A 56,435-nucleotide genomic window follows, 5' to 3' on the forward strand; every position below is an offset into this window, starting at 1 on the left:
GAGGTTGTGAAAGAAGCGTTTTGAGCTGAGTAATAAGACAGAAAAATAGAAAATGGTTCTTCACATTTTTTATTTTTTTGGCTTATTACCGAAGTTCAGCTTCTTGAACACCGTTTATTAGATGTCGTGACAAAGATGTTCAATTCCGAGTATTAAGGCGGAATTTGAGAAAATACTTCTTCAAATTTTATGATTTTCACCTTAATACCCAGGATCAACTGATGGAACACCATTTAACAAAGTTGTGGCAAAGATGCTTAGCTCCATATCAGGATCGATTTCTATCAATTCATAGTAAAACAAAATGACCGGATCAATCAAAAGTAACTTATCTACTTTTAGATTGATCCAGTCTTTTTTATTTGTTCAAAAAAAAGAGTTAGCTCTGTAAAGAACTAACTCTTCAATAATTACATACTTACTGCGAAATCAGGTGCATACCATTGAACTGAGCCAACTTTAACACTTTCACCTGGTTGTGGTGCATGGATGTATTGTCCGCCACCTAATGAAATAGCTACGTGGTAAGTTCCACCTGCTGAACCCCAGAACAATAAATCTCCTGCTTTAGCTTGAGAAACTGAGATTCTTGCTCCAGCTGATTCTTGAGGAACAGTCCAGCCACCGATATCACGGCCAGTTACTTGTAAATATACATAGCGTGTAAATCCAGAACAGTCAAAACCACTTGGATCTTTACCGCCCCAAACATATGGCACACCAATGTATTTATAAGCTTCAGCAACGATTGCAGCTCCATTTGTTGATGGTGCTGGTGTTGATGGTGTTGTTGGAGCTGGTGTTGACGGCGTTGTTGGCGCCGGTGTTGTTGGCGTTGTTGGTGCCGGTGTTGATGGTGTTGTTGGCGCCGGTGTTGTTGGCGTTGTTGTACTACTTCCATTTCCACCAGTCGAAGGTGTTGATGGTGTAGTTGTTGATTCTTCTGTTACTGAAGATTCTGGTGTTGAAGTTTCAGGAACAGTGCTTTCAGTAGATGAATCTTCTGTTGATGTAGATGATTCTGGAACAGTTGATTCTTCTGTTGTAGAAGATTGAACAGTTGATGATTCAGTTGTAGATGATTCAGAAACTGTTGATTCTTCTGTTGTTGATGAAGCTTGTGTTTGAACAGTTTGAGCTGCTGCAGCTGCTTCTGCTTGTTCACGTGCTTCTTTTTCTGCTTTTTCTTGTGCAGCTTGTTGACGAGCTTGTTCTGCTAGACGAGCTTGTTCACGAATACGAGCTTGCTCAGCTTCTGCTTCTGCTTTTTTACGATTCAAGTCTGCTTTTTTGTCTTCAGCAGTTGCTTGTTCAGCAGCTAATGAAGTTTTTAACACGTTTAAATCAGCTTGTTTAGATAATAGATCACCTTTTTGTGATTCTAAAGCTGCTTGGTTTTGTGATAATTCATTTAATTTAGCTTCATTTTCAGCTTTTTTATCTTCAACAGCTTGTTTGTCTTCTTTTTGTTGTTTCACTAAATCTTGGTTTGCACGAACGATTGAAGACATTGCTTGCACACGTCCGATTGCATCTGAAAATGATTCAGCATTCAACACCGCATCAATATAATTTGAACTTGTGCTTTTTACTTGTGTTTCACGTGCTTGTTTTTGGATTGTTTCTTCACGTTTTTCAATACGTTCTTGTAAATCTGCAATTTCTTTTTCTAATTGAGCAGATTCTTTACGTAATGTGTCTTGTTTAGCTAATAAATCTTGAGCTTTTGTGTTAATGTCAGAAACTTGGCCTTCCAATGCCTCGATTTGAGATTGTGCACTTAATTGTTGGTTTTGTAAATCCGCAATTTTTTGATCTTGTTGTTGTATTTGAGAATCAAAATCTTCCGCCGCGGCTGCGATCGGTGATGCTACGGCAGTCAAGGCCATTGAACTTACCATTACTGCTGATATTAAACTCTTTTTCACTCTTCATTCCTCCGACTGGCTTAATTTAATAAATATCTAAAAATATTTAAGTCTTTCTTAACGATATCAAAATTGTACCATAGCTGTATGTCAGTGAGATAATAGCAATGTTACAAAAATATTTCAAAACGACTGTTTATAATGACAAAAATGTAAGTTTGAGAAAACATTTTCAAAAAAATGCTTATAATGAACAAAAAAAAAGAAATTATTCATCCCTGAATAATTTCTTCAAAGGTACAACAAGTAAGGCAAAAAGCAACATATTTAGTAGTAATGTTGGTCCTAGATACTTCGTAATGAAGAAGGTGCTGTTCACCGTTGCCAATTTGAACACCATTTGGACTCCTAGCGTGAATAATTCGTAGCCCGTAACAAAAATGATCAAACTAAAAAATTCAGTAAAGATATTGATATGGATCACTGACTTCATGGCATACATCACGAATACCAGTAAAGGAATAGCTACCGCATAAATTCCGATGACACCAATGTAATAGGAATCAAAGATAATTCCTAAAACAATGGTCGTAATCAGCATGTAATGTTTGGGAAAAGTCAAACTACAAAACATTAAAACTAAAATCAAAATATGGCTACTTGCCATATAATTCCCATTTGACCAACTGATCATCATTCGTGTCAAATGCCCATCGATCAATATCAGTAAAAACAAAACAATCGGTAAATAATACTTCATTGTGTCTTTTTTCAACATGGATTATTCCTCCACCAGACGTTGGATGATCGTTACAACTGGCATATCATACATGTCTGCATATGGTTTGACGTAGACCTCGCGATCAAGTCCATAACTGTCTGGTTTTGTTTTGATCACTGTACCGATTGGTAAATCAGCTGGAGAATTCCCGCCAAGCCCTGACGTTTGTACAATGTCACCTTCTTTGATATCACTATCCCCAGTTAATTGCGTAACAACCAAAGCTTGTAATTTTTCGTCGTAATTTTTCAGCAAACCGAATGCTTCTTTATTTTCAGAAGACACTCGTACTGGAAAATGGTTAGAACTTTCATTAGAGGAAGTAAGCAATTCGACTTTAGATGATGTTGCATTTACTTCTATGATACGCCCTACTAAACCTTTTTGTGCCATGACCGCCATGTTCACTTCGATTCCATCATTTGTTCCTTTGTCGACTACTAGCATATCTTGCCATGAATCGGGAGAACGAGTGATGACGTTTGCTGTCACTTTTTCATAACTGGTCAAGGTTTGGTTCAAGTTGAGCTCACTTTTTAATGAGTTGATTTCTTTTTGTAAATTTTTATTTTGTTGTGCCATTTCATCATAACTATCAAGTTTTTCTTTTAGTCGCTCATTTTCTGAATAGGTTGTAAATAGATGATGGACTGAATCCACACCATTTCCTACCCATCTCACTGGAGCTGAGATCGCTCGATCAACAAATGAGACACTATCGTTAACGATGGATTGGAAGAAATTAGGCTTTCCTTCATTCGCTCGCTGGGCAGCAGTCACACTTAGGATCGTTACAACAACGATAACAATAACTAAGGTAATAATAATATTTTTATTAGGATTGAACTTCTTCACAAAGACACCTCGAATTAAATTAGACTCTTACCTGTAATTTTATCATTAAATACAGGGAAACAAAAGGCTCGACCCCTCTTTTAAGCTTTTTTTAGCAAATAATTTATTCTGTCATTTTTTAATCGGTTGTCTTATTTTTTTACACATAACTTATTAGGCAGAATTTCTAATCTTTGCTTTGGATAACAGCTATTATCCCATCTTCAAAAGAAAAAGATGCTTGTTCTGAAACAAACTCATTACTCGCATAAGATGTCGGTCTTAACACTTCTTCCTTCACTAGCTGATACTTACTATCTGTCAAAGTCAGATTATTGACTGCAGTCAAGCAACAATAAGCAAGATACTTCATTTCAGAAAGCTTATGGATTGTGTAGTATCCAGGTAAGTAATACGTCACATCATTTTGTTGATCTTTAAGGTTAATTTGTCGAATAAATGGTTGAAACCTTGGTTCTAGTGGAAGCCAAAGATTTGCCAGCAAATGATCCAATCGACCACCTGTCGCACCAATCAAGGTAATCATCGCTTCTGGAAACTCCTCTAAGGTTTTCTCAAGACCTAGTTGGGTATCCGTATCATCTTTCTCTGCTGGAGATTTTCGTACCTCCAACGCTTGCTTCGACACTCGCTGATATTCTTCTGTAGTCAATGAATCGAAATCTCCTATAGCTAAATCCAGCGGATAACCGGCTTGGATCAGATATAATGCACCGCGATCGATTCCAACATAACGATCAAAAATTTTTTTCGTCAAATCGGGCCAAGCTTGTGGGTCTCCTCCTGCTACAAGCAATACTTCCATCTAACTCAAAGCCTCTTTCAACAAATTGATCTGACCCACTGGATTTTCTGAGCTATAGATATACGAACCTGCTACGAAGACATCTGCACCTGCACGTTGACAAATTTGTGCAGTTTCTGGCACGATACCTCCATCTACTTCGATCAAGTAATCCCAGTTATTTTCTTTACGCAATTGCGCCAATTCAGCAATCTTATCAACGGTTTCTCCAATAAAGCTTTGCCCACCAAATCCAGGATTCACTGTCATAACTAGTACTTGATCCACCATTGGCAAAACATGTTTAATCATTGCAACAGGTGTACCTGGATTGATCACAACGCCAGCCTTCACGCCGAGATCTTTGATCATTTGGACTGCACGATGGATATGAGGTGTTGATTCTACATGAACTGTAATGATATCCGATCCAGCCTTAGCAAAATCAGGAATATAATTTTCTGGATTGATGATCATCAAATGGACATCTAGAGGCAATTTTGTAATCGGACGGATGGCTTGGACTACATTGGAGCCAAATGTAATATTAGGAACAAATTGTCCATCCATCACATCAACATGGATATAGTCGGCACCGCCTTTTTCTACTCGTTCAATATCTGCTTGCAGGTTTGCAAAATCTGCGCTTAAGATAGATGGTGCTATTTTCATGACCTATTCCTCCTATTTTCTTTTACCTTCTTTTTTGTTATACATTGGTTTTCTTTTTTCAATTTCTTGTAAAAATTGTAGATAATTGTTATAGCGTGTTTGGGCGATTTCTTTTGCTTCGACTCTTCGTTTCACTTCACAGTCCGGTTCTTTCACATGCATACATTCACGAAAACGACAGTGAGCAGAAGCTTCTACAAATTCCGGAAATTGCTTGGATAATTCCGCTGGTTCGATCACCAAAAAATCAATAGAACTAAAACCAGGGGTATCCGCAACTAACCCATCATATAGAGGCAATAGTTCAACGTGTCTAGTCGTATGACGTCCCCTACCTAATGAATCAGAAATCTCTCCCGTTTCTAAAGCTAATTCTGGTGAAATTTCATTCAATAAAGTTGATTTCCCTGCCCCAGATTGTCCCATAAATACAGTCAAATTCTCTGGGAAATAACGAACCAGTTCTGCTGTATCTCCTTGCTCTTTAGGGATGATCACCGGATATCCTATCTTTTCATACGTTTCTTTTATCTCTTTGAGCTGTGTATCTTCTGTAACTAAATCAGTTTTTGTCAGATAGATGATTGGTTCAATGGATTCATATTCCAACATGACCAAGAAACGGTCTAATAGATTGTATGAAAAAGTTGGTTCGACCAAACTAGTGACTACTACTCCTAAATCAATATTCGCCACAGGTGGACGCAACAGTTGATTTTTACGTGGCAAGACTTCTAATAAATAGCCATCTGTTTTATTCTCACTTTCAAAAATAACGTGATCACCAACTAACGGGGTGATTTTCCGATTACGAAAATTTCCTCGTCCTCTCGTTTGATAGGTCTCTCCATCTGTATATACATAGTAAAACCCACTAATCGCTTTTCTGATTTGTCCTTTAATGAATCCCACCTCCATTTTTAGTTTATTTTACCATACCCATGACGAAGTGAGGAGGAATCAAGAGAAACTTATCATAAGAATGAATCTTTTATAGGATAGCCATTGTTGAAACGAAATCACTAGGACTACTCCTCTATATTTTCATCATAGGGAGAACAAAAAACACTTAGCTATTCGCCTCACAATTAGACGAATACTAGATCCATCTTTTTTTCATTCTTGATTATTTTCTGGCTGGTTTTGATGCGCAAAAAAAGCTGGAATCGAAATTTCCAGCTCCGCTTTGTCTAGCGGAGTAGGATCCTTCTATCCCAACTTTTCATTACTCTTTTTTAGTTTATCACTATTCATCTTTTGTTGAAGATGTACTCGTGGAGCTCTCCTCTGGTTTTGATGAAGAACTTGAGGAACTTGAGCTGCTACTTGAAGAACTATCTGAAGATTCTTTTTCAGAACTAGCAGAGGCCTTCTCTGGATCAGGTCCCTTAGAATAAACAACATTGACAATCGTGCCTGGAGTGATAGATGCTCCGACACCTGGCGCTGTTCGGATGACCTTATCTTTTTCGACTGTGTCTGAATACTCATAACTTTCATGTCCGATGTACTCTGCCCCTATATCCGACAAGTAACTTTGAGCATCACTCTTCGTATAGCCAGAAATATCGTTCAATGTTTTCGCATTCGGACCTTGACTCACCACAAAACTAATAAAAGATGTCGGTGTCAAAGGCTCTCCATATGCTGGGGACTGACTGATGATTGCTCCTGCCGGAACGGTGTCGCTGTAATCATACGTCATACTTATATTAGTGTAACCATTTGTAGTTAACATACTACGGACAGCTTCGTAGTCTTGCCCAGTATAATCACTCATCGTAGGTTGTGTTCCTTTACTTACGACTAGTGTGATCGTTTCTGTTTCTGGATCCACTTCTGATCCCTCATCTTCTGATTGAGAGATGACCATGTCGCTTGCAACGTCATCACTAAACTCTTCTTCTTTTTTGATGTTTCTTGAAGAAAATCCTAGGTCTAACAATTTTTCACGCGCTTCTTCATAGCTCATACCACTATAATCATCTAGACGAACTTTTTTCTTGCCACTGCTGACATAAAGATTGATTTCACGATTTTGTTTGACTCTTGTTCCCGCTGCTGGATCTGTTTTAACGATATCTCCTTCGCTGATTTTATCATCTGCAATTTCTTCCGTTTTTGATGCTACAGTTAATTTAGCCTTTGTTAAGGTGTCTCTTGCCACCTCTTCAGACAACCCAGAAACATCAGGAACCGTTACTTCGCCTCTTCCCCCAGATGCAAATAAGGCTGCTGTGCCAATCCCTAGCAAAGCAAAAATCACTAGTAAAAGAATCCACCATTTTTTTCGTTTTTTCGTTTTGACATCTGGCATAGTTTCCTCTATTTTTTCTGGTGCTTCATGCGTTGCTTCTTCAGGTAAAGGCATAGATTTGAAAGAATCAGGCATAGGTGTGTCCTCAGTAATCGGTGTTAACACTTTTGTTTCATTCACCATTGCCTGAGGCTGCCATTTTTCTTCATTTGCTCGTTCTGGAGATAAAGCAGTAGCTAATTCATCGGCCATCTCTTCCGCTGTTTTATAGCGATCAGTAGGTTCTTTAGCTGTTGCTTTTAAGACCACATTTTCCAATGCTTGAGGAGTTCCAGGGTCTACCTCTTTAATTGAAGGCAGTTCATCTTGGAAATGCTTAAGGGCAATCGTTACCGCTGATTCTCCATCAAATGGCACACTTCCGGTCAACATTTCATAAAGTATAATCCCTAACGCATAGATGTCGGACTGTTTAGTTGCCATGCTTCCTCTCGCTTGCTCTGGTGAAAGGTAATGGACTGATCCTAACATGGTATTCGTTTGCGTGATCGATGTTTCTGATAACGCAATAGCAATCCCAAAATCGGTGATTTTCACGACTCCTTCATTGTCGATCAACACATTTTGTGGTTTAAGATCTCGATGGATGATCTGATGACTATGTGCTAAAGAAATAGCAGACAAAATCTGTTGCATGATATTTACTGCTGTCTCATAAGGAATGGGGTAACGGGTTTGGATATAACGTTTTAGATCCATGCCTTTTACATATTCCATCACTAAGTACTGCATATTGTCTTCTTCACCGACATCATAAACACTAACAATATTCGGATGCACAAGTTCTGTTGCGGCCAAGGCTTCTCTTTGGAACCGACGAATGGCAGTCTGATCATTTTGGAAATCAAATCGGAGAACTTTGATAGCTACGTCACGATCCAAAATTAGATCGTGCGCTAAAAAGACATTTGCCATACCACCATTACCAATATTTCCAGTGATTTGATAACGTCCATTTAGTTTTCTTCCTGGTTCAATCATGCAACATCCTCCTTATATTCAATAAGAAGAACCGTAATATTATCTGCGCCGCCAGCTTCATTTGCTCGGTCGATAAGTTGGGATACTTTATCTGCTAGATTTCCTTCTTGATTGATAATTGTCCCAATAACTTCTTCAGATAGCATGTTTGTCAACCCGTCTGAGCAAAGGAGCAGCCGATCTTCTCCCTGCCACAAATAAGTAGCTACATCTACTTCAAGTGCGCCTGGCATACCTACAGAACGCGTTAAGATATTTTTTCGGGGATGATTCACTGCCATTTCTTCACTGATTTCTCCAGACTTCACGAGTTCGTTGACCAATGAATGATCTTCGGTCAATTGGATAAGTTGATCATTCCGAATCAAGTAAGCACGGCTGTCACCTACATTGGCAATCGTAAAGCTTTCAGCAGATAATGCAGCTGCCACAATCGTCGTACCCATGCCATTGTACTCTAATTGTTCTTGCCCTAACTGGTGGATGGCATTATTTTCTTCTTGGATTGCTTGAATGAACCACTGAGCAATTTTTTCGTCATCCACCAATGCTTGCTCTTCCCAATCTTTACCCAAATTAAGTACCGCCATTTGACTAGCAATATCTCCTGCTCTATGTCCGCCCATCCCATCTGCTAATACTGCAAGGGTGATTCCGGCTTGATTTTTAAATACACGGACGTAATCTTGATTCGTATTACGTCGTCTTCCTACATCTGATTGATATTCAATCTGCATTCTTTCACCTCATTACTTTTTGCGCAAACAACAAATGAAAAAGCCATCTGTATAAAATTGATGTGGATACAACGTCAACATCTTCTCCTTGATTGATGATTGTAGCACAGGATCAACTAAAACATCAATCCTCTCAAAATCAGGATGTCGTTCTAAAAATGCGGCGATAACTTCTTGATTTTCTTCTTTCAAAATCGTACAAGTGCTGTAAGTCAAGATTCCTGAAGGTTTTAAAACCGCCGCAGCACTTTCTAAAATCGCTAACTGGATGGTAGGTAAATTAGCTAGATCATGCTCATTTTTTTTGTAGCGGATGTCTGGTTTTCGTCGTAATAAACCGAAGCCTGAACAAGGTGCATCGACTAAAATTCGGTCAAATTGTTCGTCAAACTGTTCATTGACTTCTCGTGCATCGATTTTCTGTGCATAAACTGTATTAGCTACCCCTAGACGCACTGCATTTTCTTCGATTAGTTTGACTTTATGTTCATGTACATCCAAAGCTGTAACTTCGCCCCCACAAGCAGGATCAAGGAACGTGGCGATGTGTGTCGTTTTTCCTCCCGGTGCAGCACAGGCATCTAAAACGTGATGTTCTGGTTCAATTTGCATGGCTGGAGCAACTAACATGGAACTTTCATCTTGGATCGTCATGATTCCATCATGGAAAAGTGTACTAGAAACCAGTCGCCCTTTTTCAGCAATGATTCCATAAGGACTGATTTGACTGGCTTCTACATCGAGGCCTTCTTCTTGCAACACGTGAATTGCTTGTTCTCTTGATAATTTACGAGTATCTACTCGACCACTGACATGACTAGGCTGATATAAAGACAATCCCAATCTTTCAGTTTCTTCATAGCCTATTTGTTCAACCAAACGCTGTGTCAGCCAATCTGGCAAACTGATGGTGATCGCCAAACGTTCAATGGGATCAGTAATGGTTGTCAGGTCCGGTTTCTCCTGACGTAGATAGTTTCTCAATACTCCATTGACAAATTTCCCCGTACCAGGATTTCCTTTGGTTTTAGCAATTTCAACTGCTTCATTTAAAATCGCATGATCTGGTACTTTATCTAAAAATTCTAATTGATAGACAGATAGATATAATAATGTTTTTACCCAGTCATCGATTTTTTTCGCATGAGCTATTAACGGGGCTATATAAAACTCTATCAAACGTTGACGACTAATCGTTCCATATACCAATTCCGTAAATAACCCAATGTCCTTTTGATTGAGTTCGCCTTGATTGATCATTTCATTTAAAAGTAAATTAGAGTAGGCGCCACCTTTATTTACACGCTCCAAAGTCATCAAAGCCATAAATCGAACAGATCGTTTCATTTTTTTCGGTATTTTTGCCATTATTTCACCTGCTGTCCAACAGCTACGTGTTGTCCACTGCCGTTTAAGAATTCATGAATTAGTTGTTTCCCTTTTCCTGCAGGTTGCAACTCTTTGATTGCCAGTACCGTGTTATTCCCACAAGCAATCCAAAGCTGTTTCTTCTCTTTTTTGATAATCGTTCCAGGAGCTTCTTCTGTAATTTCAGTTGGTAACACTTCTACCGACCAAATCTTCCATCGAGTTCCTTCATAAGTGGTGAAAGCAATCGGCCAGGGTCTCATTCCACGAACTTGTTGATCGATTTCGGTCGCTGTTTTTTGCCAATCAATCGCTTCTTGCTCACGGGTGATGTTTGGTGAGAATGTTACTTTATCTTCATCTTGCGGCATTGGTTGTAAGTTACCGTTCAAGATTTCAGGCAAAGTATCAATTAACAGTTGTCGCCCCAATTGACTGAGCTTTTCGAACATCGTACCTACATCATCTTGTTTTGTAATCGGTAAGCTTTCTTGCGCATATATTCCTCCTGCGTCCATTTTCTTGATCATTTCCATAATGGTCACGCCTGTTTCTTTTTCACCATAGATAATGGAATAATGGACAGGGGCGCCCCCACGGTATTTTGGCAATAAGGAAGCATGGACATTGATTGCACCATGTGTTGGGACTTGCAATAGCTTTTCAGGCAGAAACTGTCCGAAAGCTGCCGTCACGATTACATCTGGTTTTAATTCAATCATTGTTTCTAACTCGGGAGAACCAGAGATTTTTTCCGGTTGTAAAACGAGCAGATCATGTTTAAGCGCTGCTTCCTTCACTGGTGTAGGTGTAATAATTTTTTTTCGTCCAACCGGTCTGTCTGGTTGTGTGACTACTGCGGCAATTTCATACCCTGATTTGATCAGGCCTTCAAGAATAGGAACTGAAAATGCAGGTGTACCCATAAATAGTATTCTAGTCATCAAGATGTTCCTCCATATATTCTTCGAGATGTTCTTCGGAAATTTGTTCAATCATTTTTTCAATAAATAAAATACCATCTAAATGATCAATCTCATGCTGAAAAGCTCTGGCAAGGTAACCGAAAGCAGTGACTTCCATTTCCTCACCCTCACGATCATAATAACGAACAGTGACTTCATCTGCTCGATTTACAGTACCGTAGACATGGGGAATACTCAAACAGCCTTCCACATCAATACTTTCTCCTTTAGCTTCAATAATTTCTGGATTGATCAATTCGAATTTATCGCCTTCATCTACTTCAATGATAGCAATTCGCAAATTTTTTCCTACTTGAGGAGCAGCAATCCCAATACCGTCATTTGCGACCATCGTTTCATAAAGATTGTCTAATAAGACGATGGTCTCATCCGTGATCAAGTCAACGCTACGAGCTTTTCGATTCAGTTTTTCATTTGGGTGGATCATTATTGGATAACGCATAGTGTTTCCTTTCCTAAATAAAATGTAATGGTTCATTATCAATGGCTACGAACAGGCCTTGGCGCTGTTCTTTCTGACTTTGATTTAATATTGTTTTTAATGCATCAGCAAGTGCTGGTTCATGTTTATATTTGATAATCAATTGATAGTAATAGCGATTTTTCACTCGTAAAATCGTGCTAGGCACTGGCCCTAGTAATAAACTAGTTGGCCCTAGCACTTCTTTTAACTGACTAGCAATTTGGAAGATTTTCTTAGCGGCCACTTGTTCTTCTGCATGGCTCGTTGTGATTTTAACTGTAAAATAATAAGGTGGATAGCCACTACGATGACGAACATGCATTTCTTTTTGATAAAAACGTTCATAGTTTTGCTCTTTCACTAACTCAATCGCATAATGATTCGGATTGAATGTTTGGATCACTACTTCACCTGCTTTGTCCGCTCTTCCAGCACGACCAGAGACTTGTGTAAGCAACTGGAACGTATTCTCACTTGAACGGAAATCTGGTAGGTTCAAAGAAGTATCTGCATTTAAAACACCTACTAACGTAACATCGGGAAAATCCAATCCTTTAGCAATCATCTGAGTTCCTAATAAGATGTCCGCTTGTTTATCGCCAAATTTCTGTAAAATCCGCTCATGGGCACCTTTTCTTCTGGTTGTATCCACATCCATCCGTAAAATCCTTGCTTCAGGATACAAAGCTTGTAGCTCTTCTTCTACTTTTTGTGTACCAGTTCCATAATAACGAATCTTATTCCCACCACAATTGGAACAACGTGTAGGAATAGGTTCTTCATGCCCGCAATAGTGGCACCGCATCGAACGTGTATCCATATGGAGGGTCAGAGAAATATCACAATTAGGGCATGGCAAAACAAAACCACAGTCTCGGCACATCACAAAAGAGGAGTAGCCACGACGATTCAATAGTAAAACTGTTTGTTCTTTTTTTGTCAGACGGTCTTGTATTTTTTCTTGGAGCTGACTTGAAAAAGTAGATGTCTGATTTTTTTCAAACTCTTGTCTCATATCAACGACTTCAATCGTGGGTAATTGTGCACTTGATTTGGCACGTTTGCTCAAACGCAACAACTGGTAGACCCCTTTTTGCGCACGCGCACGAGACTCTAATGAGGGTGTCGCACTCCCTAAAACAACCGGACACCGATGGTAATTACCACGCCAAATAGCTAAATCCCGAGCATGATAACGAGGTGTCTCATCCTGCTTATAACTTGATTCATGCTCTTCGTCAATAATGATCAAACCAAGGTTTTCTAGTGGGGCAAAAATAGCGGATCGGGCACCAACTACGACCTGTGCCTCATGACGTTCGATTTTCCGCCATTCATCGTATTTTTCTCCTTGAGAAAGGCCACTATGTAATACCGCAACGGATTCTCCAAAACGTCCTTTGAATCGCTCCACCATCTGGGGTGTCAGTGCAATTTCTGGTACAAGCATGATAGCTGTTTTATTTTCTGCCAAAACATCTGCAATCGCTTGAAGATAGACTTCTGTTTTTCCACTACCTGTGATACCTTCTAATAAAAAGGTGCGATTGCTTCCTTGGTGGCAGGCTTCAATCACTTGATCAACAGCTGATTGTTGTTCTTCATTCAGTTGTAATGCATTCGTTCGTTCAAACACACGATGTTTGTAAGGATCACGATAGCTTTCTACTTCCTCAAAACGTAACCAGCCTTTATCACGTCCTTGATTGAGAACAACAGAACTGATACCCTTTTCTTTGAAGTAAGCAACTGGTTCATCTTTTTCTAGTTCAGAAAGACATAACAGTAACTCTTTTTGTTTTTTCGCATTCTGTCTCAGCTTGCCCCATTCCTCATCAATTTGTGTATTAGATAAAAGCGAATGGACGGTGCGGATGGTTTTTACTTTATTTTTAGTATGCACTTCATACTTGATGTCTACTAATTTTTTTTGACGCCAACGAATCAATTGTGTCAATATCCCTTTTTCTTCCGCTTCTTTCCATGAAATTTCTTTTCTACCATTGAATAATTCTAAAACCGCGGGCTGATCGGTTAACGGATAAATCTGCTTCTCATACTCTGCCTTCATCACACTAGGCAACATCGTTTGCAAACAAGTGATTTTAAACGCATACGTAATAGTTTTCATATAGTCAGCCAACATCAGCAACTCTTGATTGACAACTGGTGCTAAATCAAGGACTTGTACGATAGGCTTCAATTCATGTTCACCTTGCTGTTCGCTTACCTGTAAAGCAACAACAAAACCTTGGACTTGGCGGTTCCCATTACCAAAAGGAACAGCCACACGCATACCTACTTGTATAACCTGTTCCATTTCTGAAGGAACCAGATAAGTGAAAGCTTGATCTGTTTGCATCGTTGGTACATCAACAATTACATCAGCAGTTACAGTCATTGATCCCTTCCCCCTTTATACTTCATTTTGCTTTGAACACAAAATGGCTCTTGCTTATTCTACTAGAGATTCCCACTTTTGTCTTATTTTCTGCCAAATCCTAACAAAAAATTAACGGAGAAAAAAGGTTGTGACCACAGCGTTTTGATCCGAGCAGTAAGGCAAGCCATCAGAAAATAGCTGTTCATATTTTTTGGTGGGTTAACTTAGTACCGAGGATCAGCTGTGGAAACAAACTAGATTCCCACTTTTCCGCTCTGTTACTTAGAAAATAAACCGAAGAATCTTGAAAATAGCTTTCCTATTTTCAGATTCTTCGGTTTGTCTTTCAAGGTAAGGCTCTTAGCCACACCCCTCAATACTCTATTTAAATGAACTGGCTATGATTTAATCACTATTTTATAGCTTTTGTTCTTCACGAATACGTGATTCTAATTCTTGTTGTTCACGATCTTTTTGTGCTTTGCGCTCTTCATCTTCCATGCGCAAACGTTCACGTTTCAATTCAGGATGTGGATCACTGATCACATTTCCTGCTTCGATTTCTTCTAACGCTTGTCCTACACTTTTCACAGAATCAAATGAATCCAATGTTGGTTGTGCTTTAGCATCTAGTTCATGTGCTCGTTTACTTGCTAAAATAACAAGAGAATATTTTGAATTTACACGATCTAATAATGAGTCGATTGAAGGTTTTAACATCATAAGACTACATCTCCTTTAACATTTTTATATATTTTCCGATTACACGGTCGACACGGAAATGCTCACTGGCAATAATATCTTTGATACGATCCACTGCTAAATGAACTTCATCATTGACGACGGCATAGTCATACAGAGCCATCATTTCAATTTCTTCTTTGGCAACTTTCATTCGTTCTTCAATTACTTCGTCTGCATCTGTTCCACGTCCAACGATTCGCGACTTCAGCTCTGCTAAATCTGGAGGCGTTAGAAAAATAAATACGCCGTCAGGTACTTTTTCTTTGACTTGTTTGGCACCTTGGACTTCGATTTCTAGGAAAACATCTTTCCCCTCATCTAAGGTTTTATTCACATATGACAATGGTGTTCCATAATAATTCCCAACATACTCGGCATACTCCAGCATTTCGCCTTCTTCAATCATCTTCTCGAATTCTTCTCGACTGCGGAAGTAGTAATCCACTCCTTCGACTTCTCCTTCACGCATCTGACGTGTAGTCATTGAAATCGAATATTGAAAATCATTATCTTCACTCTCAAAAATTGCTTTTCGCACCGTGCCTTTCCCCACACCTGATGGACCAGACAATACGATTAATAATCCACGCTCTGACATGACGACGTCCTTTCAACTAGTCTTTTTATACTATTGCTTATTTTGCACTTTTTTCCTGCAACTTTCAAGGTTATTTTTTATTATAGCTAGAAAACAAGGAAAAAGCTATGTTCATTCTAGATGAATCTTGTCGTTTTATTCGATATTTTGGATTTGTTCCCGAATTTTTTCAAGGATCGTTTTCGCTTGGATCACTTGATTTTTTATTTCGATCGCACTGGACTTAGACCCGATCGTATTGATTTCACGATTCATTTCTTGCACTAAAAAATCAAGTTCTCGACCAATTGGATATTTTACTGTTAACAATTCTTCTAATTTTTGGCCATGAATAGTTAAGCGGTCTAATTCTTCATGGATATCACCACGTTCTAACAAAATAGCTAATTCTGTCAATAAACGTTGTTCATCTACGTCTGTTCCCAAGAACTCTTCTAATTTTTCCTGGAACTTCAGTCGATATTCTTCTTCATATACATTCACAAAAGAATGCAGTGAATCAACGATTCCTTCTAATTCTTTTGCTTGTTGCTTCAGCACATCTGCTAAGGCTTGACCTTCCACTTCCCGACTTGTTTCAATCGCTGAAAGGGCAGACTGCATGGTTTCAACAGCAATCTTTGCTAAGGCATCCTGATTTTCTTGTTTCGTTTCTTCAATTGTTACAAAAGCTTCATCTAATGCAAATCGCTCGATGAGTGCCCCCAGCGACAATTGATTGGATTGACCATATTTCTGTTCGATGCCTTCTGTCAATTGCGTATACAAGGTGTCGATCAGATTCCAGTTGATGGACACTTTCTGTTCTTTTGTTCCTAGATACGTTAGATTCATAAAGACATCCACACGACCACGGCTCAATTTTTTTTTGATCAATTGTCTTAATTCATTTTCAACGAACCCCAATGCTTTTGGGCCACGCATCTGTATATCTAAAAAGCGTTGATTGACACTTTTTATTTCAATCTCAAGTTGATATTCAGCTGATTCACGGATGGCACTGCCAAAACCAGTCATACTCTTCATGGACAGGTTCCTTTCATTTACATATTTTCGATGGCTTTTTGCAAGGCTTCAAATTCTTCATTGCTCAATGTCAAGCCTTTACCCATTTTTTCATGTTCAGGTGCCCAATCACGCAAGTCAAATTTCGGTGGTCGACCATTCCAACTGACTAAATTTAATTCTTTACGCCAGCCTTTATTATTTTCAGATAAAACAGCGATTTCTTCTATGATTTCGTATGAGAATTCTTGTGCCATGGTTGTTCCTCCTTAAGATAAGCTAAATACAAGAACAATAAGATATCGAATGCCTGTGTATTTAGTTTGATTTGTATGTTTTGTTGTTTCTTCTGTTTTAGAAGCTTCAAGGCAATTTGTTCCTTTGTATGGTCTATTGTAGCATTTCGTTGATATTTTCGATACTTATGCCATTCTTGGGCATTCAGTTGACCCACGTGATTCACGAAAGTAGCATCACTGGATGACGCTTCGCAGATCACTTTCATTAATTCCTCCACTTGGTACACCTTGTTTGGTAAGATTACTTTTCTTTTAGCTAATGATTCCAGCATTGCCAATCCGCATGTTTCAAATTCCACCCTGTCCTTATATACATTACGCAATTCTTGCCAAAATTTCATATTGTAAAAAAAAGAAAGATCAAGATGGATTTCCTTTACTAAAAATCTTAAGAATTGCTGCCAATAGTGCTCTGCCATTTTTGTCGAATCAAAGGTATACCAGTTTCCTTGGTAAACACCTAGCTGTTTTTTGGCTTCTAAGTATCCTAACTGGATATTAAGCTGATTCCGTTGGCTATCAAAAATTAAAAAGCTTCCCAATGACCATTTTGAACAGCATGTCCAAGCCACGATAGTGTCCGGCTGCTTAATTTTTTTTGTCACGCCAGGACCTTGAATATCCACGATAAAAACCTCAGTGGCTTGTTGTTTTACAGCAACATCCACAGGAAGATTATTACGATAGCCACCATCCACATATTTAAAAGAACCGATTTGGCGATAAGCCATCGCAGGGAAAAAAGAGGCAGATGCAAGTATCCAATCTGCGATTTCCTGTGGCTCTAATGCTTGAATCTGTGTGACTGTCTCTAAGAATTCTGGTATTTTTGTCGCTACGGTATATAAGCTAGGAGTAGTGGTTTCCTTGATTTTCTTCACATCTAGATATTGCTCCACTAACGTTTCCAAAGGTGCAATAGAAGCCCCACCTTCTATCATGGCCTGTTTCGTCATCTGTCGTGTTTCATAGAGAAAGCGTTGATAGAGACCATCAGTTGCCTTCTCATCAGATAACGCAAACACTTGATTTGTTTTCAACCTATTCCATAAATCAATCGCAACCTCTAGTTGATCTTGGACAATTAGTGCCCCATTCAATGCACCTACGGATGTTCCTGTAACGATTGAAATGAACAAATCCTCTTCTTTCAGTGCTTTCCAAACTCCAATCTGGTAAGCTCCATGAGCACCACCACCACCTAAAACTAACGCCGTCCGATAATGCATCTCTTTACTGATCTTAGTAGAACTAATCAATTCATATCCATGTTTCAAGAAAATCCGTTGCTCTTCAAAGGAGAACTCTCTCTTAATTGAAATTGTGCAAAAACGTTTGAAAAAATAACGTGTACAACTGTCTAAAAGAGACACTAGTTTCGACCATTCCCAAGCTGCAGTTTCAATTAAAAGGTTAGTAAAAATTAGCGAACGTTCAGTTATATCAGCTGTAAAATAAATCGTAAAATCATTTGTGACGATCTTCCACGCTTGCCTTTTTTTGGCCATTTGCCAAAAAGCATTGCGACTCTCATGTTGTGTAGTAAAAAAAGCCAAAGGCTGACTTGCACTTTCAATGTTGTCTTGGAGATAGTATCTCTCAGACCAATAAACTTGCTGAATATCCATATTTTTCTCCTTTTGTATCATTATATCAAGGAATCATGATTTCTTATAACGATACCTGAACAACTATTACTTTTTATTTTTCTGTTATCAATCAACTAGAAAAAATCAGACTGAAAAAATTCACGTTCTTAAAAAAACAAACGGATTAATTGACACTCTATTCATATGAAACTATCAATAACTTGGTTTTCCAATAATATTCATAGTTATTTTCTAATAAATTATGGTGATTTTGTAATGGAATTTTAAAATAAAAGAAACAAGCTTTTTTGTAATAAATGTTGTAAAATGAAAGAGATGAGAAATGGGTAAAGGAGGAGCATGATGACTGAGTCAGTTTATGTACATATCGATACTACAAGCAATGCTGTTTTAACTAAAGGACTGACTATCAGTGATTTTTCAAATAGCATCGTGCATTTCCCTCAAAATCTTCTTTTGTTGGATCCTTCTGCATTTGCTGGAGAATACGAGTCCCATACGGGTTTAAAAGTCATCCGAGGGACGGAGAATATCCAACTTTTTTTTAATTCTTTACGTAGTCGCAATAGTGGAGTAGATTTGAAATGGGTGGATTTCACAGATTTGACGATGTTAAAAGAACTCACTCCACTTGAAATTTCAGAGTTATTATACTTTGGCCATATGAAAACACATTTACATTCACCTTTTTTTTATAAATTACAAAATAACTTTGTTTATTTCGATTTGAATGACCAATTGAACCGAATCTATTATCGTTATATCGATGAATTTTATCGGATTTTTGCCAACAAACTTAGTACGATTGTTTCAGAAAAAATCAACGTAAAAAAATCATTCTTTAGAAAAGAGATTCCCGTAGAGAAAATCAGTGTCGAGATCCTGAAAAAAATGCGTAACCTCATGCAAGAAGGGATTATCTTCTCATTTGAACAAGACGGTTTGATCAACGACACTTATCATATTCCAATCTACATCATCGAAGACTATGTCTGGAAATTAAAAGGAACTCGTTATCGTGAAGAAAAACCAGTTGGCATGCTGATCTATCACTCTGCTCAACGCCAGTGGAGTTTAGAAGGTGAAGCAGCTAACTTTACGTATAATACTTTTGTATAACTAAATAAAAAAGGCTCTATAACTTATGGGACTGATGAATCAGAATTGATTCTTCAGTCCCATTTTCATTTTAGATGTTAAAAAACATATCGTTCTCTAGTATGATTAAATCACCACAAAATAAACAACTGAGAGGACGATATGCTCTATGAATAATTCTATCAAAAAAACACTGAGATTAGTAGACAAAAATTTAACAATTACCGAGGTTACTTTCAAGACTCTGTAGAAGAAAAAGATCTTAATCGTTGATGCGGTTCTTTCACTTGCTCCGTGTGCCTGTAAAAATTGTGGTTCTTCCATGTTAGATGCGAATGGCAAGTCGATATAAAAAAAGAGCGGAGACAAGAGTATTAATTACTCTTGTTCCACGCTCTAAACATGTATAAATGGCGAAATCAGAAGCAAATCCTTCGATAATAAACTGAAATTCACAAAATTTGAAAAGCAACTTTCGTGAATTCCTTCTTATTTCTCGGAGTTAAACACTTCTGTCCCAGCCTTTTTTTGAATGTGCTCATTTAAAAACAGCTATTTACATCTTTTATTCAATACTATTTTCTCAACGTATCTTCTGATTTGTCCCACAAAATGATTGATTGCTCTTAGATTCATTCGCTTGTTTTTCCTCTAAACAAAGAAGGCAATGTCCGTTCGATTCCTAGTAATACAATGATCGTCACCACTCCTGTCGCTAATGCACTTGCCCCATTCATCACTAGAGAAAATAGCCAGGGATTCATCCCCCACATGGCGAAGCTCCCCCAAAAAACAACCCCAGCAATAAAATGCCAAAAATATCTAGCCCCAACTCCAACTAACGTCGCCAAAACAATAGTCATACTCATTTTCCTTGTACTTCTTTGATCTAATCCTCGTTGCATCTGCTTTGAAAAAATCCCAGCTGTTCCAGCAAAAGTAAAGGCTATTGGATACTCGATCAGTACTTGTAGCACACTAAGATAATACACTTGACCTGTTGGAAAATGTAAAAGCCCCCATAATAGCCCCGCTGACATTCCAGCTTTCCATCCTCTTCTCAACGCAAAGAGTGTTAATGGGATTTGACCTAGAGATATGGAAAAACTGCTGCCGATTTGAAGTGGAATCAAAGATAATACTAATGATAGGGCTGCAACGATGGTTCCTTCAATCCAAATACTGTGTTTTTTGTTCATAAAAAAACTTCCTCCTCGATAATTTAACATCACAAAGGAGGAAGCAGAATGAGTTCGTCTTTACTAAGACAGCTCTTGCTTCTAAAAAGCAGCATTCGCTATTCGTTCACAATTCCTACGCTCGCATAACCGAAACAGGTACGAAGGGTTTAGAATAAATTCAGTCTCAGCCCAGATGGACTCCCCTTTGTGATTGCATTATTCAATTTTTAGTATGGTGTTATTTCTTTGTTTCAAATAGAGGACTTACTGGTTTATTTTCATGAATGCGTTTGATTGCATCTCCCATTAATCCACCAACACTTACTTCGTCGATTTTATCAATTTTGCGGTCTTCTGGCAAATAGATTGAGTCCGTCACAACTAAACGTTCAATAGCTGAGTCCTCAATACGTTGTAAAGCAGGCCCAGATAAGACTGGATGCGTACATGAAGCATAGACACTCACTGCACCAGCTTCTTTCAATGCATTGGCCGCTAGAGTGATCGTACCAGCTGTATCGATCATATCATCAATCAATACACATGTTTTCCCTTCTACTTTACCGATGATATTCATGACTTCTGCGACATTTGCTTTTGGACGACGTTTGTCAATGATGGCAATCGGTGATTTCAGAAATTCTGCTAATTTACGCGCACGTGTTACACCACCATGATCCGGTGAAACGACAACAACATCATCACCCTTGATGCCTTTTTCTAGGAAATAATTAGCAATCAATGGTGCACCCATCAAGTGATCGACAGGGATATCAAAGAATCCTTGGATTTGCACCGCATGTAAATCAAGTGTCAACATTCTTGTTGCACCCGCTTTTTGAATCATATTTGCCACTAATTTTGCAGTGATTGGTTCACGGGCACGAGCTTTACGATCTTGACGTGCATATCCATAATAAGGCATCACTACGTTAATTGTTTTTGCACTTGCACGTTTCAAGGCATCAATCATAATCAATAGTTCCATCAGATTATCATTCACAGGGCTGCTAGTTGATTGAATGACATAGACGTGTGAACCACGAATACTTTCTTCGATGTTGACTTGAATCTCACCGTCACTAAATTGCGTAACTGATGATTTTCCTAATTCAACACCCACTGCTGCAGCGATTTTCTCTGCTAATGGACGATTTGAATTTAACGCAAAAATTTTTAATCTTGGGTCAAAGTAATGTTTCGACATGGGGACCTCCGCTTTCTTTTTCACAACTCTACTACCTAATAAATACTAGTCATATTTATCAAATAAATCAAGTGATATTACAAAACTATTAATTTAAATAAGGGAGTTTCTTAGCGTATCCTTCTTTATTCACTTGTCTAGCTCGAGCAATAGCCATTGCATACTCAGGAATATTATCTGTAATCGTTGAGCCAGCAGCAATTGAGGTGTTTTTTGCTACTTCCACTGGAGCAATAATATTCGCATTTGAACCAATGAAGCTATGATCACCGATCGTTGTTCGGTGTTTTCCTTTGCCATCATAGTTGACAAAGACAACGCCACAACCTACATTGATGTCTTCACCTAATGTCGCATCTCCTACATAAGTCAAGTGACCTACTTTCGTATCTTTACCGATTTGGGCATTTTTGACTTCCACAAAATTACCAATATGGACTCCTTCACCAATCTCTGCTTTTGGACGTAAATGAGCAAAAGGTCCAACATCTGCCTTTGTTTTCACTATGCTACTTTCAATCACTGAATTTTCAATCGTCACTTGATCTTCAATCGTACTATCGACGATTCGTGAATGTGCACCGATAAAGCAATCTTCTCCAATCACTGTGTTCCCTTGAATCTGTACTCCAGCTTCAATGATTGTATCTGATCCGATCACTACATCCGCATCAATATAAGTAGCAGCTGGGTCAATGAATGACACTCCGTTCACCATATGCATCTTATTGATACGTTGGCGCATCAACTCATTGGCTTTAGCTAAAGCAATTCGATCATTTACACCCATACACTCATCAAAATCCTCCGTTTGATAAGCAGCTACCGGACTACCTGCATCTTTCAATATCTCAATGATATCTGTCAAATAGTATTCACCTTGGGCATTATCTGTACCAACTTTGTTCAAAGCTTCAAATAAAGCTTTATTATCAAAACAGTAAGTACCAGTATTGATTTCTTGAACCATTGCTTCTTCTGGAGAAGCATCTTTTTGTTCGACGATTTTTTCAACGATTCCTACATGGTCACGAATGATTCGTCCATAGCCAGTTGGGTCTTCCGCTTGAGCAGTCAAAATAGTAGCACTAGCATTTTTCCCTTGATGATATTCAAATAAGTTATTCAATGTTTCTGTCGTCAACAATGGAGTATCTCCACTGATCACTAATGTAGTACCTTCTTTTCCTGCTAAGAAAGCTGCTGCTTGTAAAACAGCATGTCCTGTTCCCAACTGTTCTTCTTGTAGCACATATTCACTACGATCTCCTAATTGTGCTTTCACTTTCTCTGCACCATGACCTACAATCGTCACGATTTGGTCAGGATTAGTTTCACTTACTCGATTAATGATGTGTTCAACCATCGGTTTTCCAGCTACTGGATGTAATACCTTATATAATTTGGATTTCATACGGGTTCCTTTTCCCGCTGCTAAAATAATCGCATATCGTGCGTTCAAATGTGTCACTCCTAAATAACAATTTATTAGTTTAAGTTTAGCCCAGTACAAGCATTTTTTCAACTAAACTAACCATTTTTATAACTATACCATTTTATTGAAGTTACCAAACAGGTTTCATTTTTCTCCAAAAGTAAACACATGATTGGAGCTACGGTTTCCCTATCAAGAAACAAACCAAAGAATCCCAAAATAGTTTCTCCTATTTTCAGGTTTCTTTGGTTTAGTGTCGTGGACCAGATGATGGCACCCATTCATTCACTTTTAAAAGACATATATTTTTCAATTATCTAAAAACAAGCATTTTCATGTTTATTCTGCGAAATAATTTCCTGGTACTACTGTAATGTTTTTCGTCTGTGTATCCACATCTTTCACATATAACAATGAAGTGTAATCATCAATTGCACGATGACCATTAAATTTAGATTCTGCAAAAACAGTGATACCTACTAGCTCTGATTCAAATTCTTCAATCAGGCTCTTCATTCCATTCACTGTTCCGCCGCCTTTCATAAAGTCATCGACAACTAAGACACGTGAACCGCGTTTAAGACTTCTTTTAGATAATTCCATTTTTTCAATTCGCTCCGATGAACCCGAAACATAGTTCACACTGACTGTGGATCCTTCGGTAATCTTTGAATCTCGTCGTACAATGACAAATGGTGCATTTAAATAATAAGAAACTGCTTGTGCAATAGGTACACCTTTTGTTGCCACAGTCATCACTGCATCAATTTTTTCGCCTAGATACTTAGAAGCAATGATTTTCCCTACTTGACGCAATAGTTCAGGTTCTCCTAATAGATCAGATAAATAAACATATCCGCCAGGTAATAACCGATCCTGTTCAGATAAACGTTCAGCCAAAGATTCAATATATTTTTTTGCTTCTTCATAAGAGATTTCTGGAATGAACAAAACGCCGCCTGCTGCTCCAGGAATGGTTTCAAGCGTTCCGCAACCTCTTTCTTTAAATGTTTTCTTGATGATAGCTAGATCCTCACTAATAGAAGATTTAGCAGATTCATAACGTTCGGCAAAGCTTGTTAAAGAAATCAATTCATGGGGATGATCCAATAAATACTGAGTCATATCAACAAGTCGTTCACTGCGACGAACTTTCACATATTCCAGCTCCTTTTTCCAACAAAGTTTATCGTGTTTCATTATATAAGTTTTTCTCTAAAAATTCGAGCATTTTATAAAAAAACAAGGAAATAGTTCGGAATTTATCAAAAAAATAGATAATTGCATGAAAAGTGTTCATGTAAGAAAAAACGGAGCGTCAGAAAATAGCTTTCCTATTCTCTAACACTCCGATCTATTCGTTAAAAGCACTAATTTTTTAATCCTTTTGATTTTAAAAGACTAAAAACTAGTTTTTATCGTTTTTTACTGGTAGATCCATTATTTCTTCTTGTCATGAACCAGATACGTTTGACCAAATTCACCAATAAAAACAACAGTATAAAGACTAAAGTGATTGTCGCTCCTGGAGGGGTGTCTAGATAAAAAGAACTAGTTAGCCCTGAAAGCATCCCGATAAATCCAACGAGGACGCTGATGATCATCACGATATTGAAACTTTTTCCTAAACGCATACCGATAGCTGCTGGCAATACCATGATCGCAGAGATCAGTAGCGCTCCAGCAATAGGGATCATCACAGCGATTGCAATTCCAGTAATGATATTGAACATCATCGACATCCAATGAACAGGTAGTCCATCTACATGCGCGGTATCTTCGTCAAAAGTCAATACATACATCGGACGCTTGAATAAAAAGAATAATATACCAATAACCACAAATAAAATCCCTAAAAATATCACTTGCTCCCAAGTGATCGTTACAATGGAACCAAACAAATAAGATTGGATACTTGTAGCAGAATTACCACCACTTAAATTCATTAAAACAAGCGCTAAAGCAAGGCCGCCTGCCATTAAAATCGCAATAGAAATTTCTGAATAGGTTCGATACATGGAGCGCAAATATTCTAATATAATAGCTGCGATCACGACGACGACCATGGTGGTCAAGGTAGGATTCAAATTCAGAAAGAAACCCAAGGCCACCCCTGCTAAAGACACATGTGATAATGTATCAGCCATCAGTGATTGACGTCTGATCACGAGAAAAACACCCAACATAGGGGCGATTCCCGCAATGAATATTGCTGCTAGAAATGCCCGTCTCATGAATTCATATGAAAGCAACGCCATTGAGAATCCTCCTTTCTCACTAACCGAATTTGTCGATCGGCATATTGCTTGATATCTTCATGATCGTGAGTGATCATCAACACAGCTTTCCCATGGTCATGCGCACTATGACGCAACAAGCGATAAAACTCATTTCTAGATTCTTCATCCATACCAGTCGTTGGCTCGTCTAACACGAACAAATCAGGATCGGTAGCAAATATACGTGCCAAACTGATCCGTTGCTTCTGTCCTCCAGAAAGTTCACCGATTCGTCGATGACGCATCTCCCACATCCCTACTGCTTCTAATGCTCTTTTCACATGTTGATGATCTTTTTCAGTTAATCGCTTGAACCAGCGATCACGAGGATACCGTCCTGAGCGCACAAGTTCAAGGACTGTGCTAGGAAAACCCGCATTAAAAGATGATACTTGCTGTGGGATATAACCGATACTAAGTTTATTTCCTTCCTGATTTTTTTCCGCGATTTTGATTGTTCCTTTTGAGGGTTTCAACAATCCTAAAGAAGCCTTGATCAATGTTGATTTAGCTGCTCCATTTTCCCCGGTCAAAATGACGAATTCTCCTGCATCCACGTGATAGGATACACCTTCCAAAACAGGCTCATCGTCATAATAGAAGGTTAAATCGGTTATTTCAATATAATGCACGTAGAGACCTCCATTCGTTTTAATTGATGCTCTTTTTTAATGCCTCTAGATTTTTTTCCATTACAGTCAGATAATTTTCACCAGATTTGATTTGCTCATTGGTTAAACTTTCTAACGGATTAAGCACTTCTAATTGTACCCCAGTTTCCTTTGATAATGTTTCAGCCACTTTTGACGAGGCATTTTCTTCAAAATAGATCACTTTGACATTATTTTGATCAACAAAGTCTTTCAATTCTGCTAAACGACTAGGTGAGGGTTCTTGATCTGGTGAAACACCTGAAATCGCTACTTGTTTCAAATCATATTGATGAGCTAAATAAGCAAATGCCGCATGTTGAGTAACAAAAGTACGATTCGTTGCATCCTTTAAACCATCCGTATATTTCTGGTCTAGTTCATGCAACTTCTTGATATAAGCGTCCGCATTTTTATCAAAAGTTTCTTTTTTATCTGGATACTTTTCACCTAATTCTTTCGCAATGGTCTGAACTTCTTGGATCGCTAATACCGGATCTAACCAGACATGCGGGTCATACTCGTGATCGTGGTCATGGTCATCGCTATCTTCTGCTTCTTCGTGCCCGTCAAGACGTTTGATCCCTTTGGCTGCTTCAATCATCAACGTTTGATTGGTATCAACTGAATCTTTTAAAGAATCCACAAAAAATTCCATGTCCGAACTATTATAAACGAACACATCCGCATCCGCAATTTCTGCACTTTGCTTCGCACTTGGTTCGAAATCATGTGGCTCGGTACCTGCGGGAATCAATAACTCCACATCGCCTTCTTTTCCCACGATTTCTTTGGTAAATTCATACATAGGATAAAACGTTGCAACAACCTTTAACTCCTCTTCAGAAGAACTTTTTGAAGTCGGTTGACCACAAGCAGCAAGCAGGAACGCTCCAGCGGCTAGTGTTACAGCTAATAAATATTTTTTCATAGGTTTGCTCCTTTCAAAACAAATCGTAATTTTACGATTTACCAACGAGACTTAATGTATCAAAATAAAAAAAAACAGTCAATAGAAAAAGCCGATTTTCTGATTTAAACGAAAAGTTCCCTAGCAAATCGTAAAACAAATGAATATCCTATCATACAAATTCTCTAATTAGTCTTCTTTTTTCATTATAAAAAAACAATAGATCAACTAAACATTGAGAAAATAAAAAGGCCTAGTAACTACATTTTTTTATTTCAAAAAAATAAACCAAATAATCTTAAAAATAGCTTTTCCTACCTTCAAGACTATTCGGCTTATTTTTAACTGAGTGAGCCCTGTTTATCAGGATTATGAAAGAAGCGTTTTGTACTGAGTAATAAACAAGAAAAAGAGAAATTGATTCTTCACAATTTTAATTTTTCTTGTTTACTACCGAAGTGCAGCCTCTTGAATATCGTTTATCTAAAGTTATGAAAAGAACTTTCAGTTTCTAAGATTAAGGGCGAAATTAGAAAAATAGCTCTTCATATCTTTTTAGATTTTTAACTCAATTTCAAAGGAGTTAGCTTTCATCAAGAGATCGTGATACCAGTACTTTGACCAGAACAGTAAGAAAATCTTCAGAAAATACCTCTTTATACTTTTTAGGTTTTGGCTTAGTGGCAAAGATTAGGAGATACTTTCTGATAAAATTAACTGAGGATACCGCAAAACATAAAAAGCTGTTTTACACTATCCTCAGTTAACTTCATCGAACAGAATTTTTTTAGGACTTCTATATCAGAGCGTTCTGACAAGATAGACTTCATCGCAGAAGCCTTTTAAGCCATTATAGACACGTTGAGCTCTTGAATAATGTTGACACAAAGCAAAGACGGTTGGTCCACTTCCACTCATCAATGCAGCATCAGCTCCATACCTGATCATTCGTTCTTTGATTTGATGAATGATTGGATGACGTTTTCCTGTCACGTCTTCTAAACTATTCCCCATTTTCTTCAGCATTTCTTGATAATCTTGCTGACGTAAAGCTTCTGCTAATCCTTTGATGTCTTGATGCTGAATTTTTTCAACATCTATCTCTCTAAAAACAGTTCTTGTGGAGACACTCATTCTTGGTTTTACTAATACGACCCAACAAGGAGGCATAGCCGGAAGAACTTGGACGATCTCCCCTTTGCCACCAATATAGGCTGTATGCCCATACACACAATAAGGGACATCCGTACCTACCTCTAAGCCAATTTCTGCTAGTTCCTCTAAGGTACATCCTAGATTCCATAACCGATTGATCCCTCTTAGCGCCGCAGCACAATCGGTACTGCCACCGCCTAGTCCAGCGGCAACGGGAATATTTTTTTTCACGAAGATTTTAACGCCTTTATTAATTTGGTATTTATTTTTTAACAACGCAACTGCTTGGTATACATTATTTCGCTGATCCACCGGTAAAAATGCTTTATTCGTTTCCACGACAATCTTATCTTCCGGTAGCTCTTCAAAGAACAAGTGATCAGCTAAATCTACACTTGACATCACCATTTCCAACTCATGATACCCATCTGGTCGTTTGTATAACACATCCAACCCTAAGTTTATCTTTGCCGGCGCTTTTTCAATCAATTCCATCCTCTCACCCATTCGAAAAATCTAAGTCGAAAGTATTCTATCATAGGGAAAAATAAAAGTATACCTTCTATTAGACCAATCAATCCTTTCAGGCAGAATTTGTAGCCAGTTTTATAGCTCTGTCAAAACTTCTTCTACCAAACTTGTATTTTTCCCCTTACCATTTCCAATTAATAAAAACAACTGTAGCGTGGCTAATGTAAAACTGCTCCCATTCATATAAGCAAAATAACGCCCTTCCCAATGTGTCACATACCTTTGTTTTTCTTTGTATGCTGATTGAAACGAATAAAAGAAATTCCCATAATTATAAATGACCCGCATCACTTTTTCTTGCAAAAATGAAAAATCAGCTTCACCTACATTTGCAAGGGGGGCTAAGCCAAGATTTGCTTCAAGATAACCTTTATTTTGATAGACTATTAATAAATGTGTTAACAAATAATCCGCCAGAATTGCTGGTTGATCTGGCAAGTAACGGAGCAAATCATAACCAACTTGTGTCTTTGTCATGGGCTTTTCAGTAATGAAACCGACAATTTTCTGGTCCTTTCTTACAATCCCTATTCCACTTGACTGAAGGTATTTTTGATCAAAGTAACCGACAGAAAAATGCTTCTCACGCGCACCATCCAGCCAACTTTTTGACACTTCTTGGACAGATGTCAATAATTCTTGTGGAAGTGATTCATACCAAGTAAAATGATACCCTTCCTTCGAAAGCCGTTGAAACTCTAACTGTTGGTTTGTTCGAGACAAATCTTCTGTAGAAAAATCAGCAATGCCAGCTTCTCCTACTTTCGTAAAATGAAAGCCTAATTCATGAAGCATCACAACGTACTTTTCTGATACTTTGTAGAAAGCCAGTTGATAACCTAAAGAATCGGCTTTTTTTAAAAAAGCATTGGTAGCCGCACGCATCATTGCCGGATCACCAATTGGATCTCCTAGAACAAAGCATTTATTGGCCTTGATTTGATAACCGAAGACTACTCGATCTTCATGATTCTCTTGATAATAGAAATAACTATACCCTGGTAATCGTAGGTAATGACTGGCCGCCGTCCCCCCATAGTTCTTTAATAGACGTTCGAACCGTTCGCTATCAAAACCTACACCTAGTTTTTCCTCAGGAGTAAGATATTGATAAAGTGCAACTAAGGATAACAAAGAAATCCCTAACCCAATCAAGCCGGAAAACCAAACTGCATCAGAGGGAAAAAGAATAAATCGATTGGCAGTGAGATTGCCAACTAAAAAACTTCCTCTATTGTAGCCCGCAATGGCATAAATAATAAATAAAAAGCCAAAGAGTGTCGCATCAAAAAGCATTGCACCCCAAGAATAAACAAATCTCTTCCGATAGAACTCTTTTCGTGCTAGCCACACCGAAAGTAAAATCACTAAATAAACCAAAATCAATTCCCAAGATAACGTACGCATCACCGTATTAATGATACCAAAAGCTAGTAACAAGAGAGTAGGAATAAAGGCTTTTTTCACTTTCATAGCAAGAGCTCTTGCTAAACCAAGCAATAAAAAGCCTACTAATAGGTTTAATGTTTGATCTAAAAAGTTGAAAGAAAAGGGCAATAAAAACTGAAACAAACGACTGACTGTTGATAAATTCGTGATAGTCGAAAGCAAGATCATCATGATGCCAGCAAAATAAACAGCACAGACTAAAACCTGATGAGCGATTTTTTGAAAAAACAAACGAGGGATATTATCTAACAAACGATTGATTCTCACACCCGTATGTGTCAAAAATAAAAGAACGCCTGAAATAAATGGCAACACATAATAAAAGAGACGATAATAAAGCAACCAGACAAGCGCTAGATCTTGCCGAACTCCTAATTGGCTCATCCCTAAAATCATCAACACATCGAATGTGCCCATACCACCTGGAACCATCGTTAACATGCCGATAAGCGTGGCAATGATAAACATAGGATAAAGAGAAAGCGAGGAAATATCAATGGCCATCAATCGTCCAATAAATAAGAAGACAAATAAAGCACCTGTCCATTGGCCAAAAGAGGCTACAAATAAGCCGATAAGCCCTTTTGGATAAAACTCTGCAAAGATCGTTTTTCGTTTTAAATAAGCGAATAAAAAAATAAATGGTGCTAAAAAACTCCCGCAAAAAAGCCAGATCCAATAACTGCGGAATATACTCTCAGACTGAAGGAAAAATACATCAATAAAAGTAACGAGTGCCCACACGGAGAGACCTGTCAGCATAAATAAAGCAACTTTTGAAACCGTAGCCAACACCATTTTCCGGTTTGTCTTTTTGCCATAAAAACTGGCACGCAAACTCGCGCCAACTATCCCTCCAAAACCTGCTAAGTTGTTGATGGTATTAGTGATCCAAGCAGATAAAAAAAAATCTTTCCGATCCATTTTAGGTGTTCCTTGTTTTTCTAATACTTGAACAGTCACCCAATCGTAAAGCAACATCGGCAATACACCCACCAATCCTGCCAAGATCATCCATGCGATCGTCACTTGACTTTGTTGGTTCATTGTCTGCCAAACATCTTGCCAACTCATTCCATGCAGAATATTAGCCACCTGGTTGACTACAAATACGAGAACTGAACCAAAGAAGATTAATTTCAAGATCAGCTGATGGGCTTTCATCCACTGAAAAAGCAAATGTACTTTATTTTTCACCTGCATCCTTCCTCACTTGTATACTTTCATACATCTATTTTAATGTTATCTTATTTATTTCTTTTTTTCCACTTTTGACCTCTTTTCTCTATAAGTAATTGTTATTCTAGCAACTCCTCTATCCTCTAGTCACCTATCTTACTAAAGCATTCATATTGTCTTCTTCAGAACAGCTTGCGAATTTCCTAAAAGAAAGCTATGCTAAAACAAAAAAAGGAGCGGATCACATGAAAATCGGATTTATCGGAACAGGTAATATGGCGCAAGCAATCATTCATGGTTTGCTTGAAAAGCAACTTGTAGCTAAAGAGGAGATTTATGTTTCAAGTGGACACTACGAAAATGCCCGACAATTTGCAGGAAAAACGGGAGTAAATGCTTGTCAAAATAATCAAGAAGTCGCACAAGAAGCAGATATCATTGTTTTAGCAGTCAAACCAAAAATCATTGAAAAAGTATTGATGGAATTACGTGACTATCGTAAACAACAGCTCTTTATTTCAATCGCTGCTGGAAAATCGTTACAAGTCTTAGAAGAAGCTTTGGATTCACAAGCAGCCATCGTACGTGTGATGCCTAATGTCAATGTGAGTGTAGGCGCAGGGGTTTCTGCGATATGTAAAAACAAAGGAACAACAGAGGAACAATTCAAACAAGCGATGAAAATATTCGAAGCCATTGGCAGTGTCTATCCACTAGCCGAAGAAGATTTCAGTACCTTCATTGGGTTAGCTGGAAGCTCCCCTGCATTTATTTACATGCTGATCGATGCTATGGGACGTGCGGGGGTACTTCATGGATTACCTAAACAAACGGCTACAGAAATTGCTGCAAAAGCAATTCTTGGCTCTTGCGAAAAATTTCTTGTCAGTGACAAAAATCCTTGGGAACTGGTCGATCAAGTCTCTTCTCCTGGAGGTACGACAGTGGCTGGCGTAGTTGCATTAGAAGAAGCAGGATTCATTCCAGCAATCATCAAAGGAATCACCACGACCATCGAAAAAGACAAAGAAATGATGTAAACGAAGAATCGATCCATTGATAGAATGAGGAAAAATAAAATTTTAGCCTTTTTAAAACAAAACAAGCTTCTTTTAGCAACTGATCTTACTAAGCCAGCCAGTCATTCAGAAGCTTTCGTAAACAAGTCGAAGAATCCGAAAATAGCTGTGCCTGTTCTCGGATTCTTCGGCTTGCTTGATAAATATAGTTACGTAGTAAAAATTTCTTATCCTATTCTTATAACACATTTCTCTTAAAATATCTTTCGTATATTACTATTTTTTTACATTTCAATGTTACTTGCTTATATTGAACATTTGCTAATAGTTATTTCTTGTTTCTATGTGAAGTAAAAGTTATTCCACATAAAATTAGCATTCCTACAAATATCAATATAGTATATAAAATAAGTGTGATCTCAAATCTTTCAATCCCCAATAAGCTTAATATTTTAGGTGGTAAGTAGAAACACAAAAATAGAAGAACCACATATTGGATTTTTCTTATCATAGTTTCATTCTTAAATGGTTTAATGGATAGAAAGGGTACTCCAAAAACATAACCTAAACCACTTGTTGGTATTAGTATCGATTTATTTCCCTTCAATAAAAACTCCACAAAACCTATGAAGGCTAATACAAGTAAAACTGTAACTAGTAATTTAATGATATATTTCTTCATAAGATTAGTTACATCGTTCTATGCTGAGTTCCATAATATACCGTCCATGAGTCATTCCATACTTCTCGAACATATAATCCAATCCAACCATTACCACTAGTATCTAAAGCTGAGGCAATTGCTGCTCCACTAGGTAAACCATATGCTCCCATATACTCAAGTAAAAAATCTGCTGCAGCTGTTCCAATACCAAATACACCAGCTGTAAAAGTAATCAACGCCGCAATTCCTATATTTACTAGCGACGCAAATACATTTTTCCCTACAGCTAAATTCGTATAACTCCATGAGGTATATTTTAGCCTTAGTAGATTGTTCGATAGATCATCTAACCCATTTTCTTCACTATTTTCCACTATCAAAGGATATTTTTCAGTTATTTGTCTATATTCCCCATCATTATTTTTTTCTTTTTTCTCAACAATCACCTCATTGACTGTTCTTGTTACAGCCAGTGTTTCTAATGTTTGTAAATTTGTAATCTCTGCGGCCAATACATTATTATTTTTATCTAGCAACTGAACAATCTGCTCGTTGTTTTCAACGAATTGATTAATCTTAGCAGTATTCCTATAATTGATGACCGCATCATTAAATAAATCAGTCTGATAAGATTTAGCCCCCGTCGTTGTTCTTTCATGATCCTCCGAGGCAAATACTGACTCACTTACTCCCAAAACCGAGAATATCATAACACTAGCTAACATACCTATTGTGACAAATAAAGTAATAATTTTAGATTTAATCATTTTTTTCTCCTCCTATAAATTCTATTGAGAGCGCTCTCTTAATATTAAACCACACCTATTAGCTACTATGTTTAATAATTTACGTTTTTTTATTATTGATATTTCAAACATGATAACATACTGTTAAAATACCTATTGCTTACTTATTTACATTGACAAAATAACTAAAACATCGTTATTTTACAATTAAATAATAACAATAATATATAAAATCCCTCAGAAAATCACATAAAAAAAGGCTCTATACTTTTTGATGTTGGTGGATTCCACTGACATCTTTTTTATTGAGAAAAAAAGATAGAAAAGACACCTTGAAATCCTTTAGAATTGATTTGGCGAAACCATTCATAAGGAGGATTCAAGATGTCTTATACTCAGCTTATCAAAGATACTCTAAATATTCTAGACCTAAATATCCATTTTGAGGAAAATTGCTTAACGAAAGAAAAGTACAAAGGCCAAATTTGCATGATCTATCGTGGGAGGCTTCGCTATTCACCTGAAAAATGTGTTCATTGCCACTGTGTCGTCCCCTCTCAGCTTATCCGTTGGGGGACGACAACCGTTCGGTTGTTACTCAATGATGTTTCTGAATACCGAACTTATTTAGAATTGAAGAAACAACGCTTTAAATGTAAGTCTTGTCATAAAACCTTTGTTGCCGATACTTCGGTTGCTGAAAAGCACTGTTTTATTAGTCAAAAGGTCCGTTGGTCTGTCGTCACTCGTTTAAAGAAGAACACTTCAATGACCGAAATTGCCTACCAAAAAAATATTTCTGTCTCTTCCGTTTATCGAATCATGAAAAAATTTTATCGTCCATTGAATCCCTTGAAACAAAGCTTACCAAAAACTTTATGTTTCGATGAATTTAAGTCTGTTCGTAGTGTGTCTAGCGCCATGAGCTTCATTATGATGGATGGTGACACCCATGAACTACTTGATATTTTAGAAAATCGACGCCTTCCCTATCTAGAACGTTACTTTTTGCGCTTCTCATCAGAAGTTCGAGAGGCGGTTCAATGGATCGTTATTGATATGTATGCACCTTATGTTTCCTTAGTGAAAAAGCTATTTCCAAACGCGAAACTGATTATTGATCGATTCCATATTGTCCAGCATATTGGTAGAACATTTCGCAATCAACGAATCAAAGAAACAAATCGGTTGCTTAAACATCCTTCTTCTTCTCAAAAAAGCCTAGGTAGGAAGCTAAAACGTTATTGGAAACTTTTACAAAAAGAAGAAGGAAAACTAGATTATAACAAACGCACTTGGCGATCCGGTTTTAAAGAGTATTTAACAGAAACCGAAATAGTCGATCGCCTTCTTAGAGACTGTCCTAGTCTACGCTCTGGTTATCAACTCTATCAAAATCTACTTTATGCAGTTAAAAAGCGGGAAATTGACACGTTTAAAGAATATTTAAATGTGGGAAAAACAGACCTTCCTGAAATCTATGATAGAACTTTGAAAACCTTTAAAAAGTTTCTTCCACAAATCGAGAACGCCCTACGTTATGGCTACTCAAATGGCCCTTTGGAGTGTTTGAACAATCATATCAAGGTATTAAAACGAAATGCCTATGGGTTCCGAAGCTTTTACAACTTTAAATTACGAATCATGATTCGGCATGGGAAAGCATTACTCATAAAATAAAAAAAGGAACAGAAAGAAAAATAGTTCTTTCTGTTCACCAATCATTCTAGGATTTCTCTTCACCAACATCGTTTGACAAAGAGCCTAAAAAAATAGTATAAAATGACGAACAATCGCCATTTTATACTATTTTCTCATTTATACTTTTAATTTTTGTTATACGTGGCTTGAAATTTTTTCAAATCACTCAGTTACTTTATTTCGCGTAGTCCGTTGCTCGGGTTTCTCGGATCACGATCACTTTGATATGACCTGGATAATCAAGTTCGTCTTCAATACGCTTACGAATATCGCGGACTAAACGAACAGCATCCAAATCAGAAATTTCTTCTGGTTTCACCATTACCCGTACTTCACGTCCGGCTTGAACCGCAAAACTTGATTCTACACCAGCAAAGCTATTGGAGATTGTTTCTAAGCTTCGTAAACGACGGATATAGTTTTCCAGTGATTCACTTCTTGCACCTGGGCGAGCAGCTGACAAAGCATCTGCTGCCGCAACTAGGACAGAAATAACTGAGGTTGCTTCGACATCTCCATGATGCGAAGCGATTGCGTTGATCACCACTGGATTTTCTTTATATTTCATCGCTAATTCGGCGCCGATCTCAACATGTGACCCTTCGATTTCATGATCTAATGCTTTACCAATATCATGTAGTAATCCTGCACGTTTTGCTAACTGGATATCTTCGCCTAATTCTGCAGCTAAGATTCCTGATAGTTTAGCAACTTCTACTGAATGCTTCAATACATTTTGACCATAACTGGTTCTAAAATGCAAGCGACCCATGATTTTGATCAAATCAGGATGAAGTGTATGTGCTCCTACTTCAAAGGCAGCTTCTTCTCCATATTCACGAATGCGTTCATCCATTTCTTTACGAGATTTTTCGACCATTTCTTCGATACGAGCTGGATGGATTCGTCCATCTTGAATCAATTTCTCTAAAGTCATACGGGCAATTTCTCTACGGATTGGATCGAATCCTGAAAGTACGACTGCTTCAGGAGTATCATCAATGATCAAATCAATTCCTGTTAAGGTTTCAAGTGTTCGGATATTACGTCCTTCACGCCCGATGATGCGCCCTTTCATCTCATCATTTGGTAATGTGACTACTGAGACAGTTGTTTCTGAAACTTGATCAGCAGCACAACGTTGAATCGCTAATGATAGTAGATTCTTCGCTTTGCGATCTGCTTCTTCTTTCGCACGTTGCTCTGATTCTTTAACCATCAAGGTTAATTCATGATTCAACTCTTCTTCAGTTGATTTCATGATGACATCTTTTGCATCTTCTTTTGATAATCCAGCAATTTTTTCTAATTCTTTTTGTTGATCTTCAATCAATTTTTCAACGTCTTTTTCTCGCTCTTCAATTAATTGCTGTTTTGAACTAAGTGCTGCTTCTTTACTTTCAAGTGAGTTTTCTCGTTTTTCCAACGAATCGTCTTTACGATCTAGCGTTTGTTCTCGTTGAATCAATCGATTTTCTTGAGATTTTAATTCTAGTTTACTTTCTCTCAGCTCACTTTCAACTTCAGAACGATATTTCTGATTTTCTTCCTTAGCTTCCAACAATGCTTCTTTTTTTAGAGTTTCTGCTTCTTTCTTTGCACTGTCAAGAATACCAGCAGCTGATGTTTTAGCTCCGGCAATTTCTTTTTCATGACGTGATTTTGCAATCATAAACCCTAAACCAAGACCGACAATTAAACCGATGATAGCGAGGAGAATGTTGAGTCCCATAAAATCCACCTCCATACTATCTTTTTCATTTTTATCATCTAAATAAATCATATGATAAATTACTCTAAACTTATTAATATGCTACTGCATACGCACACAAAAATGTGCACATGCTTATTCTAATGTTTGTTTCTAGTAGTGTCAACTTTAAATACGAAAAGAAACGGCTTACCACTTTGTCAATAAACGAACGTTTTATTTTATAAAAACCATTGTTAAATAACATCTAATTATTTCCCCATCCCACATTCCCTCTTTCTTAACATGAAAAGAAAAACAAGATAGAAAAAAAGAGCAACTTGAGATTCCTGTTTCCTCTCAATTTACTCTTTTTTTTGTTTATTATTCGTCTAATGGTAACTCTTCTTGTGCTTCTTTTACTTCTTCTGCTCCCTCAACTGGTTCACCGATTCCGTAAGCTGCACGGACTAAAGCAGAAACTTCTGCCATCATTTCTGGATGGTTCGCCATATAGATTTTCGCATTTTCACGTCCTTGACCAATCCGGTCTTCTTTATAAGAATACCAAGCACCGCTCTTATCCACAATGTCTTTTTCGACGGCCATATCTAGAAGCTCACCTTCTTGTGAGATACCAACGCCATACATCACATCTACTTCAGCGATTTTAAAAGGTGGCGCTACTTTATTTTTTACTACTTTGATTTTTGTACGGTTTCCGACAATGTCCGTTCCTTGTTTTAATTGTTCGGCACGACGTACTTCTAAACGGATCGTGGCATAGAATTTCAATGCGCGGCCCCCCGGTGTAATTTCAGGATTACCAAACATCACGCCCACTTTTTCACGAATTTGGTTGATAAAGATCGCAATCGTTTTGGTCTTGTTGATAGAACCTGAAAGTTTACGCAAGGCTTGTGACATCAAACGTGCTTGTAAACCTACGTGTGCATCGCCCATTTCTCCATCGATTTCGGCACGAGGAACAAGTGCTGCTACCGAGTCTACTACCACGATATCAACGGCACCACTAGATACTAATGCATCAGCGATTTCTAAACCTTGTTCACCTGTATCTGGTTGAGAAAGTAATAACTCATCGATATTGACACCGAGTTTTTGAGCATATTGTGGATCTAAGGCATGTTCCGCATCAATAAATGCTGCTGTGCCACCATTTTTTTGTACCTCCGCAATTGCGTGAAGCGCAACTGTTGTTTTACCTGAACTTTCTGGACCGTATACTTCGATGATCCGTCCACGAGGATAACCGCCGATTCCTAACGCAACATCCAGTGCTAAAGACCCACTTGGTATCGTTGAAATCTGTTGGTCGATTTTTTCACCAAGTTTCATGATAGAACCTTTACCATAATTCTTTTCAATTTTTTTCAATGCAGCTTCTAAGGCTGCTTTACGATCATCTGCCAATACGATAATCCTCCTTATTTTACGACTCAGAGTAACATTTCATTACGTTTATCATATCTTTTTTATTTCCAAAAAGCAAGCAAAAACCGAACAAATATTCGCATTTATTTTTTTCTTAATAGTTGCTTTCTCAATAGATCAAACCCTTGCATCACTGCACTGTATCTGATAGCTGAACGGTCTTTTGTGAAATGATAAAGCTTTGCCGTTACCTCATCTTCGGAAGAAATAGCAATCCAAACTGTTCCAGCGGGCTGCCCCTCTAATTCATCTGGTCCAGCTACTCCGGTAAATGCGACACTATAGTCGGACCCTACTATTTTTCTTGCTTGCAAAGCCATTTGTTTGGCACATTCTTCGCTAACGGTTCCATACTCCTCTAATAGCTCTGGTTCAATCCCTAACATCTTTGCTTTTGTTTCTGCTGAATAGGTCACGAAACCACCAGAAAAGACAGTAGATACCCCGGGAATGTCTCCTAAAGCAGACTGAAAGGCACCTGCAGTCAAGCTTTCTGCTACAGTCACTGTTTTTCCTTTTTCTTTCAATAAATCAACTACTGCTTGCGCCAAAGAATAATTATCTCCATAACCATAAAAATATTCTCCTACTCGAGCTTGGATTTTCTCCTCTAACGCTTGGAGTGCTTGGTTTCCTGCATGAACGTCTTTTGTTTTCACCGTTAGTCTTAGAGTCACTTCATTTGGTTTTGCATAAGGCGCAATTGTAGGATTGATTTGTGTTGCGATCAAATCTTTTAATTCCGTTACTAAACGTGACTCTCCGATACCATAAAATCGCAAGACTTTTGATATTAACTTTTCTTTTGAAGGGAATTTTTCTTCTAACAAAGGACGGGCTTGTTCGACAAACATCGGTTTAAGTTCACTCGGAGGGCCAGGTAGTAAAAGATACGCATGTTGTTCTGTCTGATAATACGTTCCAAGCGCTAATCCAGTTCTGTTTGGAAGTGGGATTCCTCCTTCGATGATTTGCGATTGTTGTAAATTGTTTTCTGTCATTTTTCGTTGAGTGGTTTCAAAAAATGCTAATAATTTTTTATAGCCTTCTGTGTTTTGGATAAGGCTTTCCCCTAGATGTTGGGCCACAACCTCTTTTGTTAAATCATCTTCCGTAGGTCCTAATCCGCCACATAGAATAATCAAATCACTTCTTGTTTCAGCAAGTTTAAGTAAGCCTTCTAAGCGTTTTGGATTATCTCCTACTACGGTTTGGTAATATACTTCTATCCCTAATGAGGCTAACTGTTCAGATAAAAAAGTAGCATTTGTATTGACGACTTGCCCAAGGAGCAGCTCTGTTCCTACTGCTATGATCTCTGCTTTCATTTCCCATCGCTTCTTTCATCGGTCTTCTCACTCATTCATTGTGAGTTATTCGTGTCTGATGTTTTCATTTTGTCTACATAATAGTATACGCTATTTTACAGCAGAATCCTTCCCTCTTGCTCATTTCTCAAGGAAAGAAGGTTGCTTTTTTCGCACAAAAAAACAGACTGGAAAATCGTTCTTCCATGTCTGATTTTTTACATCATTGATCAGGTCAATGTGTTACATTGATCCTTTGAATACTCCACGGTTCTTTACAAAATAATCCACGCCGGAATAAATGGTAAAGATCAAGCAAGCATACAACATGATTTGATCAACGGGCAAATTTATCAAGTTGAACGGGATATTATTGATGAACAACAAAATAATTGCAACCATTTGTGTAGCTGTTTTGACTTTTCCAGGCCATGCTGCTGCCATTACCTCGCCATCTTCTACAAGTAACAGTCTTAAGCCTGTTATAGCCAATTCTCGACACACAATGATGGATACGATCCAACCTGGGGCTTTCCCCTGACCGACTAACATGATAAATGCCGTCATAACAAGCATTTTATCTGCCAACGGATCAGCAAATTTTCCAAAATTTGTCACTAATCCACGTGAACGAGCAATTTTTCCATCTAACCAATCAGTGATGCTAGCAAGGGCAAAAATAATTGCGCCAACTAGTTGTGTTACTGCTAATGTCGTACTACCTACCGTAAATTGACCCCAATCTAAAGGCAATCCAACGACTAAGATAAAGATAGGGATCATACAAATTCTAAGTACAGTTAATTTATTTGGTAAATTCACATTATCGACTCCTTTCTTCCCTATTCTACGTGAGACACGTGAAAGTTTCCACCGATAATATCTATTTTTCAGGATAGATATTTCTTTAGCTATTTTTCTTTAAAGCTAGACAAACCATTTTCATCGAAAAAAATGATAAAATCCTGTCTTTTGACAAGAAGTAAGGCGGAGAATCCAAAAATAGATTGTCCTATTTTGGAGATTCTCCGCCTTATTTTTCTAGGAAAAACGATTTAACCACACTCAATAGTTGCTATTACTCTGCTTCCGCGTACTGCAAAGCAAGTGTAATATTTTTTGGACTTAGATTGTTTTCTCCTGCATTGACAGGAATTTCCTCGCCATTTGCTTTGATTGTGGCATTACTTGCGGCACCAAGTGTGATCGTAACATTGGTGGCTGTTTCCGGAAGTGGCGTACTTTGTGTTTCATTTGCAGCCAGTGTTCCCTGATAAATATAAGCATTATCCACTTGAACACCAATCCAAACACGATTCGTCGCAGTGAATTCTAACGTAACTGGTTTTTTGGCATCTGTAATAGATACCGCGATGGCAGCTCCTGTATCTTGTCCAGCTGTGATGGCCATTTTCTTCTGCTCTTCTGTTGACTGCGTTGTGGAAGCAACAGTTGATTCGGCGGTAGGCTCACTACTTGTAGTAGCTGTTTCTTTTTGAGCAACTGAACCCTCAACAGAAATAGAAGAAGCATCTGCACCAATGATAGGATCAGATTGGCGATCTTGCCAAGACATATAGACAACGATCGAAATAATCGCTAAGGCTACTAATCCAAGTAATAGTACTGGCAGACTTGTCCAGAATTTGCTTAGATTTTTTTCTTCTTGATGCATCGCTTTTCTTGAACCATTTACCACTTCTGGTTCCGGTCGTTTCTTGACCGTTTCTTCTAGCAGAGATTTTTTCCCATCGAAGACATCTACCAAGTAATCGCCATCTTCTCCAACAGCTTCAGCATACTGGCGAATAAATGCACGTACGTAGAACTTTCCAGGTAATTGATCGAAATCATCTTGATCAATCGATTCCAAATAACGCTTTTGAATTTTAGTTATTTGTTGTAATTCATCTAAAGATATTTTTTTATTTAAACGGGCTTGTCGTAATTTTTCCCCAATGGTTTCAAAAGCCACTCGTTCATCTTCTCCAGTCTGTTTGATCTAGTCAGGTATCTTTGCATCCATAAAAACTTTTTAGCAGACTCTACAAAAAGTCACCTGACTGCCTCTCATCAAATTTTTCGTTCTGTAAAAACAAAATATTTTGTTCTAAAAAATTTCTAACAGTATACTTAAGAATACCATAAAGACATCTTTTTTAGAGTATCATTTACTATGATTTAAAACGAAATTTAAACTTTTGTGTACGGTAATTGATGCAAAGGTTTGTTACCTCATACTTTGTGGAACTATCTTCCTTTATTTCGTTTCCTTTTTAGGTTTCATGTAAAACTCACTAAATGCTTCTTCTTGAATAAAGGAACGACCTACATTAATCACATCTTCCAAATGGATTGATTCGATAATTTCTGGTAAATCAAATAGTGTCTGATCTCCAAATAAACTTTGAGTAAATTGATTGGCGATATATTCAATGGAATTTAAAGATTGAAAATATTGCCCTAGCATCTTTTTCTTTAATAGGTTTAGATTGGTTTCTGTTAATTCTTGGTCCTGTTCAAATTGAAGCAAAATTTCTTTTATTTTTTCAGCAGCTTGTTTTGGTTTATCTGAATCACCACTGAAATCAGCAAAATGAAATTCTCGATCTAAGCTAAACTCAAAACCAAAACTGTCATCAATTAGGCCTTCGTTATAAAGCTTCAAGTAGTTTTGAGAAGTGCTTCCTAACAATAGCTGTAGCAATAGTCTCATTGCAGTTTTATATCTTAATAGCTCAATCCCTTTTTCTGGCAGCCTATCGATCCCTTTGATCCCTAAAACAAACTTTTCGTGAGTGATCGTGCTTTCCAAAGTGCTGATCGGAAGAACATCATTTACATTTTCTGGGAAGTATCGCACAATTTCTTTTGCTGGTGGAAACTCTTTTGTTGCTTGATTTTCTCTGATTTTTTCCATTAATTGTTCAGGTTCTAATTTTCCCACCACAAAAAGCACCATATTGCTAGGTTGATAAAATGTACGATAGCAAGTGTATAAGTCTTCTGCTGTAATTTCCTCAATGCTTTCTACTGTCCCCGCAATATCAATATGCAATGGATGGTTCGGATACAAATTATTTAAGATACCAAAGAAGAGGCGCCAATTTGGATCATCCTCATACATTTGGATTTCCTGCCCAATGATCCCTTTTTCTTTATTGACTGTCTCTTCAGTAAAGTAAGGTGCTTGGACAAAATCAAGCAAGGTCATTAGATTTTTTTCTATTTGATCTGTCGTAGAAAATAAATAGCTCGTTTTTGTAAAACTCGTAAACGCATTGGCTGAAGCCCCTTGTTGACCGAACAATTGAAAAACATCACCGTCTTCTTTTTCAAAAAGTTTATGTTCTAAAAAATGAGCAATTCCATCTGGGACTTTGATTTTTTCATTTCCATTGTAAGGAATGAATTCGTTATCAATTGAGCCATAATTCGTACTGAACAAACCATAAGTTTTATGGTAATCATTTTTTGGCAGTAGGTACACGGTCAATCCATTCGGTAAAATTTCATGATACAGTGTTTCATTGATTTGACTATACTCTGTTTTATTCATTTCCTTCCCCTCCTGCTAAAAAGAAAATTGCCTGTAATTCGATTTCATTCGCTACTTTTTGGATATCCTCGACAGTGACACCGTCCATGCGCTCTAGCCATTCTTCATCCGTTAGGCTTGTATGAGGAAGCCAATGGGTTAAATAGGCGGTTTCAATCGCTGCTTGTGGGGAATCTAACGACAGTAAATAATGATTGCGCAACATCGCTTTAGTTTGGGAAAGCTCTAATTCCGTGATTTCCCCATTACGCAGGCTTTCTAATTGTTCATGAATCAGATGAAGTACTTGATTTCTATTTTTTGTTTCAATTCCTGTCTGCACCGTCAGTAAGCCACGGAATGTATCCACATTACTAGAGGCATAATAGGCAAGACTTTCTTTTTCTCGAACATTCATGAATAATTTAGAATGAGGAAAGCCACCAAATAAACCATTAAACACCATCAATGAAAAACGTTCTGGCTGATCGTAATAAACATTTGTTTGATATGCTAGATTCAACTTTGCTTGAACAATTGGTTCTTGGATTTGTCGCTCCTTGATAATGTTTTCTAACGGTTGTGCATAGAATATTTCTGGATGAACAATTTCTCGATCCTTGAAAGGTAAAGCTTTCAACGCTGTGATTGCTTCTTTCTCCTCGATATCTCCTATTACAAAAATATCCACTTGATCTTCATTGATCATTTGATAGTAGTATTCAGCTAACGATTTTGCAGTGATTTTCTCCAAGTCTTCAATCGTTCCGGTACTTGGGATCTTTTGTGCCTCTGCTTGCTCAAAATACAGTTCTTGCAGTGCTAAAGAAGCCATCGTCTGTTTGTCTTCATTTAAGCTTTCCAAATATTGTTTTAAATTGTTTTTTTCTAAGTCGAATGTCAACTGATCAAAAGATTCATCTTTGATATTCGGAAAGAATAAGCCCTCTTTCAATAAGACCACTGCGTTTGTTAAGATTGAAGGATCATTAACGTAGCTACCATTGACAAAGCTGAGACTGGCATTCAGCCAGTGAAGGTTACCTTTTTTACGTACTGAAAAGCTAAAACCTGCACCATACAAATCAGCTAGTTGGGCACTCAATTGTGTCTGATCAGGATAGTTCAAGCTATTCGTTTCCAACATGCTACTTAATAGTGCCCGCTTTGTCACCACTTCTTTTTCTAAACGTGTAGTAAATCGAACAAAAATACGAATTGTCTTATATTGTTTGGTTGGTAAGACGTGAAGATTCACACCTTTTGCTAATTTGTATGTCATCACAAAGTCTCCTTTTTATTGCGGATATCCATTTACACTAACTCACTTATTTCTTAACAAATAAATACTCTTGTACTGGTAGGAACAAAAATCCTACATATGGTCATCACTAGTGTTCTAATAAAGTATCACTTTATAGTATAGCACACAAGCTTTTGAGGAACAGTGTGTAGTGTTAAGGAGTCGTGTTGTTTTTATATTTTTTTATTCTTCGCTATACTGGTTATGAAAGAAAGGAGGAATTTGATGATCAAGGAATTCAAAGAATTTATCATGCGTGGGGATGTCCTCGATTTAGCCGTTGGTGTGGTTATTGGTAGTGCCTTTACAAGTATTGTCAATCAAATCGTTCAAGGATTGATCACACCTTTAGTAGGGTGGGTCGTGGCAATGATTACAGGTACCTCTGATTTAGAAGGCGCTTTGTCCATTTTAGATTGGTCTCCAACTAAAGGAGTAACATTTGCTTTTGGCGAGGTCATTAGTGCAATCATTACATTTATCATTACAGGCTTCGTGTTATTTTTAGTTGTTAAAGCAGCGAACCATGCGAAAAAAATACGAGCAAAAGAAGAGGAAGAAGCTACAGTTGAAACACCAACAGCTGAAGATTACCTCAGTGACATTCGTGATCTGCTTGCGCAACAGACTGCTGAAAACAATGTCCATTCAATTCCCCCAGCTACTGACGAATCTACAAGTACAAAACGTTAGTTTATGCTTTAAAAGCAAAAGAGGCTATGGGTTCAATTCCGAGAAGGCAAGTGGAGGAACTGAAGATAGTATTTCTGATTCTTCAGTTCCTTTACTTACTCTTGGAAAAAGTCACTACATAGTCTCTTTTATTTTAATTCCATTCCATCATTTAATTATTTTCGCATATCCAGATGTGGGATCCCATCTTCTAAATAAACTTCTGAGATTGCTTCAAAACCAAATGACTCATAAAATGATTTTAAATATTCTTGCGCACCGATCACGATCGGTTTTCCAGAAGCATTTTCTTCGATGACTTCCAATGTACGCTGAACGATTTTTCTCCCTAGACCTTCTTTTCGATGCTGCTGATTCACAAGGACTCGCCCGAAGTGGACCGACTCTTCATCATGATAAATACGTGTATAAGCTAATATTTCTCCTGATTCATCCTTGAAAAATGTATGGCAAGCGTTTTTGTCAATCGTATCAACTTCTTGATACGGACAATTTTGCTCTACTACAAATACTGCGGTTCGTTCTTTTACAATAGAATAAAATTCCAATGTAGTTAACTCTGTCAATTTTTTTACATAATGTTTCATTAATTTGAGCTCTCCGATTCTTCGTTTCTTTTAGAATACCGATTTAAAAACAAAAAAGCAAACGAACCTTATGTAATATCCAGGTCCGCTTGTTTTTTAAACTGCTTCAGTTAAAAATTCGATCTCGACTGTCCGAGTCAATACATCTGAATAGCTGTAAGATACTCGTTCAAAAGAATTTTCTTCAGGATCCAAATCAACGACGAATACTGAAGGATAGGTTTCTGTTAAAACGCCTCGGCGTTCTGTTTGACGCTTTCTTCCTGTCTGAGCAACCAACATGATTGGGCTGCCGATACGACCTTCTAAATCTTTTTTGATTGTAGCTAAAGTTGTTGGCATACAGTTCACCTCAATAACTATCATATCACACTTAGTAAAATTTTACAAGTTTACCATATCAAAAAAAGAAATGCAATAAAAATAAATAAGAAAAACGTTAATAATTTTATTAATTATTTCTCATTATACTCTTTCAAATGTTGCTTTATTTTGAATTTCACACGGCCATACGCACTTTTCACCTGTTTCATATCCATGGATAAATCTTTAGCCATCTCATAAAAATCCGTTCCTTGCATGTAGTGATGAAAGATTTTTGCTTCTTTCTTAGAAAATTTGATAGGACAGTCTTCAATTGCTTCTTTTAGTAATAAATGTTGGACAGCAATTGGTTCTTGTACTGTGATTTCGGCTAGAAAATCAGGTCCTTCCGTATCTATTTTCTGTTCAATAGACACTTCATCTTTTTGATCCCTGCGCTTTAATGCATTTTGTTTTCGCAACAAAGAATAAATTTGATTACTAAGAATACTTTTGTAGTAGCTTCCAAAGCTGACACCTTTATTACTTTCATATGTTTTCAATGCTTGATACAATGCGATTCTTGCTTCTTGTTCCCAATCTTCACAAACATAATTTCTTAAATAATAAATATTTTTCAAGCGTAACAAAAGCGGAAAATATTTTTGATACAGGGTAGCAAATGCTTCTTCATCACCATTACGGGCAGCGCACAATAACTCCTCAGACATAAAATAATTCCTCCATAACTTTTGATTATGGAGGAATTTTATCATCATTTGTATGGACAACTCTTCATCTATCGGTGTTATTTATTTTTTCGCATTAAATCGTCCAATTTTTGGGACAGTTTTTTTAATTGTTCTTCATTCCAAGGAGAATTTCGTCGGAAATTTATAAAACGCATATCTATATTTTCTTGTGATATATTTTTTTCTGTTTTTTTAATCGTCTGATACAACTCATAGGCAGATGTCCTTAGCGCTCCTTGAGAAAAAACGACCCATTGTTCCGCCAAATCACTTGTTGCAACGGTTACTTGTGTCAAGCGGTCATTTAGTTCGCCTGCAATTCGCTCAATATAGGTGTCTGCTGTTTCATCTTCTTTAGTAAAAACTACTTCCAACTGGTATTGACGATAATTTTGTTGGATTCCAGGAACTAACTGGGCATCGAATACCACAATCACTTCTAATCCCTCGTACTTTGCGAAGTTGGACAATCGCTGTAATAACGCTTCTCTTGCATCTGCCATATGATCTTGCTTTTTTAGAAGAACTAATTCTGGCCATGAGCCAATCATATTATAGCCATCAACAATCAACAACTGTTTTTTCATGGACTATTGCCCCTGCCGTTGAGAAAAAGCTTGGTACATCAATAGTCCAGCTGCTACGCTCGCATTCAAACTTTGAACATGACCGGTCATTGGAATGGTTAATAATTCATCCATTTCTTTTTTAAGTCCTGCACTCATTCCCTTGCCTTCATTTCCGATCACTAAGGCAATAGAGCCTTTGGCATTCCACGTTTGAAAGTTTGTCCCTTCCATGTCTGTACCAAATACCCAGAAATTTTCTGATTTCAATTGCTGAACGGTCTGAACTAAGTTGGTAACTCGTGCAATCGGCACATGCTCCACTGCCCCTGTAGAAGTCTTTGTAACGATTGGTGTAATTCCTACAGCGCGATGTTTTGGAATAATCACACCATCCACACCGCTGGCATCTGCCGTCCGTAAAATCGAACCAAAATTATGCGGATCTTCGATACTATCTAAAATCACGAAAAATGGAGTTTCTGTTTTTTCTTTTGTTTGTTCCAGTAACTGTTCCAGCGACAGATATTCATATGGTGTAATCGCTAATACGACTCCTTGATGAACGCCTCGATCACTCAACAAGTCTAGTTTTTGTTTAGGCACCCATTTCACCGGCACTGACTGCTCTCTTGCGATCGTTTTTAGTTCTTCGACTTTGTCACCTCTTGAGTCTTCTTGTAGAAACAGCTTATTTCCACGCCCTTGTTTTAATGCTTCAACGGTTGCATGGTGACCAAATACAAAATTGTCTTCACTAGTGGTTTCTTCTTGCCCCACATAAACGGTTTCTTTTTTAGCTGTTTTTTTCCCGTTCACTTTTTGAAAACGATGAGGTCCTTTTTTATTTTTTTTCTGATAATCTTGTTCTTTTTTTTCTTTACTCATGTGTTTCACCAACTTTCTCAATACACCATTCAATTAATTCTTCCATACGTTCGGTTTGTTTCGTTAAATGTAAATACCCCATCAGTGCCTCAAAGCCTGTCGCGATTCGATACGTCGTAATATCTGCATTTTTTGCGCTAGTATGGCTTTTTGAATTACGACCACGACGATAATAGACTTCTTCGTTTTCCGTTAATAATTTTTCTTCTAACATTTTTTTGATCAAAAATGCTTGTGCTTTTGCTGATACATAATTTGTTGCAGCTCGGTGTAATTTATTAGGCTTCGTTTCTCCTTTTCCAACCAAATAATCACGGATGTAGATTTCATAGATTGCGTCGCCGATATAAGCGAGTGCTAAGCCGTTCAATTGTGTATAATCTTTCATGCTTCTCTTCTCCAACGAGTACCTTGAGGAGTGTCATCCAACAAGATTCCCTTTTCTTTTAATAGATCTCGGATCTCATCACTACGGGCATAGTCTCGGTTTTTTCTGGCTTGTGTTCGTTCCTCAATCAACCGTTCAACCTCTTCATCAACAAGCTCATCCGTTGTAAATAAGATACCAAAAATCGATAGCCATTGTGCAAACAATGTTTCACCTTGTAATAATATTTCTTTTGAAACAGTTGCTTGCTCGAGGTAGGTATTTAACCATTTTGCTAATTCATATACCACAGTAATTCCATTTGCGGCATTAAAATCATCATCCATTTCTTCAATAAATCGCGCTTCCATTTGTTGAAGTTCAGCTAAATGTGTATCATCTCCAGTTAGTGTCTCTACCGCACTCTTCTGGCGAAATTTCAGATTATCAAAGGTATTTTTCAACCGTTGCAAGTTGGTTGCTGCTTCCTTCAGCGTGGTTTCACTATAACGGATTGGCCGACGATATTGTGTTGTGGCCATAAAAAAGCGCAATACTTGCGGATCTACTGTTTGGATCATTTCATGGACCGTAATAAAGTTACCTAATGATTTACTCATTTTTTGGTCATCTTCACCGATCGTTACATAGCCATTGTGCATCCAATAATTTGCGAATTTCTTACCTGTTTTCGCTTCACTTTGAGCAATCTCATTCTCGTGGTGGGGAAACTCTAAGTCTTGTCCACCGCCATGGATATCAATCGTGTCTCCGAGATGTTTTGTCGCCATAACAGAACATTCGATATGCCACCCTGGGCGCCCTTGTCCCCATGGCGAATCCCATGAGATCTCTCCTGGTTTGGCTTTTTTCCATAGAGCAAAATCTAATGGATCTTCTTTTTGATGTTGTTCTTCTCCTGTACGCTGACTGGCTCCAATTTCTAATTCATCAATTGACTGATCACTTAGTTGACCATAATCCTCAAATTTCCTCGTACGATAGTATACATCTCCTTCTGATTCATAAGCATATCCCTTTTCGATCAACGCTTGAATAAATGAAAGGATATCTTCCATATGATCCATCACTCTAGGGTGCATCGTAGCTGGTTTGACATTTAAGGCCTGAGTATCTTCTTCAAAGGCTTTGATAAATTGCGCTGCTACTTCTGGGGCACTTATACCACGGTCCTTTGCTGCTCGAATAATTTTATCATCTACATCTGTAAAGTTTGAAATGTAGTCTACTTGATACCCGCGATATTCAAAGTAACGACGAATTGTATCAAACGCAATCGTACTCCTCGCATTGCCAATATGGATATAATTATAGACAGTCGGACCGCAAACATACATTCCTACATGCCCTTCTCGTAGCGGCACAAACATTTCTTTTTCTCTCGTTAATGTATTATAAATTTTTATCATTGCGTTCTCCTTACTTTCTCACCCTTTATTCTTACCACTTTTGCTGGTATGCCAACTGCTGTTGCATCGTCTGGTATATCGTTCAACACCACAGCACTAGCTCCGATTTTGGCATTTCGACCAATAGTGATCGGACCTAAAATCTGTGCATTTGCTGAAAGCATTGCTCCTTTTTTGACAGTAGGGTGTCTTTTCCCTGTTTCTTTGCCAGTTCCGCCTAAAGTCACCCCATGGAACAAGACAACATCATCTTCAATCTCGGCTGTCTCACCAATGACGACCCCCATACCATGGTCAATAAATACACCTGAACCGATTTTAGCACCTGGATGAATCTCTACGCCCGTGATAAATCGCCAGAATTGTGCATTGATCTTTGCTATTAAAAACAAGCGATGCTTATACAAAAAATGCGACAGGCGATGCCAAAACAATGCATGTAGCCCAGGATAAGTCAATATAATCTCCAAAGTTGTGCGTGCTGCCGGATCATTCCGTTTTGCAGCAGCAATCGCTTGACTGAACCATCCCATCGTCTTTTGCTCCTTTCTTCTTTCTATTTATGTAAAAGCGATAAAGTCCATCGGATAAATAAATAAGCGTCTTTTAAATAAGTTTCCTTATTAAAAGACGCTATGAGGCGTGGTTCCACTTTTATTCATAATCTACGATTATCTCTAACAGGTAACGTCCGTTACTCGTCCTTAGCTACAGAGAGAGCAGCTTATTACTGTTCTCTCATTCACCAAGACCACTCCCAGAGGCATTTCAAAAAAGGATGATTGTCGACTCCCACCAACCGTCGACTCTCTTAAAATGATCCTTTTTTTACTTCTTTCTGTTCTTTGTGTTTAGTTCAATACTTGATTTAAATGTGCTAAAGATTTTTCTTTTCCTAATAATTCAATGGTCTCTGGTAATTCAGGACCATGCATTTGTCCTGAAACTGCAACACGAATCGGCATGAAGAGATTTTTCCCTTTGACGCCTGTTTCTTTTTGTACCGCTTTGATTGCTGCTTTCACTGTTGGTGCATCAACAACTTCCATTTGTGTCAATTGTTCTTTGAAAGCTTTTAAAACAGTTGGTACTGTTTCACCTGCCAAGACTTCTTTAGCAGCTTCATTTAACACTGGATGTTCATTGAAGAATAATGTAGAAACGTCAACGATCTCAGCAGCATAACTCATTTGTGGCTGATAAAGACTGACGATTCTTTTCACCCATTCAATAGTTTTTTCGTCTGGGTTTTCTGTCACACATCCGTCTGCGATTAGATAAGGCAAGCACATATCCGTTAACGTATCAAGATCCATTTCTTTGATGTAATGGTTATTGACCCATTGCAGTTTTTTCGCATCAAAAGCCGCTGGCGATTTACTCAAGCGGTTTGGATCAAACATGTTGATCAGTTCTTCTTGGCTAAAGATTTCCTCTTCCCCAACAGGTGACCATCCTAATAACGCAATAAAGTTGAACATTGCTTCTGGTAAATAACCTAATTCTCGGTATTGTTCAATAAACTGCAAGATTGATTCATCTCGTTTACTCAACTTTTTACCTGTTTCCGAATTGATGATCAAAGTCATATGACCAAAAGTTGGCGCTGTCCAACCAAATGCTTCATAAATCATCAATTGTTTTGGTGTATTAGCGATATGATCATCTCCACGTAATACATGTGTGATCTTCATCATGTGATCATCCACAGCTACGGCAAAATTATACGTAGGCATCCCATCTCGTTTTTGAATGACGTAATCGCCACCGATATTATCTGATTCGAACGTGATATCTCCTTTGACCATGTCTGTAAAAGCATACTCTGTATTACGAGGGACACGGAAACGAATAACTGGTTCTAAACCTGCTGCTTCTTTTTGTGCTTGTTCTTCCGGTGTCAAGTTGGCACAAGTTCCACCATAATGAGGCATTTCTCCGCGCGCACGTTGTGCTTCACGTTCTGCTTCTAGTTCTTCTTCTGTACAGTAACATTTGTAAGCACGGTTACTTGCTAGTAATTGATCAATCAGCGGTTGATAGATTTCTTTTCGTTCAGATTGACGGTAAGGACCATATTCCCCTGGGTTTTCAGGTGATTCATCCCAATTTATTCCTAACCAAGCAAGATTTTCTAGTTGGCTTTTTTCGCCATCTTCAATGTTCCGTTTTTGGTCTGTATCCTCAATGCGGATAATGAAATCTCCATCATTGTGGCGGGCAAACAAATAATTGAATAATGCCGTTCTTGCATTTCCAATATGTAGATGCCCTGTGGGACTTGGTGCATAGCGTACGCGTACTTTCGTCATTTTCTTCCTCTTCTTTCAAACTAGACTTTGAGACGTACAAGATGTTGACCATAAGATTTCCAAAGAAACATTTTGACTTGTATAAAAATCAAAAAGCAGCTTATCAAAGAACATATGTCAACCTTTTCTGTCAATCAACCTTGCAACGAATCTTCTTTAGCAAATAAATTGAAAAATTTAAAGCTACTCAGCACAAATTTTACCTTTAATATGAAAAATAGTAAAGCCAACTGGCGGAATTTCCTAACCAGTTGGCTTTTTTTTATTATCTATTCTTAGTTATTTCGCTTTTTTCTCATTTTCGTGCTGGTTATCGATCCCTCTTCCAGCATGTGCTGGCTTGGCAAAAATCATTCGTCCAGCTGCGGTTTGTAAAGCACTAGTCACGACTACTTCAATTCGCTCATTCATGTAGTGCTGGCCATCTTCCACAACAACCATCGTTCCATCATCCAAGTAAGCAACCCCTTGTTGACGTTCCGTTCCTGCTTTGACCACTAAAACATTCATGTTCTCGCCAGGGATCACGACTGGTTTCACCGCATTCGCTAAAGCGTTGATATTCAGTACCGGGACATTTTGAAATTCAGAAACTTTATTCAAATTGTAATCATTTGTTACGATGACTCCGTCTAACAACTTCGCTAACTTGATCAATTTACTGTCAACTTCAGTGATATCTTCAAAATCGCCATCATACATTTCAACAGAGATACCATCTTCTTTTTGTAACGCATTTAAAATATCTAAACCCCGTCGTCCACGAACTCGTTTCAAACTATCGCCTGAGTCAGCAATATATTGCAATTCATAAAGAACAAAATTTGGGATCATCAATGTTCCCTCTAAAAATCCAGACTTAGCGATATCATAGATACGCCCATCGATGATTACACTGGTATCTAAAATTTTATATTTGTGAAAATTGTCATTCAGTTTTCGCTCAAGCAGCTGGCTTTCTATTTGACTCGCTGTTTCTTGTTCTACCTTTTTATTTTTAGGACCGAAAATCTTTTTCCACTCCTCGATCCTCGTTGTACCCATTCTTAACCCTAGATAACCTAGAATTACCATTAGAAGAATAGGTAAAACACTGTTGACAAAAGGTAACTCGATATTATATAGCGGCATTGAAATAACTACCCCTAGCGTCAGACCGATAATCGCTCCGATTGCTCCAAATAATAGATAGGTCAAGCTGACCTCACTTAATTTTTCTTCTATTCGTTTAATGACTGCTGATATATGTTTGGCCAATAGCAGAGATAATAAAAAGAAAATAAGTGCACCTAACAAGCTATTGGTAAAGGTGTTATTCAGCCATCCGTTTGTCTGCTGACCGATCATCTGCCATGCTGTCGGTAAAAAAGAAATACCTAGGCTTGCTCCGACAATGATCATCAGCAGTGTGATGACACGTTTTTGCATCGTCTTTCCTCCTTTTCACTCATGATATTTTAGCGGAATACTCGTTTCAACGTTTCTGCAAGTGTGGCTACTCCGACTACTTCAATTCCTGGTGGAACATTCCAACCACCTAAGTTGTTTTTAGGCAAGTAAACTTTAGTAAATCCTAGTTTTTGAACTTCTTTCACTCGTTGTTCAATATGGCTGACTCGTCTGATTTCGCCTGTCAAGCCAATCTCACCAATAAAACATTCAGTAGGTTGGGTTCCTTTTTCTTTGTAACTTGATGCAATACTTACTGCTATAGCTAGATCGATAGCAGGCTCATTTAATTTTACTCCACCTGCTGCTTTTAAGTAAGCATCTTGATTTTGTAAAAGTAACCCTGCACGTTTTTCCAATACAGCCATAATCAATGATACACGGTTAAAATCCAAACCGGTAGTCGTTCGTTTTGCATTTCCAAACATCGTAGGGGTCACTAAAGCTTGTATCTCGACCAAAATGGGACGAGTTCCTTCCATCGCTACCACGATTGCTGACCCTGTTGCGCCTTCTAGACGCTCTTCTAAGAAAATCTGTGATGGGTTAGCCACTTCTTCTAATCCATGCTCATGCATTTCAAAGATCCCGATTTCGTTGGTTGAACCAAACCGATTTTTGACTGCTCTTAAAATACGAAAACTATGGTGTTGCTCTCCTTCAAAATACAAGACAGTATCCACCATGTGTTCTAACATTCTAGGACCTGCAATCGATCCTTCTTTTGTCACATGTCCAACGATAAAAATCGCGATGCCATTCGTCTTAGCGATTTTCAATAATTCAGCAGTTGTCTCCCTCACTTGACTGACACTACCGGCTACGCTAGTAATATCTGGTTGAGTCATTGTTTGGATCGAATCAATAATCACATAATCTGGGGAAATCTGTTCAATCGCTCGACTGATTTCATTCATATCAGTTTCTGCATACAAATAAAATTCCGTGTCGATCGATCCCAGACGTTCCGCTCGCAATTTGATTTGGTCTGCGCTTTCTTCCCCAGATACATATAATACTTTACCACCAATTGCTGCTAGTTGTTGCGAAACTTGTAATAGCAAAGTAGATTTTCCAATACCTGGGTCTCCACCAATCAGTATCATGGAACCAGGAACTACCCCACCGCCTAATACTCGATTCAATTCTGACAACTTCGTCTTGACACGTGGTTCTTTTTTGGGAATCACTTCAGCGATTTTCGTTGGCTTTGCTCTTTCGCCTGTCAAACTTGTACGAGTCCTACGATCAGTAGTGTCTTGCTCGATCTCTTCCACCATCGTATTCCATTTTCCACAGTTTGGACAACGTCCTAAAAATTTAGGCGACACATAGCCACAATTTTGACAAACAAACTGGACTTTTGTTTTTTTCGCCATGGTATCCCCACTTTCATTTTATTACTTTATACACGATCAGCTTGCTTCGTTAGAAGAACCAAACCCACCTTGGCGTGTTCGCTCTGTTTGATCTTGATCTGCTTTTAAGAAAGGTAGGAAGATTCCTTGACCAATTCTTTCACCTTTTTTTATCACGACATCTTTGAATCCAAAATTAGTAAATTGGAACATGATATGTCCTTCATTTGCTTCATTATTATAATAGTCACTGTCAATGACTCCTACCCCATTAGTTAAAATCAAAAAACGTTTCAGGGGATTACTAGAACGATTAGCCAACTGTAGAAATTCATCTTCTCCCATATATGCTTTAATTCCCGTAGGCACTAAAACAGGCTTAATCTTTTTTTCTTCGCCAGATAAAGCATCTTTAGCCATCGCATCCGTTACTGCAGCAAGGCCTTGTTTAAATCCTGCTTTCCAAATACTTGGAATGACTACATCTTCTGCTGCTTCAAAATCATATCCGGCTGCATGATGTGTCGCTCTTTGTGGTAATCGTAACTGTTGATCCATGTACTTTGTTACAATTTCAAATCCTCTTTTTTTCACCCAAGTCCCTCCCAAAGTAAACTATTTTTATTTTACCATATTCCTTGTAGCAATACCCCACCTTATAAAATTCTTCAAAAAATATAAAATTACAATAGAAATATTTCTGTGCTAGCTAAGTCGCAAAAAAGAGAAGTCATAAAAATTGTTCTCTATGTTTTTTTTTATTTTCGAAATACATTCTCATG

The 56,435-nt window shown here is 37.9% G+C and carries 50 protein-coding genes, 1 pseudogene, 1 riboswitch and 1 other annotated feature; of the genes and pseudogenes, 5 read left to right on the forward strand and 46 right to left on the reverse strand.

What is annotated here, in order from left to right:
• Positions 1-410: 410 nt before the first annotated feature.
• From A5844_RS13005 to A5844_RS13085, 17 genes are all read right to left on the reverse strand, one after another.
• A complete protein-coding gene (locus A5844_RS13005) occupies positions 411-1,928 on the reverse strand; it encodes a C40 family peptidase (protein WP_086285596.1) in 1,518 nt (505 codons plus the stop codon).
• A gap of 208 nt (positions 1,929-2,136) precedes the next feature.
• A complete protein-coding gene (mreD, locus tag A5844_RS13010) occupies positions 2,137-2,646 on the reverse strand; it encodes a rod shape-determining protein MreD (protein ID WP_086285597.1) in 510 nt (169 codons plus the stop codon).
• Positions 2,647-2,649: 3 nt separating this feature from the next.
• Entirely contained in the window at positions 2,650-3,504 is an 855-nt protein-coding gene (gene mreC / locus A5844_RS13015; RefSeq protein ID WP_086285598.1) for a rod shape-determining protein MreC, read from the reverse strand.
• A 166-nt stretch (positions 3,505-3,670) separates the two neighbouring features.
• Complete coding sequence (locus A5844_RS13020; protein ID WP_086285599.1) at positions 3,671-4,309, reverse strand: thiamine diphosphokinase; 639 nt, start codon at positions 4,307-4,309, stop codon at positions 3,671-3,673.
• On the reverse strand, positions 4,310-4,960 hold the full coding sequence (gene rpe, locus A5844_RS13025; RefSeq protein WP_086285600.1) for a ribulose-phosphate 3-epimerase: 651 nt from the start codon (positions 4,958-4,960) through the stop codon (positions 4,310-4,312).
• A 12-nt stretch (positions 4,961-4,972) separates the two neighbouring features.
• The gene (gene rsgA / locus A5844_RS13030) at positions 4,973-5,872 is read right to left on the reverse strand and encodes a ribosome small subunit-dependent GTPase A (RefSeq protein WP_179190608.1); all 900 of its coding nucleotides are present in this window, start codon (positions 5,870-5,872) and stop codon (positions 4,973-4,975) included.
• Positions 5,873-6,206: 334 nt separating this feature from the next.
• On the reverse strand, positions 6,207-8,258 hold the full coding sequence (gene pknB / locus A5844_RS13035) for a Stk1 family PASTA domain-containing Ser/Thr kinase (RefSeq protein WP_086285602.1): 2,052 nt from the start codon (positions 8,256-8,258) through the stop codon (positions 6,207-6,209).
• The gene (locus A5844_RS13040) at positions 8,255-8,995 is read right to left on the reverse strand and encodes a Stp1/IreP family PP2C-type Ser/Thr phosphatase (protein WP_086285603.1); all 741 of its coding nucleotides are present in this window, start codon (positions 8,993-8,995) and stop codon (positions 8,255-8,257) included. The genes pknB and A5844_RS13040 overlap by 4 nt, the downstream gene beginning before the upstream one ends.
• A 12-nt stretch (positions 8,996-9,007) precedes the next feature.
• Positions 9,008-10,363 carry a 16S rRNA (cytosine(967)-C(5))-methyltransferase RsmB gene (gene rsmB, locus A5844_RS13045; RefSeq protein ID WP_086285604.1) on the reverse strand — a complete coding sequence of 452 codons (1,356 nt, stop codon included), beginning with the start codon at positions 10,361-10,363 and terminating at the stop codon, positions 9,008-9,010.
• Positions 10,363-11,307, reverse strand: a complete 945-nt coding sequence (fmt, locus tag A5844_RS13050) for a methionyl-tRNA formyltransferase (RefSeq protein WP_086285605.1) — start codon at positions 11,305-11,307, stop codon at positions 10,363-10,365. Before fmt ends, rsmB begins: the two co-directional genes overlap by 1 nt.
• Positions 11,300-11,791 (reverse strand): peptide deformylase, encoded by a 492-nt coding sequence (def, locus tag A5844_RS13055; protein ID WP_086285606.1) that lies wholly within the window; start codon positions 11,789-11,791, stop codon positions 11,300-11,302. The genes fmt and def overlap by 8 nt, the downstream gene beginning before the upstream one ends.
• A 13-nt stretch (positions 11,792-11,804) precedes the next feature.
• Positions 11,805-14,213, reverse strand: coding sequence for a primosomal protein N' (gene priA, locus A5844_RS13060; RefSeq protein ID WP_086285607.1), 2,409 nt, complete (start codon positions 14,211-14,213; stop codon positions 11,805-11,807).
• Positions 14,214-14,612: 399 nt separating this feature from the next.
• Positions 14,613-14,918, reverse strand: coding sequence for a DNA-directed RNA polymerase subunit omega (gene rpoZ / locus A5844_RS13065; protein ID WP_086285608.1), 306 nt, complete (start codon positions 14,916-14,918; stop codon positions 14,613-14,615).
• 4 nt (positions 14,919-14,922) lie between these two features.
• Positions 14,923-15,537 (reverse strand): guanylate kinase, encoded by a 615-nt coding sequence (gene gmk / locus A5844_RS13070; protein WP_086285609.1) that lies wholly within the window; start codon positions 15,535-15,537, stop codon positions 14,923-14,925.
• 135 nt (positions 15,538-15,672) lie between these two features.
• Entirely contained in the window at positions 15,673-16,563 is an 891-nt protein-coding gene (locus A5844_RS13075; RefSeq protein WP_086285610.1) for a YicC/YloC family endoribonuclease, read from the reverse strand.
• 17 nt (positions 16,564-16,580) lie between these two features.
• The gene (locus tag A5844_RS13080; protein ID WP_086285611.1) at positions 16,581-16,799 is read right to left on the reverse strand and encodes a YdbC family protein; all 219 of its coding nucleotides are present in this window, start codon (positions 16,797-16,799) and stop codon (positions 16,581-16,583) included.
• Positions 16,769-18,469, reverse strand: a complete 1,701-nt coding sequence (locus A5844_RS13085; RefSeq protein WP_086285612.1) for a patatin-like phospholipase family protein — start codon at positions 18,467-18,469, stop codon at positions 16,769-16,771. The genes A5844_RS13080 and A5844_RS13085 overlap by 31 nt, the downstream gene beginning before the upstream one ends.
• 324 nt (positions 18,470-18,793) lie before the next feature.
• Between A5844_RS13085 and A5844_RS13090 the strand changes: the two genes are divergently transcribed.
• Positions 18,794-19,570: a hypothetical protein gene (locus tag A5844_RS13090; RefSeq protein WP_086285613.1), complete on the forward strand. Its 777-nt coding sequence runs from the start codon at positions 18,794-18,796 to the stop codon at positions 19,568-19,570.
• A 148-nt stretch (positions 19,571-19,718) separates the two neighbouring features.
• Positions 19,719-19,898 (forward strand): annotated as a pseudogene (locus A5844_RS14715) (ISL3 family transposase); the annotation flags it as partial.
• A gap of 283 nt (positions 19,899-20,181) precedes the next feature.
• Here A5844_RS14715 and thiT read toward each other — a convergent pair.
• The 9 genes from thiT to mprF all read right to left on the reverse strand — a co-directional run bounded on the left by thiT (position 20,182) and on the right by mprF (position 31,543).
• On the reverse strand, positions 20,182-20,748 hold the full coding sequence (thiT, locus tag A5844_RS13095; protein ID WP_086285614.1) for an energy-coupled thiamine transporter ThiT: 567 nt from the start codon (positions 20,746-20,748) through the stop codon (positions 20,182-20,184).
• Between the two features lie 95 nt (positions 20,749-20,843).
• Positions 20,844-20,945: riboswitch (TPP riboswitch) on the reverse strand.
• 23 nt (positions 20,946-20,968) lie between these two features.
• Positions 20,969-21,937 (reverse strand): ribose-phosphate diphosphokinase, encoded by a 969-nt coding sequence (locus A5844_RS13100; protein ID WP_086285615.1) that lies wholly within the window; start codon positions 21,935-21,937, stop codon positions 20,969-20,971.
• A gap of 88 nt (positions 21,938-22,025) precedes the next feature.
• Positions 22,026-23,399, reverse strand: a complete 1,374-nt coding sequence (gene glmU, locus A5844_RS13105) for a bifunctional UDP-N-acetylglucosamine diphosphorylase/glucosamine-1-phosphate N-acetyltransferase GlmU (protein WP_086285616.1) — start codon at positions 23,397-23,399, stop codon at positions 22,026-22,028.
• A 312-nt stretch (positions 23,400-23,711) separates the two neighbouring features.
• The gene (purR, locus tag A5844_RS13110) at positions 23,712-24,530 is read right to left on the reverse strand and encodes a pur operon repressor (RefSeq protein WP_086285617.1); all 819 of its coding nucleotides are present in this window, start codon (positions 24,528-24,530) and stop codon (positions 23,712-23,714) included.
• A 257-nt stretch (positions 24,531-24,787) separates the two neighbouring features.
• Positions 24,788-25,630: a metal ABC transporter permease gene (locus A5844_RS13115; protein ID WP_086285618.1), complete on the reverse strand. Its 843-nt coding sequence runs from the start codon at positions 25,628-25,630 to the stop codon at positions 24,788-24,790.
• Positions 25,603-26,283, reverse strand: a complete 681-nt coding sequence (locus A5844_RS13120; protein ID WP_086285619.1) for a metal ABC transporter ATP-binding protein — start codon at positions 26,281-26,283, stop codon at positions 25,603-25,605. Before A5844_RS13120 ends, A5844_RS13115 begins: the two co-directional genes overlap by 28 nt.
• Before the next feature lie 19 nt (positions 26,284-26,302).
• Positions 26,303-27,232, reverse strand: coding sequence for a metal ABC transporter substrate-binding protein (locus A5844_RS13125; RefSeq protein WP_086285620.1), 930 nt, complete (start codon positions 27,230-27,232; stop codon positions 26,303-26,305).
• A gap of 780 nt (positions 27,233-28,012) precedes the next feature.
• Positions 28,013-28,861 (reverse strand): 4-(cytidine 5'-diphospho)-2-C-methyl-D-erythritol kinase, encoded by an 849-nt coding sequence (gene ispE / locus A5844_RS13130; RefSeq protein ID WP_086285621.1) that lies wholly within the window; start codon positions 28,859-28,861, stop codon positions 28,013-28,015.
• 111 nt (positions 28,862-28,972) lie between these two features.
• The gene (gene mprF / locus A5844_RS13135) at positions 28,973-31,543 is read right to left on the reverse strand and encodes a bifunctional lysylphosphatidylglycerol flippase/synthetase MprF (RefSeq protein WP_086285622.1); all 2,571 of its coding nucleotides are present in this window, start codon (positions 31,541-31,543) and stop codon (positions 28,973-28,975) included.
• Between the two features lie 155 nt (positions 31,544-31,698).
• Between mprF and proC the strand changes: the two genes are divergently transcribed.
• On the forward strand, positions 31,699-32,565 hold the full coding sequence (proC, locus tag A5844_RS13140; RefSeq protein ID WP_256924561.1) for a pyrroline-5-carboxylate reductase: 867 nt from the start codon (positions 31,699-31,701) through the stop codon (positions 32,563-32,565).
• A 669-nt stretch (positions 32,566-33,234) separates the two neighbouring features.
• Here the strand turns inward: proC and A5844_RS13145 are convergent.
• The gene (locus A5844_RS13145) at positions 33,235-33,975 is read right to left on the reverse strand and encodes a hypothetical protein (RefSeq protein ID WP_086285624.1); all 741 of its coding nucleotides are present in this window, start codon (positions 33,973-33,975) and stop codon (positions 33,235-33,237) included.
• Positions 33,976-34,338: 363 nt separating this feature from the next.
• On the opposite strand from A5844_RS13145, the gene A5844_RS13150 reads away from it, so the two are divergent.
• Positions 34,339-35,634, forward strand: a complete 1,296-nt coding sequence (locus A5844_RS13150) for an ISL3 family transposase (RefSeq protein WP_086285625.1) — start codon at positions 34,339-34,341, stop codon at positions 35,632-35,634.
• A gap of 196 nt (positions 35,635-35,830) precedes the next feature.
• Here the strand turns inward: A5844_RS13150 and rny are convergent, their stop codons facing one another.
• The 7 genes from rny to yfmF form a co-directional block, all read right to left on the reverse strand.
• On the reverse strand, positions 35,831-37,387 hold the full coding sequence (gene rny, locus A5844_RS13155) for a ribonuclease Y (protein WP_086285697.1): 1,557 nt from the start codon (positions 37,385-37,387) through the stop codon (positions 35,831-35,833).
• 342 nt (positions 37,388-37,729) lie between these two features.
• Positions 37,730-38,779, reverse strand: a complete 1,050-nt coding sequence (gene recA / locus A5844_RS13160) for a recombinase RecA (protein WP_086285626.1) — start codon at positions 38,777-38,779, stop codon at positions 37,730-37,732.
• 104 nt (positions 38,780-38,883) lie between these two features.
• Positions 38,884-40,128, reverse strand: a complete 1,245-nt coding sequence (locus A5844_RS13165) for a competence/damage-inducible protein A (RefSeq protein ID WP_086285627.1) — start codon at positions 40,126-40,128, stop codon at positions 38,884-38,886.
• Positions 40,129-40,350: 222 nt separating this feature from the next.
• Positions 40,351-40,929, reverse strand: coding sequence for a CDP-diacylglycerol--glycerol-3-phosphate 3-phosphatidyltransferase (gene pgsA / locus A5844_RS13170; RefSeq protein WP_086285628.1), 579 nt, complete (start codon positions 40,927-40,929; stop codon positions 40,351-40,353).
• 256 nt (positions 40,930-41,185) lie between these two features.
• The gene (locus A5844_RS13175) at positions 41,186-42,082 is read right to left on the reverse strand and encodes a RodZ domain-containing protein (RefSeq protein WP_086285629.1); all 897 of its coding nucleotides are present in this window, start codon (positions 42,080-42,082) and stop codon (positions 41,186-41,188) included.
• 285 nt (positions 42,083-42,367) lie between these two features.
• Positions 42,368-43,666 (reverse strand): EF-P 5-aminopentanol modification-associated protein YfmH, encoded by a 1,299-nt coding sequence (gene yfmH, locus A5844_RS13180; protein ID WP_086285630.1) that lies wholly within the window; start codon positions 43,664-43,666, stop codon positions 42,368-42,370.
• Positions 43,659-44,927 (reverse strand): EF-P 5-aminopentanol modification-associated protein YfmF, encoded by a 1,269-nt coding sequence (gene yfmF / locus A5844_RS13185; protein ID WP_086285631.1) that lies wholly within the window; start codon positions 44,925-44,927, stop codon positions 43,659-43,661. Before yfmF ends, yfmH begins: the two co-directional genes overlap by 8 nt.
• Before the next feature lie 246 nt (positions 44,928-45,173).
• Here yfmF and mscL point away from each other — a divergent pair, with 246 nt between their 5' ends.
• Entirely contained in the window at positions 45,174-45,641 is a 468-nt protein-coding gene (mscL, locus tag A5844_RS13190) for a large conductance mechanosensitive channel protein MscL (protein WP_086285632.1), read from the forward strand.
• Between the two features lie 155 nt (positions 45,642-45,796).
• Here the strand turns inward: mscL and A5844_RS13195 are convergent, their stop codons facing one another.
• From A5844_RS13195 to A5844_RS13250, 12 genes are all read right to left on the reverse strand, one after another.
• Positions 45,797-46,228, reverse strand: a complete 432-nt coding sequence (locus A5844_RS13195; RefSeq protein ID WP_086285633.1) for a GNAT family N-acetyltransferase — start codon at positions 46,226-46,228, stop codon at positions 45,797-45,799.
• Between the two features lie 96 nt (positions 46,229-46,324).
• Positions 46,325-46,570 carry a Veg family protein gene (locus A5844_RS13200; protein WP_005875105.1) on the reverse strand — a complete coding sequence of 82 codons (246 nt, stop codon included), beginning with the start codon at positions 46,568-46,570 and terminating at the stop codon, positions 46,325-46,327.
• A 113-nt stretch (positions 46,571-46,683) separates the two neighbouring features.
• Positions 46,684-47,262, reverse strand: a complete 579-nt coding sequence (locus A5844_RS13205; RefSeq protein ID WP_086285634.1) for an RNA polymerase sigma factor — start codon at positions 47,260-47,262, stop codon at positions 46,684-46,686.
• 77 nt (positions 47,263-47,339) lie between these two features.
• Positions 47,340-47,870 (reverse strand): NYN domain-containing protein, encoded by a 531-nt coding sequence (locus tag A5844_RS13210; protein ID WP_086285635.1) that lies wholly within the window; start codon positions 47,868-47,870, stop codon positions 47,340-47,342.
• A 3-nt stretch (positions 47,871-47,873) separates the two neighbouring features.
• On the reverse strand, positions 47,874-48,737 hold the full coding sequence (gene rlmB, locus A5844_RS13215) for a 23S rRNA (guanosine(2251)-2'-O)-methyltransferase RlmB (protein WP_086285636.1): 864 nt from the start codon (positions 48,735-48,737) through the stop codon (positions 47,874-47,876).
• Positions 48,730-49,125 (reverse strand): Mini-ribonuclease 3, encoded by a 396-nt coding sequence (locus A5844_RS13220; RefSeq protein WP_086285637.1) that lies wholly within the window; start codon positions 49,123-49,125, stop codon positions 48,730-48,732. Before A5844_RS13220 ends, rlmB begins: the two co-directional genes overlap by 8 nt.
• On the reverse strand, positions 49,122-50,534 hold the full coding sequence (gene cysS, locus A5844_RS13225) for a cysteine--tRNA ligase (protein WP_086285638.1): 1,413 nt from the start codon (positions 50,532-50,534) through the stop codon (positions 49,122-49,124). The genes A5844_RS13220 and cysS overlap by 4 nt, the downstream gene beginning before the upstream one ends.
• Positions 50,531-51,067, reverse strand: coding sequence for a serine O-acetyltransferase EpsC (gene epsC, locus A5844_RS13230; RefSeq protein ID WP_086285639.1), 537 nt, complete (start codon positions 51,065-51,067; stop codon positions 50,531-50,533). The genes cysS and epsC overlap by 4 nt, the downstream gene beginning before the upstream one ends.
• 90 nt (positions 51,068-51,157) lie before the next feature.
• Positions 51,158-51,389: a binding site (T-box leader), on the reverse strand.
• The gene (gltX, locus tag A5844_RS13235) at positions 51,386-52,846 is read right to left on the reverse strand and encodes a glutamate--tRNA ligase (RefSeq protein WP_086285640.1); all 1,461 of its coding nucleotides are present in this window, start codon (positions 52,844-52,846) and stop codon (positions 51,386-51,388) included. It overlaps the preceding feature by 4 nt.
• Before the next feature lie 279 nt (positions 52,847-53,125).
• Positions 53,126-54,274: a PIN/TRAM domain-containing protein gene (locus A5844_RS13240; RefSeq protein ID WP_086285641.1), complete on the reverse strand. Its 1,149-nt coding sequence runs from the start codon at positions 54,272-54,274 to the stop codon at positions 53,126-53,128.
• A gap of 29 nt (positions 54,275-54,303) precedes the next feature.
• Positions 54,304-55,674 (reverse strand): DNA repair protein RadA, encoded by a 1,371-nt coding sequence (radA, locus tag A5844_RS13245; RefSeq protein WP_086285642.1) that lies wholly within the window; start codon positions 55,672-55,674, stop codon positions 54,304-54,306.
• Between the two features lie 36 nt (positions 55,675-55,710).
• Entirely contained in the window at positions 55,711-56,247 is a 537-nt protein-coding gene (locus A5844_RS13250; RefSeq protein ID WP_086285643.1) for a dCTP deaminase/dUTPase family protein, read from the reverse strand.
• Positions 56,248-56,435 lie beyond the last annotated feature (188 nt).

The sequence above is a fragment of the Candidatus Enterococcus wittei genome (assembly GCF_002140175.1).
Classification (GTDB): Bacteria; Bacillota; Bacilli; order Lactobacillales; family Enterococcaceae; genus Enterococcus_B; species Enterococcus_B wittei.

Bases quoted from the DNA above. Each gene is read 5' to 3' on its own strand.
- yfmH (WP_086285630.1), bottom strand. From the start codon at position 43,666: ATGAATAAAACAGAGTATAGTCAAATCAATGAAACACTGTATCATGAA.
- cysS (WP_086285638.1), bottom strand. From the start codon at position 50,534: ATGATAAAAATTTATAATACATTAACGAGAGAAAAAGAAATGTTTGTG.
- A5844_RS13020 (WP_086285599.1), bottom strand. From the start codon at position 4,309: ATGGAAGTATTGCTTGTAGCAGGAGGAGACCCACAAGCTTGGCCCGAT.
- yfmF (WP_086285631.1), bottom strand. From the start codon at position 44,927: ATGACATACAAATTAGCAAAAGGTGTGAATCTTCACGTCTTACCAACC.
- A5844_RS13075 (WP_086285610.1), bottom strand. From the start codon at position 16,563: ATGAAGAGTATGACTGGTTTTGGCAGTGCCATCCGTGAATCAGCTGAA.
- ispE (WP_086285621.1), bottom strand. From the start codon at position 28,861: ATGGAATTGATTGAAAAAGCGCCGGCAAAGATAAACTTAGGGTTGGAT.
- A5844_RS13200 (WP_005875105.1), bottom strand. From the start codon at position 46,570: ATGCCAACAACTTTAGCTACAATCAAAAAAGATTTAGAAGGTCGTATC.
- A5844_RS13165 (WP_086285627.1), bottom strand. From the start codon at position 40,128: ATGAAAGCAGAGATCATAGCAGTAGGAACAGAGCTGCTCCTTGGGCAA.
- mreD (WP_086285597.1), bottom strand. From the start codon at position 2,646: ATGTTGAAAAAAGACACAATGAAGTATTATTTACCGATTGTTTTGTTT.
- A5844_RS13150 (WP_086285625.1), top strand. From the start codon at position 34,339: ATGTCTTATACTCAGCTTATCAAAGATACTCTAAATATTCTAGACCTA.
- rpoZ (WP_086285608.1), bottom strand. From the start codon at position 14,918: ATGATGTTAAAACCTTCAATCGACTCATTATTAGATCGTGTAAATTCA.
- A5844_RS13040 (WP_086285603.1), bottom strand. From the start codon at position 8,995: ATGCAGATTGAATATCAATCAGATGTAGGAAGACGACGTAATACGAAT.
- rpe (WP_086285600.1), bottom strand. From the start codon at position 4,960: ATGAAAATAGCACCATCTATCTTAAGCGCAGATTTTGCAAACCTGCAA.
- mscL (WP_086285632.1), top strand. From the start codon at position 45,174: ATGATCAAGGAATTCAAAGAATTTATCATGCGTGGGGATGTCCTCGAT.
- radA (WP_086285642.1), bottom strand. From the start codon at position 55,674: ATGGCGAAAAAAACAAAAGTCCAGTTTGTTTGTCAAAATTGTGGCTAT.
- A5844_RS13125 (WP_086285620.1), bottom strand. From the start codon at position 27,232: ATGAAAAAATATTTATTAGCTGTAACACTAGCCGCTGGAGCGTTCCTG.
- gmk (WP_086285609.1), bottom strand. From the start codon at position 15,537: ATGTCAGAGCGTGGATTATTAATCGTATTGTCTGGTCCATCAGGTGTG.
- A5844_RS13080 (WP_086285611.1), bottom strand. From the start codon at position 16,799: ATGGCACAAGAATTCTCATACGAAATCATAGAAGAAATCGCTGTTTTA.
- A5844_RS13090 (WP_086285613.1), top strand. From the start codon at position 18,794: ATGACTGAGTCAGTTTATGTACATATCGATACTACAAGCAATGCTGTT.
- rny (WP_086285697.1), bottom strand. From the start codon at position 37,387: ATGGGACTCAACATTCTCCTCGCTATCATCGGTTTAATTGTCGGTCTT.
- def (WP_086285606.1), bottom strand. From the start codon at position 11,791: ATGCGTTATCCAATAATGATCCACCCAAATGAAAAACTGAATCGAAAA.
- A5844_RS13210 (WP_086285635.1), bottom strand. From the start codon at position 47,870: ATGAAAAAACAGTTGTTGATTGTTGATGGCTATAATATGATTGGCTCA.
- priA (WP_086285607.1), bottom strand. From the start codon at position 14,213: ATGACTGTAACTGCTGATGTAATTGTTGATGTACCAACGATGCAAACA.
- A5844_RS13145 (WP_086285624.1), bottom strand. From the start codon at position 33,975: ATGATTAAATCTAAAATTATTACTTTATTTGTCACAATAGGTATGTTA.
- gltX (WP_086285640.1), bottom strand. From the start codon at position 52,846: ATGACGAAAGTACGCGTACGCTATGCACCAAGTCCCACAGGGCATCTA.
- A5844_RS13220 (WP_086285637.1), bottom strand. From the start codon at position 49,125: ATGAAAGATTATACACAATTGAACGGCTTAGCACTCGCTTATATCGGC.
- rsmB (WP_086285604.1), bottom strand. From the start codon at position 10,363: ATGGCAAAAATACCGAAAAAAATGAAACGATCTGTTCGATTTATGGCT.
- A5844_RS13195 (WP_086285633.1), bottom strand. From the start codon at position 46,228: ATGAAACATTATGTAAAAAAATTGACAGAGTTAACTACATTGGAATTT.
- rlmB (WP_086285636.1), bottom strand. From the start codon at position 48,737: ATGAGTAAAGAAAAAAAAGAACAAGATTATCAGAAAAAAAATAAAAAA.
- A5844_RS13240 (WP_086285641.1), bottom strand. From the start codon at position 54,274: ATGCAAAAACGTGTCATCACACTGCTGATGATCATTGTCGGAGCAAGC.
- A5844_RS13085 (WP_086285612.1), bottom strand. From the start codon at position 18,469: ATGGATATTCAGCAAGTTTATTGGTCTGAGAGATACTATCTCCAAGAC.
- A5844_RS13100 (WP_086285615.1), bottom strand. From the start codon at position 21,937: ATGTCGAAACATTACTTTGACCCAAGATTAAAAATTTTTGCGTTAAAT.
- A5844_RS13115 (WP_086285618.1), bottom strand. From the start codon at position 25,630: ATGGCGTTGCTTTCATATGAATTCATGAGACGGGCATTTCTAGCAGCA.
- fmt (WP_086285605.1), bottom strand. From the start codon at position 11,307: ATGACTAGAATACTATTTATGGGTACACCTGCATTTTCAGTTCCTATT.
- epsC (WP_086285639.1), bottom strand. From the start codon at position 51,067: ATGGGATGGTTCAGTCAAGCGATTGCTGCTGCAAAACGGAATGATCCG.
- A5844_RS13205 (WP_086285634.1), bottom strand. From the start codon at position 47,262: ATGTCTGAGGAGTTATTGTGCGCTGCCCGTAATGGTGATGAAGAAGCA.
- thiT (WP_086285614.1), bottom strand. From the start codon at position 20,748: ATGAACAAAAAACACAGTATTTGGATTGAAGGAACCATCGTTGCAGCC.
- pknB (WP_086285602.1), bottom strand. From the start codon at position 8,258: ATGATTGAACCAGGAAGAAAACTAAATGGACGTTATCAAATCACTGGA.